This is a genomic window from Lactobacillus colini, from assembly GCF_017874575.1.
GTDB classification, from domain to species: Bacteria; Bacillota; Bacilli; order Lactobacillales; family Lactobacillaceae; genus Lactobacillus; species Lactobacillus colini.
This window is the reverse complement of record NZ_JAGGLU010000008.1, coordinates 1-57,671: the sequence shown is the minus strand read 5'-3', so window position 1 is coordinate 57,671 and position 57,671 is coordinate 1. Positions and strand designations below refer to the sequence as shown.

Below are 57,671 nucleotides of genomic sequence, written 5' to 3'. Positions count from 1 at the left end.
GTTCCAGAGATTAATAATCCAGGCACAAATATTGGTGATAAAGAAGATATCTGACAGCACAATACTAGCATTGAACCAAAAGAAGGTAGCTGCATAATAGAAGGTTTCTAACTTAACACGCCAATTAGTTTTATTAAATAACTGCTTGAAGTTATTGATAACTACTTCATAATTTCCCTTAGCCCAACGCAAGCGCTGGAAGTAGTAGTCTTTTAGTGTTTCTGGTTCTTGTTGAAAGGCTTCAGAGTTGTAAGCAAGGGCGATTAACTTACCAGATCCCATGATCTTGAATGAGATATCAGTATCTTCAGTTAGGGCACCGTTGCGCCAGCCGCCAATCGACTTTACATAGTCGGTCTTAATAATAAAGTTGGTGCCCGGGATGCGGCCAATCTTGAATAGTTGCCAGATTCCACAGTGTTGGATTCTCTGAGTAACAACAATTTCTTGATTAATACACTTAGTAAGGAAGCCCTGCTTAGCATTCCTAGTCTTATTACGACCAAAAGAAGCCATATAGCGGTCAGGATTTTCGAGAATCTTTTTGACTAAGAAGTATAGGGCATTTTCTTCGGGCATGGCATCGGCATCATAGACACCAATATACTCGCCATGAGCCATTTTAAGGGCATCATTTAATACCCCTGCCTTGCCACCGCCACCGGTGCGGTCAATGACTCGGATGTTGCGACCTTGATAACGATCTTGTTTAATAATGCTTCTAACATATTCAGCTGTATGATCTTGACAATTATCCGCAAAGATTAAGATTTCTAACTTTTCTGGCGGATAGTTTAAGTTCAAGATAGCAAGAGTAGTCTTTTGGATGACTACTTCTTCATTATGGGCTGGCACTACTAAGGTAATGCGAGGATAGCGGGCAAGGGGCTTAATTTTGACACTAACTTTACTGTGTCTTAGCCAGAAGTAAACTGCACCACCTAAGGTGATCATGCTCATCAATAAGGATGCCCAAATCGAAATTAAAGTTAGAATTTGTAATATCTCACTCATTCCCGTTCTTCCTTTCTTTATGAACCATACTAGAGATATTGAGATAAATTTTTAATGAACAAAGAAAAATGATTACAAATACAATTGCAAAAAAGATTGAAATTCCTAATGCAAGGAAATAGAACCAATTATTCACTAACCTTCCTCCCCCCCTTGAGATATTCAACAATGATCGTCGTTTCAAGCTCGCGCTCTAAGTGTTTGAGCATCTTTTCAGGTGTATCGTACTTATCAAGATTAGAGTTATCAACGTAGAGATTAACAACCTTTAAGCTAGTTGGAATTGGTTCGGGCAATTTGAATAATTTATTTTCGGTTTTTAGGTTAACCTGGTTGAAGATACGTGGTTCCAAGTTAGGCGAATTAATTAGAAAAGTCGCATTTCCCAGGTAATAAATGAATTCTTCAGTTAATCTATTTGCTTTTAAGATATGGGTTATCTTCTTTAAGAGCTTATCGTAGCTGGTAGGATTCATTTCCTTATATTGTTCGTAATTTTCCCAATGGATCATCATCAAGTTGATATTTAGGCCTAGTTTGGGATTTTCTTTAAGGATCTTGATATGGCGACGGTATAACTTCTTGGCGTTATATTCAGTTTGCAAGTTTAAAGTAAAATTATAGTGAGAAAGGAACTTCCTGATCTTCCTGTTTCGCCCTACAATGTATGACCAAGGGATGATAAAGTTTGAAAGCACACTAACTAAGCTAGCTTCGACCGGGAAAGCGATTACAAGAATGATTTTAGAAAAAGTCGGCATGACGATATATCCTAAAAAGAGAAATCCAATTGCAATCGAGGTGGTAATAATCATCAGCCAGCTTAAAATGAGGTTAGGTGTTATTAAACCAACAATAATCGCTAAAAGAAAAATTAATCCTAAGCCGTTAGCGATATTTAGTGTATAGATGCGGCTTAGATACATTATTGTCACAGGAAATATAATTGCTAAAAACAGTGTTAAAATAATTAAATTTACTTTCTTATAGTCCATTTTCGATAATTTTTCTACTTTCTGTTGTTTTATTGACAAACTAAAAAGAGCCCCTACGCAAAGGACTCTTAAACTATAGATATTATAGAATATGTATGTATTGATTACTAGACTAAAAATTCAAAACCCATAAGAAAATTAAGAAAACTACGAACAAGACCCACATCATTGGGGTAACTTCCTTACCGCGCTTAGCAGCAACCATACAGATTGGGTAAGTAATCATTCCCCAAGCAAGTCCATCAGAAATACTATAAGCAAGTGGCATTCCAATTAAGATAAGGAAGGAAGGAACGGCAATTTCAAGTTTGCTCCAGTGGATATGGGCAGTGTTTTGTGCCATTAAAACTCCTACTATAATTAAAGCTGGAGCAGTAACTTGGGTAGTAAAGACACCAAGTAAGGGGCTAAAGATCATTGAAATTAAGAAAAAGATTGCTACGAAGACTGCTGTTAAGCCAGACCGACCACCAACGGCAATACCAGAACTTGATTCAACGAAGGCACCAACAGGAGAAGTACCAAACAATGACCCAAATAACATGGCTGTTGAATCTGAAGCCAATGCCTTACCAACACGTGGCATCTTGTTATCTTTCATGAAACCAGCTTGTTGGGCTAAACCAATCAATGTACCGGCAGTATCAAAGAAGGTAACAAGTAAGAAAGTAAGTACAACGACTACCATTTGTAGTGAATTAATATCCTTTAGATGAAATACCGCTTGGCCAAAGGTTGGTGCTAGGCTAGGTGCCATTGAAACAATCTTATGAGGAAGATCAATTTGACCGGTACAGATACCAAAGATTGAAGCAGCAACCATCCCAATGAAGATCGCACCAGGAACATTCATAATCATTAAGACAATTGTGACAAACAAACCAAAGATTGTAATCCAGACAAGAGGGTTATGAAGTGAACCCAATCCAACTAAAGTAGACTTGTTAGCTACAATTAAGCCACCATTCTGTAAACCTAAGAAGGCAATAAATAAACCAATACCTGAAGAGATAGCGAACTTTAAGTCAGCTGGGATAGAGTCAATAATCTTCTCACGTAACTTCAAGGCTGTGATGATAATAAAGAGCACTGAAGCAACGAACACACTAGCTAATGCAGTCTGCCAAGACACCTTCATCCCTACACAAACGGTGTAAGCGAAGAAGGCGTTAATCCCTAGGGCTGGAGCTTCACCAATTGGATAATTGGCAACAATCCCCATAATGGCAGTACCCAATGCCGAAGCAAGTGCAGTTGCGGTGAAGACAGCACCAGTATCCATGCCGCTGGCGCCTAAGACACTAGGGTTAACGAATAGGATATAGGACATACTGATAAAGGTAGTTAACCCTGCTAAAAATTCGGTTCTGACATTAGTATTTAAGTTATCAAGCTTAAAGTACTTACTAATAAAATTCATATTTTCCTCCAAACGAGTAATGTTCGTATTTAATACTCAATGGCATTACTAAGTTAGTTTATCATTCTTATTTTTAATTGTAAATACGAATTATTATAAAAATAATTTGAATTATAGTTAATCAATATTTATAAAAATAAAAAATCAGCCCCCACCTAAAGTGGAAACTGATTAAAAATTAAGCTTCGATCTTTACCTTGCTTACTGACTCATTCCAATCTAATGGCAACTTGCCGCAAGCTTTAAGCTTATCAACGATCATCTTTAAGACAATTTCACGGTCTGCTTCATTAGTCATAAAGTCATACTTGTCGCCGTCGATAACCATCTTGTCTGAGTAGTCGTATTTTTCATACCATGGCTTGTAGTAGCGGAGCAAGCGCTTGTAGTAATCTTCAAGTGTGGCATCATAACTTAATTGTTCATAAGGGCGGCCACGCTTTTGAATACGTTTAATCATAGTATCGTAGGAAACATGAATGTGAACTAAGAGGTCAGGGCTCTTTTTTGGCATGCGGTTGATCTCAGACATCATGTTGTTAAGGAGTTCATAGTAAGTATCAACTTCTTCTTGGGTTGCACGGCCAATGTCAGCGTTCATTTGGAAAAATAGGGCATCTTCATAAATTGAACGGTCTAAGACATTGTTACCTTGAGCTAAAGCTCGCTTAATACTACGAAAGCGTGTGTTTAAAAAGTAAGCTTGCAATAAGAAAGTGTATTTCTCAGGATCTGCATAAAAGAGTGGCAATACAGGATTGTCGTCGACACTTTCGTAAAATGGCTTAGTATCTAAATACTTGGATAAAATACTGGTTAAACTGGATTTACCGGCTCCAATTGGCCCGCTTAAAACAATAACTGTCATCACGTTCCTTCTTTTTATTTTAATCTTATAAGTTACCAATCTCGTGTAACTTTTGATCAATTTTGTCTAAAACTTTGCGCTTGGCTTGTTCGTCGACTACGAAGTCTAGGCTGTTGCCGTCAATCTCCATCTTAGGGGATGCATTGTAATTCTCATACCAAGGTTCATAGTACTTAAGCAGCCTAGCATAGTAGTCTTTCAAGCTGGGATCGGTATTAAGTTGCTCAAATGAACGACCACGCTTTTTAATGCGTTCAAGCATTGTATCTAAAGATACATGAATATAGATTAATAGATCAGGCTTCTTGCTAGGGTTGCCTGGGGTATCTTCCATCATATTCTCTAGTAAGCTGTCGTAGATCTTAAATTCAGTCGGATCGGCAATTTGATTATCGACATTCATCTTAAAGAATAGCGCATCTTCATAGATCGAACGATCAGAAACACTATTTTTATCTTGGATAGCTTGATTAATTTGTGCTAAACGATGATTAAGCAGGTAAGTATTAAGCAAGAAGGTATACCGCTTCATGTCCTTGTAATATAAAGGTAGGATTGGATTGGTGTCAACGCCTTCGTAAAATGCTTGCGTACCTAAGTGTTCAGCTAAAATACTGGTTAAACTGGATTTACCGGCTCCAATTGGCCCACTTAAAACAATAACTGTCATCACGTTCTTTCTACAATATATAGTTTGCTTAATAAGTGTAATACGATATGTTGTGGTTAAGCAAGAACTTTTTAAAAAATGTTCCACACAAAAAAGTCAAGCTTTCGCCTGACTTTTTTTGGAAAAATATTGAATTTGAATTTTAGTTTTTAAATTTTGGATCTAACTTAGCACTAGCAGCTTCATCGCAGATAACCGTTACATCTGGGTGGTCTTGCAAGATTGAAGCAGGCACTTGTTCAGTTATTGGTCCTTCAACCAAGGCTTTAATTGCGTCTTGCTTTTCCTTGCCAAAGGCCATGAGTACGATCTTCTTGCTGTGCATAATAGACTTGATTCCCATGCAGATTGCTTGATGAGGAACTTCACTTTCATCTTTAAAGAAGCGGGAGTTAGCCTTAATTGTGCTTTCGGTTAAGTCCACCTTATGAGTTAAGCTGTTAAATGGTGTGCCAGGCTCATTGAAGGCAATATGGCCGTTTTGTCCAATACCTAGGATTTGCAGGTCGATAGGATTTTGGGCAATGATTTGATTATAGCGGTCAACTTCTTGGTCAATATCCTTAGCTAGTCCATTAGGGACATAGGAATGCTTGAAGGGCTTTTTGTCGAACAAGTGCTTTTGCATGAAGTAGTGGTAGCTCTGTGCATTAGTAGGGTCAATGCCATAGTATTCGTCTAAGTTAATACTAATCATCTCAGAGAAGTCTAAACTACTCTTGCACATTGCATCATACATTGCTAGTGGGGTTGAGCCAGTTGCTAGTCCGAGAGTCTTAGCGCCGTTCGCCATTGCGTCCTTAATAAGTTCAAAAGCCTTAGTTCCGCCTTCAATACTATCTTTAGTTATTATAAGTTTCATATCCAAAAAACCTCCTCGTACTCTTTATTGGTCTAGTCCATTATATAATATAAAATTGGTCTAGTCAACTTTGATTTGATAAAATTACGAGTTTTTTTCTTAATGAGTTAAAATCTAATTGAGGTGAAAAAAGATGAAAGATAGCTTGCAACTTACTGGACTTGGTATGGGTAGCTGGGGAATAGGTGAAGATCCCAAAAAGAAAAAAGCTGAAATTGCAACCTTACGTTATGGCTTAGATCATGGCATCAAGATTATAGACACTGCAGAAATGTATGGCGAAGGTGCTAGTGAAAGCTTAATTGGAGAAGCAATTAGGGGCTATGATCGCAGTCAGTTATTCTTAATTACCAAATTCTACCCTTATCATGCAACTCCAGAACTTGAACGGCGCAGCTTAGATGCTAGCTTAAAGCGATTGGGTACAGATTATGTTGACTTGTATTTATTGCATTGGCGTGGTCACAAGCGTCTATCTGAAACGATCAAAGGTCTAAAAGAACTACAAGAAGATGGCCTGATTAGACATTGGGGTGTATCTAATTTCGATGTAGCTGATATGGAAGAGCTATTTAGTGTCCCCGGCGGCAGTGAATGCTTTGCTAATGAAGATCTGTATAATATTGCCAAGCGAGGAGTAGAATATGACATACTGCCGTGGCAGCAAGAACACGGGGTTAACTTTATCGGCTATTCACCATTTAATTCTGGTAACGGGGATACGATTAGGATTACTAATAATCTCAAGATTGTGGCACGGCGCCACCATGCAACCCCGCACCAGATAATGCTTGCTTGGACGCTCAGAAGCAAGCAGGTCTTAATGATTCCTAAGGCAAGCAGTATTAAACACATGAAAGATAACCTGGCAGCGCTTGATATTAGCTTGAATGATGAGGATTTAGCCTTGTTAAATGCGGACTTTCCACAAGTAACTACTAAGCAGCCACTTGAAATGATTTAAAAAAAGACTAGAGCCAATTGATAATTATTGACTCTAGTCCTTTTAGATAGTTATTTTATTTTGAGCTTGCCATCTAAGATATCTTGGCGGGCTTTTTGTGCTGCTATCCAGGTATTGTAGGGAATATTGCTAGTCTGAACGATACCAACCCCATTATTTTTTAGGGTGTAAGTTAGGGTTTTATTTTGAGGAAACTTATTTTGGTAGCTCTTAGTAGCAATTTCTTTAATTGCTAAACCGATATTATTAGTAACTGATGTTAGGGTAAAGTTGGATTTTTGACCGCCTTTAGCATAGTAGTTACCTTGACTTGTTTGGTCTGCGTCAACACCGATGACCCAGACTTTTTTGTTGACAGGATTAGCTTGATTAATTGTCTTGGCAGCAGTAAATACACCATTGCCAGTGTCTCCGGCAGCAGCGAAGATAATATCGGCTTTTTTGCGATACATTTCCTGGGCAATAGTTTGTCCAATCTTGGGATTAGAGAATGTTTTAGCATTTTGAGCTAAGATTTTAATTTTAGTATTATCTTTTTTAGCTTGAAATTGAATACCTTGGCTAAAGCCACGTTCGAACTTAGCTGAGCCTTGACTAGTGCCACCAATAAAGCCAATCACCTTAGATTTTGTGGTTTTTGCGGCAATAATACCTGCTAAATAAGCGGCTTCTTGGCTAGCAAATTTGATATTAGCAATATTCTTTTGACCAGTGAGGTTGCTATCAACGATTGCAAAGTTAGTCTTGGGGTAGAGTTTAGCATTATCCTTAATAGCATTTTGGAGGGAATTACCCAAGCCAATGACTAAGTGGAAGTTTTTTTGTGCAGCTTGGTCTACTAGACTATAAATTTCGCTACTATAGTTAGGTGAAAAGATTGCATAGCCGTTCTTGCTTTTTTCAAGGTTATGATTGCGTGCATATGATGTCAGTCCACTAATAGCTGCTGCATTATAGGGGTTAGACTTTGGATCTGAGGCATCAGTAACTAGAGCTACACTGGGACTAGCGTGATGGCTGTGAGTGCTATGATGTCTTGTAGAACAACTGGAGATAAGTATTGTGCAAGTGACAATTAAAATACTAGCAATTAATTTAAAGAAGTTATGTTTCATGTTAAAGATCCTTATTACTTTTTATTATAGTATATAATTTTTGCACAAAAAATGGACAGGAAAACCTGTCCATTGGCAATTGACTGCAAGTTATTTAGAGTCGGTTGCTTTTTTAGCAATTTTTTCGTATTCACGAACAATATTAAAGTTAGAATCTTTAGAATCAGTGTAGCCATAGTGAGAATAGATATTCTCTAAGATCTGCTTTCCTTTCTTAGATTTAGCAATATTCTTAAAGGCTTGTGCGAGCTTTTTTCTGAATTTAGGGGACATATCGCTACGGACTGAGATTGTATCATTAGGAATATAGTTGGTGAAATAGATTGGCACAACCTGAGTCATGACCTTAGGTTCATCCTTAGCTGCTAGAGGGCGGGCATCTGAAAAGATGAATGCTGCATCGACATCTCCATTATAAACAGAAAGGACGGCTTGGTCATGACCCTTAACATTGACTAACTTACATTCTTTAGGTACATTTAGGCCCTTTTTATATAGCTCTGCAATCGGGTAAACGTAACCAGAAGTTGAAGTAGGATCTTGGATGGCGATCTTTTTACCTTTTAAATCTCTCCAAGATTTAATTTTAGAGCCTTTTTTAACTACTATTTCAGCCCGATATTTATTCATCAGGGTCTTATTAGGTAGACCGCTAGGTTCATTGTAGCCATAACGTTGAGCTTGAAGTAAAACGTCGGCAACCTTGCGCTTGTGGGCAACAACATAGGCATCAGGTGGCAAGAAGCCAACATCAATTTTTTTGGATGCCATTGCTTCAATTAAGGCTGAGTTATCAGTCGATACTGAAACGTGTACTGGGATACCTAGTTGCTTCTTCAATAATCCTTCCAATGGCTTAGCCTTAGCTTCCAGCTTAGAAGCTTGTACGCTAGGGACGAATTGAACAGTTAACTCTTTAGGGGTATAACTTTTCTCCTTATTAGAGCTAGCTTGATTATTAGAACAAGCAGTTACAGTAACGGCTGCTAATAATGCTACCGCGGCTAAAAATATTTTTTTGAGCTTCATTTTATCCTCCGAATATTTTTTTGTAGTGGATGATTAAAGTATAAAATGAAAAATCATAAAATTCAATGTAAAATATTAACAATAACAGATAAAATGTGATACAAAGTACGTAAAAATATCATGTGCTAGACTTTTTAACAGAAATAAATAATAATAAATAGATATTATACGAACAATAAAAAAGATGTGCGTATAAGCACATCTCGTTTTTATTCACTTCTCAGAGCAATTGCGGCATCTTTTTTAGCAGCGATTCGGGCTGGAATATGGCCACCGAGGAGGGTAAGAATTGTAGAAATAATGATTAAAGCTAGTGCGTGGGTCGGGTTCAACTGAGCAACATTTGTCATGTCAGTTATGTAATACAGAACCGAATTGATAGGGAAGGTGAGCAAGTAGGCGATCAAGATTCCTAAGGCTCCCGAAAAGACACCCAAGATAAAGGTTTCGGCATCAAATACACGCGTGATGTCACGTTTTCTAGCACCGAGGGCCTTGAGGATACCGATTTCCTTGGTTCTTTCAAGCACAGAGGTGTAGGTCAAGATACCAATCATAATCATAGAAGTAATTAATGAAATTGCTGCAAAGGCAACTAAAACATCGGTAATACCGCTAAGTAATCCACCGGTCAGCTTGGTTACAGTACCTGACATATCAGTGTAGACAATTTTATCTTTTTTAGCTTTGCCCTTATTCCACTTGTCTAAGTAGTTTAGAACCTTATCTTTAGAGTTAAATGAGTTGGGGTAGATTAGGATTGTGTTAGGGATGCTTGAGCCGCCGATGCTGGCAATGAATTGCGCTTTTTCAGTTTCATTCATTGCTTGATTGGTCATAACATTAGTAGAACTCTTCTTTTGCGCTTTGACAATGTTAGAGTTTTTATTTTCTTTGATGACTGCTTCACTTAAGGCATCGCTATAGGCAATACTATTATCTAGCAAGGCCATTTGTGAATTATTCTTGCTGCGGATAACTCCGGTTAAGGTAATTGTGCGGCCCTTGTTATATAGAGACTTAGTCAACTTATTTGGCACGAAGTTGCCAGTAGGGAGCTGTTGGTAGTAATCATTATTAGAAATTAACTTGAAGGTCTTGCCAACTAATTTCTTGAAGTTGATCTTTTCACCATCTTTGATATCTAAGCCAAGGTTTTTAAGTGAGTTTAGGTTGGCTTCATTCTTATTGTTTAAGACTAGGACTACATCGTTTTTAGAACTTGGCCAATTACCAGAGAGCAGTTGATAATTATTCTTTAAAAAGGATCCCTTACTTTGATCTAAGCTAGTAGGAAAGACGCTTGAATTGATCCCAACACTAGCCATTCCCTGGCTTTGGGCATTAACTAAGGAACTACCGCTATTATTTAAAGTAGAGAATTGAATCCTCTTAATCTTGCCAGCATTATTTGACAATAAGTTTAACTGGACACTACGAATATAGGAAATATTATTAGCGTAATTTGGGTTAATCTTTTTGATATAGTTAATGTAATTTTGAGTGATTTTGTTTTCGTGGATATTTTTTTCATTATCAGGCTTAGCAGCAATTAAAAAGCCTTTATTTTTAACATTTTTATCGGAATCCTTGCTTCTTTGAGCAGGATCTAAATCTGTTGCAATTGTTGAAATTGAGATTGGAAATTTAGACAAAGTCTTAGTCTGGGTCTGGTCAATTTGCTTTTGAAAGCCATTAGATAAGGCAAGAACAATGGCGATCCCAATAATCCCAATACTAGAAGCAAAAGCTGTTAAAAAAGTCCGCCCCTTCTTAGTCATAATATTAGTAAAGCTAAGCTTTAAGGCATTGAGGTAAGACATTTTAGTCTTGATTAAGTTGAAGCTATCCTTAATGTCTTTATCAGGAGTGAATTTATTGGAGTCGCTAAGAATTTTACCATCTTGGAAGTGGACTGTCCGACTAGCATATTCTTGAGCTAATTCAGGATTATGGGTAACCATGATAACTAGCTTATCCTTGCTCAATTCTTTGATTAGCTTCATAATTTCAACACTAGTCTTAGTATCTAAGGCACCTGTTGGCTCATCGCAGAGTAAGATATCTGGGTCATTGGCTATTGCCCGGGCAATAGCTACTCTTTGCATTTGACCGCCGGATAATTGGTTGGGATTTTTTTGTAGGTGATCACCTAAGCCAACGCGCTTTAGGGCATCAATTGCTTTTTGGTGACGGGTTTTGCTATCAACGCCGGATAAGGTCATACCTAATTCGACATTTTCAATAATTGAAAGATGAGATATTAAATTGTAATTTTGAAAGATAAAACCCACTGTATTGTTACGGTAAGCATCCCAATCGGTCTGTGAAAAGTTTTTGGTTGATTTGCCATTGATGATAATGTCACCACTATCATATTGATCAAGGCCACCAATTACATTTAACATGGTTGTCTTACCGGACCCACTTGGTCCTAAAATAGCGACAAACTCGTGATTGCGGAAGTTGATTGACACATCATCTAATGCATGTGTAACGGTGTCGCCTACTTGGTATGTTTTCATTAAGTGCTTAAGCTGTAGCATGGGAGTCTCCTTTAATAGTTCTGGATATGATTAATTGTACGTTATTTGATCTAGCCTAGTCCAATGGCAAGCGCACGTAAGATAAAGATTATAGCAATTATTGCTATGATGAAGAAGTGGCGCTTCTTGCGCATCATAAAGACGCCAGCGAATTCTCTGATTGTTGCATTAGGCAGGTAATATAGTCTAGTAGTCGAACCAACGCCGTTGGCATGTAAGTGGGCTTTTTTAGCATAAAGGGCGGCTCTGAAGAGGTGGTAATTATTAGTAAAGAACTTAGCCTTAAACTTTTTACTGCCGTAGTTTTTGAGGGCGACTTCTTTAGAAAGGAGCATGTTCTCGTAAGTATTGCGTGACTGATCTTCTAATAAGATATTCTCTTGGGGTATACCACGCTTAATCGCATAATCTTTCATTGCTTGGGCTTCTGAGATTTGCTCGTCGCTGCCCTTGCCACCTGACATGATGAACTTGGGGAACTTTCTCCCTTTATCATATTGCTTATAAGCAAAAGCAATTGCTCGGTCAATTCTAGCTCCTAGAAGGCGTGATACCTTCTTGCCATCAATTAAGCCAGCGCCTAGTACGATTAGGTAATCTTCACGGTAGCGTCGGGGAATAAATTGATAAAGTATTAGGTTGATTAGGAAGTTGTACATTATTAGGCACAGATAAAGAATAATAGCGAATGCCCCGTCAACTAAAGCATCAAACCAATCAGGGAAGTAGTAAAGTATTCCTAACCGTAACGCTATCCACAGGCAGACTAAGGCAATGCCGATAATTAAGCTAAGCAGGTTAGGCAGAGTATGGCTCTCATACTTCCAGACAAAATAAGCATTCCATAAAAAGAAAATCCAAGAAAAGATAATCGCAAAAAAGATAATGATGAAAATTCCGATTGCCATTAGTCCAAATAGCCAATTCATCAAGGTATTATGTTGGGTGAATATTAGATAGCCGAACCATAATACAAATGATAAAAAAAGCCCAGTAAATAACAGTCCATTGATCGAATTCCTAGGCTCAACAATCCAAAAGAATAAAAAGATTATTAAACAAGCAAATAACAGCGCAGTTAATGAACTTAGACGCCGGTTATTTAGGTAGTTAAATATTTTAATAGTATAAAAAATAATTGTATGCATGATTATTGTTCCTTATCCTAGTTATTAATTATAATGAAGTAATTAACAGTTTTTAATAAAATGTGGGTGATTTATTTGAAAAGATTTTTACAAGTGATTGGTAATGTTGCAATTATGATCTTGTCTTTTGCAGGATATATGTACTTACAGCAATTTTACGTTTTACCACAAAAAGAGAGAATCAACTTTGGAATCGGAGCAACAATTGTACTAGTAACTGTGATAATAATTGGTTTAATAAGTTGGGCATATAAGTATCAATTGCGCCAAGAAAATGACTGGTTTTTCAATTCTAAGCCACATTGGGATTGGAAGCGGGGCTTGATTGCTGTCGGGATGTTCTTTTTAATTTTAGTAATGCAGATTATCTTTATTAACTTATTTGGCGGTGCTTCATCAGAGAACCAGAAGGCCCTTGACCAGGTGCAAATGCATTCGAATGCAATTTTTAACTTGTTATTGGTTATTGTAGCGCCGATTTGTGAAGAGCTTATTTTTAGGGGGATGTTTTTTAATACATTCTTTCCTGAAGAGAATTCCTGGAGCCAACTACTTGGTGTAATAACTAGTGGGCTTGTCTTTGCTTGGTGTCATGACCCATTCTTTTCAAAATATATTTTTGTCTATTGGATGTTAGGCAGTATTCTTGCTTGGACTTATGTTTGGACCAAGGATCTGCGTTATTCTATCTTAGCCCATATGTTAAATAATTTAATGGGATTATTATAGAAATAAACAATCTACCTTGCATTAAGGCGGGGATTGAAGTATATTTAACATTGTCATATGAATAGGTGATGACGTTCACCTTTAATCGAGTAAAATCTAATGACGTCTACTATTATTGCAAGAGTACTGCACCTAAATAGTAGACGTTTTTATTTTGCTTTTTTGAGGAGGAAAAATGTCAGATAAATTAAAAAATTATCTTAGTGTTGGCTTCTTTGCCTTTTTTGGTGGGATGTTGCGTTGCTACTTTAATTTAATATGGTCAAGTAACGGAACCTTATTGGTTAATATTTTGGGTTGCTTTTTGTTAGCTGGTTTAACTAATTTTTTTATTGAATTTAGAGAAGGACGTGAATGGCTAGCAACGGGTCTGTCAACTGGATTTGTAGGTGCATTTACGACTTTTTCATCGTTTCAATTAGATACACTTAAGCAATTGCAAACTAACGCTTCCAATTCAGCATTAATTTATTTCTTTACTTCGATAATTTTAGGATTTTTATTTGCTTATGTTGGAATGATTGTCGGCAAGAGTTTAGGTAAGAAGTTGGCAGGTGAAGCATGATGATTAATACAGTAATTACAGCTGGTATTGGTGCAATTTTTGGTGCAGTGGGACGGTATTTTTTGACGAATTACGGTAAAAAACATTTTGGAACGAAATTTCCTTATGCGACATTATTTATCAATTTAACTGGAGCTTTATTATTAGGGTTAGTTTTTGGGTTAAGATTATCTAGCTTTGTTTATGCGTTAATAGGGACAGGCGTTTTAGGTGGATATACAACTTTTTCAACAATGAATGTTGAATTACTAACCCTTTGGAATAATAAAAAATATCTTAGCTTCTGCTGCTACTTTTTAAGTTCTTACTTGGGAGGCTTAATCTTAGTATTTATCGGCTTGGGTCTGGGGAAAGCTTTATAAGTTCTATAATTTATAGGCTTTGGATAGATCTTCAAAGATATTAACACAGGTTTTGGCAGCTTGAAGGCAGTTCATTTCTTTTAGATTATTAATGATTGTTAAGGCAGGGGTGGGGTTATTAGTTTCTAGATAGATGATTGTCTTTTCTAAAAAGTTAAAAATTAAAGGAAAGAATGTCATGTATTGTGGCAAGTCAATCTGATGGATTGATTTGAGCAACTTTTTTGCTCTGACGAAATCATGGCTAAATAAAAGTTTGATTACTGCATCTCCTAAACCACCCAGCGCTACTTGTAAGTCATATGTTGTATTTGCTTCTTTAATATGGTCAAGGTCGTGGATGATATTCATCCCTAAGCCATAGATCATCCTGGGTTCTAATAATAAGACACAACTACCAAATAAGCTAAGGTAGTATTCACTCCAAATTTTGACTTTAGAAAAATTACTTGCTAGTCTTTTTTGATCAAGAGCTGGCAGGTAATTTTTTCTTTCGATCGCATATAGGGCATTACATAAGCTAGCAGCAATAAATAAATCAAACTTGTTCTTAGTTTGATGATAGATCTTGAGCTGTTTTTTGGTAATTCTCTTAATAAAGGGAACGTCGTTAGAATTTAAGGCATGCCATACATCTTGATTAATCTCTGGTTTAGGGGCAAAGTTAGACCATCCCATAAATTCATGGCTAGTAACATGGATTCTTTCTAATAGTTTAATCGCTGTCGTAAAGTCAATCTCTGTTTGATCATTTTCCCAGCGTGATAATTTAGATTCAGAACAGATTCCCTGGCAAGCTTGCTTTTGGGTGATTTCTTGCATTTGGCGTAATTGTTTAAACTCGTGACCGTACATAATTATTACCTCAATTAATTCAACTTGCAAATTTGCAAGTATTTTTAATTTAGTATAAATCTCATGACATAATGATGACAACAATTAATTGAAGGAGTGGATAAAAAATGCTGTACAAGTATTCCAATAAGGCTAAGTTTGTCATGATGGTTGTTGTTGGCTTAGTAGTTAATTTACAGAATATTTTAATTGCTTACATGGTTCAGACTTTAACTAATATTGCTACTAAGAGAAGCTGGGGTAATTTAAATAATTTTTTCTTAATTATTGGCAGCGGGTTTTGCGTAATTTTATTAGCGGGCTTAATTTTTAATCGCTTAAAGACTAGTATTATTCAAGAAGTTAATACTTATTTAAGAATGAAGATTTTTAGTGGGATGATTAATCAAACTAAGGAAGAGAATGAGACGAGTTTAGGCTTTTTGACTAATGATTTTAAGCTGTTAGAAACAAATCGCTTTGATGCCCAAATTGAAATCATTATGCAGGTCTTTAGTCTAGTATTCGCCTTATCTTATGCCTTAAGTGTTAATTTGCTGATTACGATTTTATTCTTAGTTGGTTCATTTATACCAATGATAATTTCTGGTATTTTTCAAAAGAAGATTCAATTAACTTCTCAAAAATGGACTGCCGCTAATAGCAAATATGTTAACCAGAGTAAGAACTTTATTGCAGGAAGTGAAACCCTACAGCTCTACCATGGTCTAGCTAGCGCAACGATGAAGAATAAGCAGAAGGTAGACTTATTAGAATTAAGTTTAAGGAAGATGAATTTAGTTAGTCTAGATACTAATACATGGATTAATTTCATTGCTCCAGTAACTACCTTTTTGTTCCCATTTATCTTCGGTATATATTTAGTAGTTAAGGGGCAAACGCAATTAGGTGCTTTATTTGCTATAGTGCAATTAGCTAATTCATTCGTGAATCCAATTCTGATTATCCTAGAGGATAAAAACCAACTATCAACTACTAAGAAGATCGTTGAAAGGGTCAACCGATTCATTAAGTTAGACTCATCTCAATCAATAGCTAAACATGAGCAATTTAATAAATTAAGTTTAAGAGGTCTAACCTTGGAGAGACAAGGTACTAGCCTAGTTGAAAAGCTTGATTTTTCAATTTTTAAAGGTGATAAGCTGGCAGTTATTGGACCTTCTGGTTCTGGCAAATCGACACTTTTGCAATATTTACTAACTGGTAAATATGGTCAGGCACAGTCAATTAAGATGGATGAGCAGGAATTGCAAGCAGGGAAGTTTAAGGATCTATTTGCTTATGCAAGTCAAAGTCCAGTAATTTTTGCCGATAGCTTATGGTTTAATCTGACTTTAGGCAAGGATATTTCCCGGGAAAATGTAGTTAATGTCTGCCATAATCTGGGATTAGATTCAGTTATTAAGGAAAAAGGCTTTGACTACCAATTAGGTGATAATGCAGATCAATTATCTGGTGGTCAGTTAGCTAGAATTGAATTAGCGCGTGCTATTTTAGCAAATCGTCCAATATTATTACTTGATGAAATTAACGCTTCATTAGATCAAAAGACAGCTAACCAAATTCATAATTATTTATTGAAATCAGATTTAACATTTTTAGAAGTAATTCATCATTATGAAAAAGATGAGCTGCGAGCTTATGATCAAGTAATTAATTTAGAAAATTATTTACATTAGCACCATCAACTTAATAGCTATATTTTAAGAAAACAATACTGATAGGTTAGTTTTTTAACTATTTAAGAATCAGTATTGTTTTTATTTTTGAAAAAAAGTTTATTAATAAATAATAATAGTGTATTATATAAATAGAACAGTAAAACGATTTTATGGAGGCAGTAAAATGACTGAAATTTTAAAGGTATCTGCCGTTACTAAGACATATGGCAAAAAGAATGAAAAACAATACCAAGCTCTAAAAGGAATAGATTTTTCTATTGAAAGTGGAGAGTTTGTAGCAATTATGGGAGCATCTGGCTCTGGTAAGACTACTTTATTAAATATTATTTCAACTTTAGATAAGCCAACAACAGGTACGGTCATGATTAATGGTCGTGATATTAGTAATTTGAATGCAAATGAAATGGCTGATTTTCGTAGTAAAGAAATTGGCTTCATCTTTCAAGATTTCAATTTACTAGAAAACTTAACTAACCGAGAAAACATCTCCTTACCATTAAATTTATGTGGGGTTTCTGCTTCAAAGATTGATCCACTTGTAGATAAAATAGCTAAAAAATTAGGAATTGTAGATATTTTAGCTAAATATCCTGCTGAAATTTCTGGAGGACAAAAGCAACGTATAGCTGCGGCTAGGGCACTTGTCCATGATCCCGCTATTTTGCTTGCTGATGAACCGACTGGTGCATTAGATTCTAAAGCTGCAACGAGCTTACTAGAAACAATGAAGGATTTAAATGAGAATGATAAAGTTTCAATTTTAATGGTTACTCATGATCCTTATTCAGCCTCTTATGTTCAAAAGATTCTCTTTATTAAAGATGGAAAAATTGGCAAACAACTAGTTCGTGGTCAAAAGAGTCGAGAGGAATTCTATCAAGAAATTATTAATGAATTAGGTAGACGTTAATAAGAAAGGATACAAAAATGTTGTGGAAGCTTTCTTTTACAGGTCTAAAAAGTCGCTTTAAAGACTATGTTGTTCTGTTTTCAGGATTAACTTTAGCTAGTGCAATTTTCTACATGTTTATGACTATTGCACTTAATCCTGCTTTTTTAAAGGGATCACTTAGTATTGCATTTGTAATTACTAAATTAGTCTTTGCATTAGGGATTGTGCTGTTAGGAATTATTAGCCTAGTTTACATAACCTATGCTAATAGTTTTTTATTAAGTATGAGAAAAAAAGACTATGGCGTTTATATGATGCTGGGCGCACGTAATAGTAAAATCGGGAAGTTAATCTTTTCAGAAACTCTTATTATTGGCTTCTTGGCATCAGTTTTAGGAATTGTAATTGGTATCTTTGTAACTCAGATAGTTTCGCAAATATTGGTTAGTCAATTAGGATTGCAGATACATAAGTATTTAGGTTTTTATTTGCCAGCTATTTTTTGGACTTTAGTATTTTTTATAGTTTTGTTCTTATTGGCAGCAATTTGGAATCGCCATAAATTAATTAAGACTAGTGTATTAGACCTAATAAATGAAGACCAAAAGCCGGTTAAGTTACACCATAATAAAGTATGGAAGATTATTGAAGCTATCATGGGTATTGCCTTGCTAGCTGTTGGTTACTGGGCAATGGCTGATTATGGTGACTTGAAGACTAAGTCATTATGGATTGGCTTCTTCACAATTGTGATTGGATCTTACTTTACCTTTGACTCATTCTTTACTAGTTTGGTTATCTTGTTAAGAAGCAATAAGAAATTTAAGTCAAAGAAGCTGCGTTCATTTACTCTAGGACAGTTGCAGTTTAGGCTAACAGATTATACTAAATTATTATCAGTAATCTCATTGCTATTCGCTTTAGCTTTAGGTGCGATTACGGTGGGGTTGAATTTCAATAACTTAGTTGATTCATCTTTAAAGTCATCTTATTATGACGTGATGTTGTATAATCCTACTAAGTCTGATGCTAATCTCAAACATGTATCTGTTCGTAATAAGACGACTATTGACTATAAGATCAAGATTGCTCAGGATAAAAAGACACCTATTGTATATGTAAATAAGCAAAGTATCGCTAATAGTCAACTCAAGTACCAACATATGTCGCAAAAGAAGAATCGGACATCTTGGTCAACTAAGACAATTACAGTCAAGAGCTTGAAAAATCCTGATTCTGAAGCAAGTTATCAATTATTAGGCTTATTGGCTCCATTTCCAACTGCTAAATTAAAGCTAGTTTCAGAGCAAACATATCAAGCACTAAAATCTAAAAATATTAAGTTGGAATTGTTAGAAGTCAACAACTTTAGACAGAATTTCAATAATATTGAAAAATTACAAAACGCTTCTAACAAGCGAATGGTTGCAGACCTTGATAAATATGGCATGGACTTTTCGATTTCATTTAATAACTTCAAGGCTGACCAGTATAGATTAGTTTCATCAGTTGCTTCTGGATTTGAATTTATGGGATTCTTCTTAGGGATTGCCTTTTTAGCAATGCTTGCTTCAACTTTAATGTTTAAGGTATTGAGTGGGGCAGCAAGTGACAAGATTCGTTATAAGATGTTGTGGAAGATTGGTGCCAGAATGTCTATCCTTAAAGCCTCAATTAGACATGAAATTGCAGCCTTATTCGTCTTACCAGCAAGCTTAGGCGTAGTAGATGTATTATTTGGATTGCAATTCTTCAAGAGTTTATTAGAGGATCCATATGATAAGATTTGGATACCATTTACGATCTTCTTTGCTCTCTACTTACTCTATTACTTGATTACGGTGAAGTTATATCAAGATATTGTTTTGAAAAAAGATTAAAAAAGGTTCATACCCTAATGGTTAAGAGGGTATGAGCCTTTTTGCACGTTCAACTATGCGGCATCTTGCTTCTTAATATAGAAGTTCAAGATAAATGGCGATAAAACAGTTGTAACAATAATTACTAAAATTAAGCTTGAGTATATATCTTGTGGAAACAGGTGATGAGAAATGCCGATCTGGGCGACAATCAAGGCAACTTCACCACGTGATACCATGCCGGCACCGACAATACTACCTTCAATAGGAGTAAAGCCGAAGATTTCACTAGAATACTTACCAGCCCAGTATTTAGATAATAATGCCAGAATTGTCATCGCTATGATAAACCAGATGTCTTTAATAAAGCTAGCAAAGGTCATTGATAGTCCAATATCTGCAAAAAATACCGGAATAAAAATAGAATAGCCAATTGCTGATACTGAAGAGTTAACTTCCTTGTATTGTGGGGTTTGTCTAATAGCTAAACCGCCAAAGAAAGCACCAACAACAGCACTTAAGCCAACGAAGTCTGCTGCCCATGCCATTGTTAAAGCTAATACTAAAGAGCCAATAACTACAGCATAGTTAACTTCGATCTTTTCAGCAAGCTTCATGAAATATGGAGCAACAAACTTGTAGATTGCCCAGACAACTACAAAGTAGATAGCTTCAATTAGAATATTTAAGAAGAAGTTGTTAGTTAAGCCACTCTTGCCACCTTCATGGCTAAAGGTAGTGAACAAGCTTAAGACAATAACAGCTAGAATGTCATCAACTACCGCTGCCCCTAAGATAGCCGTACCGGCACGACTGTGAAGCTTGTTAGCATCCTTTAAGACTTCAACAGAGATTGAAACACTAGTTGCCGCAAAAACAATCCCAATAAATAAAGATTCAAGCGGCTTCATGCCAAAGCCCCAGCTTGCCAGTCCCATAAAGATTACCGGCAAGATGACACCAATACCTGCCACAGTAAAACTAAGCTTGAAGTACTTCTTGAGTAGGTCAAGATCACTTTCAAGACCAGCTAAGAACATTAACAAGATAACTCCAAACTCAGAAAACAAGGAAATTGTTTCACCAGGATGAACCCAACTTAGAATTGCCGGGCCTAAAATAATTCCTGAAAGCAATTGTCCGATTACAGGTGGAAGGTTGAAGCGTGCGAATAACTGTCCTAATAAGGTAGTGACAATTAAAATTAAAATTAGCTCTCCTAAAAAATGCATATAAAACCTGCCTTTCATTTTTAAATAAAGAAAAAAACTTCCAAGAACTTATTGACCCAAATAAGCAATTCTTGAAAGTTTTTATTAAAAACCCAACCACATAAGATTATTTAACTGAATTTTAGTTTAACTAAAATTTTAAGTTAGTGCAAATTAAAATTTATTTAGATAAACCAGTTTGGTCTGGCTTAGTTGGCTTAGTCTTAGCAAGTAGGGCAAGTAAGATAGTTGTTAAGTCAACAGCTTCTTGTAAAATAGCTCCCCAGAAAGCAGGAATAATACCTGTAAAGGCAACTAATTCAATTAAGATAACCACACAGATAGCTGTGATAATATCAATATGAGCTACTTTCATTGTGTGCTTAGAAATAGCTACAGCATCATTAACCTTAGAAAGGTCGTTGACCATAATAACCATATCAGCACTCTCACTAGCAGCAGTAGCACCTTGAGCACCCATTGCAATACCAACATCGGCTGCCATTAGGCTAGGTGCATCATTGACACCATCACCGACCATTGCAACAGGACGAAGATCAGGGGTAACGTTTTTGATTGCTTTGATTTTTTGATCAGGAAGTAAATCTGCATGTACTTCGGATTTATTAATGCCAGCGCTTTGGGCAATCTTTTCAGCAACATCTTCATGGTCACCAGTAAGCATCATGATCTGTTTTACTCCTTGGCGACGAAGGCGGGCAATAGTTGTCTTAGTTTCAGGCCGAATTTGATCTTTGAAGGTAATATAACCAGCAAACTTATTATTGATAGCAATGTAAATTGCAGTTGAATTTACATTTAGTTTAGGATGATTTGGATCAACGAAGCTTAACTTACCAACTTTGATTTCGTCATCATCTACTTGGCCGGTAACACCTTCACCGGTAGTTTCTTTAATATTAGAAACGTTTAGAAGTAGTGATTTAGGAGTATTGTTAACCAGTGAAGTTGCAATGATATGGCTAGATTGTTGTTCAACACTTGCAGCTAATCCTTGAAGTCTGTCTTTGCTTAAAGAATCATCAGCTGGAATAATTTCATCAATGACTAGTTGATTTTTGGTTAAAGTACCAGTCTTATCAAAAGCAAAAGTTAAAATATTAGCGAGCTTTTCTAGCGTTGTACCAGATTTAACAATGATATGGTTACGTGACATTGAACTCATACCAGACACCATTGCAACAGGAGCGGCAATTAATAGTGGACATGGTGAAGCTACAACCATAACTTGAGCAAAACGCATAAAGTGTTCTTGCCAGCCAAGACCTGGTTGCATAACTGCTGAAGTAATCCAAGCGGCAATACCTATTACCAGGGAAATAATGGTGAATGGTACAGCATAACGGTCGGCCATCTTAACGAACTTAGCAGGTTTAGCCTGAGATGACTTAACTAGGGCAACGATAGACTGATATTCAGAGTCTTTAGCTAAAGTAGTAACTTTCATCTCAACTGAACTATCACCGTTTAATGAACCAGACATTAATTTATCGCCAATAGTCTTATCGACAGGAACAGATTCACCAGTTAAAGATGATTGGTCAAAGCTAGATGATCCTTTAGTGATTTCACCATCGACAGGTACTTGGTTGCCGGGCTTAATTAAGACTGTATCACCGATTTTTAAATCGTCTACTTTAACATCTTCAACATTACCGTTGACTAACTTGTGAGCGATGCGGGGAGTGTTTTGCAATAATGCGCGTAGTTCCCGATCGGCTTGCCCAGTCGCATAATCTTCCAAGGATTCACCACCGGTGAACATAATTAAGATCATCCAAGCTGCCCAGTAGTCACCAACAAGCATTGTTGAGACAATGGCTATGATTGCTAGAATATCAACACCCCAATTACCTTCCTTAATTGTCTGTAACATTTCTATGAGCATTGAAATAGCCATAAAAATACCAAATAGATCAATTAAGATTTCTGAAACAGGTAAAGAAAGGATGGCAGGCTTACCACATAAGAAATCAAGAATTAAACCAATGATTCCAAGTGCAATAACGGTAAGAAATTTCCATTGACGTATCATTTTGTACTTTCCTCCGAAATTAACAATTTTAAACAATTTATAGTGCCATTACATTATATATCAACTTTGAAATTATTTATCTTTTTTAGGAGAAATGTCATAAAATTCTTCAATATTATGAGTAACATAATTAAAAGCCTTGATCCATTCGCGGCGTGTGAGTAATCCTTGAAAAATGCCACTATCATTAACTACGGGTATAAAAGCATTATCAACCAACAAGTGAAGCTGAGTTTCAAAGTCAGTTTGAGCAAAATTAATCGTAGGAAAGTCAGTTTGCATAACATCTTTGACAACTAATTCTGATAGGGGATCGATACTAATGTCATCAGGTTTGAGCATCTTATCTGTAATCATTGCCAAGCTTATTAAACCAGTAACGTGCTGCTTACTGTCTAAAACCGGAATTTTCGCATATTTCATCTTGGTTAGAATTAAGAACGCATGGTAAAGGGGATTAATTTCTTCTACGAATGCGATGTGGGATGCAGGAATAATGAAGCTTCCTGACTTTTTTTCAATAAGTCGTTGGATAGAATTTGAAAACATGATTAACCTCTTACTATTTATATTAAACGCTTTCCTTATCTTTAATCATAACAGAAAAAAGACCTACGCTGGGAAGAACGTAGGTCTCATAGTATGGGATAAATTGTGGTCAGTTATAGCAACTGACAAATTATGTTCAATCTACTTGGAGGAGTAAGAATGAAAATAAAAAAGTTGGATGTTAATGCTAAATAGCTTTTGGGTTATCCCCATCTGCTACGATTTATATAATAGATGGAAATTGTGAAGAAAATGTGACGTTTTTTCATAGAAAGTATAAATTTATTGTTTATCCAGAGAAAAAATTATTATCTTAAAAATTTTCAACTAAGCATCATGCCACCACAATTTAATTAAAGCCTGTGTACCATCATTGCCCAAGCCATTGTCATCGACCAATTCCTCATATAAGCGTTTAGCTAATCTGGTCCCTGGTAAGTCAAGATTCATCTCATCTGCTTCATCAAGTGCAATTCTGAGATCTTTTAAGAAGTGCTTAGCAAAAAAGCCAGGTGTAAAATCATGTTTTAATATTCTTGGACCGTAACTGCCAAGGCTAAAGTTTTCAGCTGAGCCACCTTGGACTGCTTTTAGAATTTGTTCTAGATTTAGATGAGCTGCTTTAGCATAGACTAGCATTTCAACCATTCCTGTCATGGTGCCAGCAATCATAATTTGGTTGGCCATCTTAGCATGTTGACCGCTGCCGTAATCACCAAAGTAGTTGACTACCTTGCTGAAGCTAGCGAAGATGTCAGCTATTTGCTCATAGTCTGACTTTTTGCCACCGACAAAGACGGTCAAGGTACCGTTCTTGGCCCCAATATCCCCACCTGATACAGGTGCGTCTAGGATATGGACGCCTTTTTCTTCACCAACGTGGCCAATCTTTTTAGCTAAAGACGGCTTACTAGTGGTCATATCAATTAAAAATTGCCCAGCATGTGCGGTTTTAAATAAGCCGTTTTTGCCGAAGTAAACTTCCTCTACATCTGCAGGAAAGCCTACCATCGTAAAGATTAAATTAGCTTCTTGTGCTAGTTGGGCAGGACTATCGATCCAAGAAGCACCAGCATCAATAGCTTCTTGAGCATGATTCTTAGTTCTGTTAAAGACCATGACTTCATGATTATGCTTGAGTAGATTCTTGATGACACCTGTCCCCATAACGCCTGTTCCGATAAAACCAATCTTCATTATGTGCACGTCCTTTCTGGTAGATAGCGCTTACTTATTATATTATCATAATAGGAAGAAACTTGTTTAGAAGAATTTGGCACTAAGAAAGATTTTGAAATGCTTACTATAGTAAGTGTAAGAGATAGGATAAAAATATGAAAAAGAAAAAATACAAGCAAATTGAAAGAAAAGATAGTCAATCTATTATTAGGGCATTTATTTTACTAAATTTATTATTATTGGGTTTCGTTCTTTTGTATGGATTATCTTTTTTTGAAGCAAAATTACCAGCTAACGGCGTGATAATGGTTATAATGATAGTAACAATTTTTTATTTATGTCTAGATTTCTATATTTCTGGGACTTTACTGCCAGAAGTCAAGACCATATCTGACATGAAGAAAAAGATTATCCAAATAGGAGAAGGCTTAATAGGAGTTAATATTACTGGAGTAGTTTTATTTGTGCTAAATAATCCTGTTACTATCCTATCTGTTAGCCAGCTTATAGCTGTACTTATTGTTGCAGATGTTGCATTAATATTGTTATCTACTGTACTTTTGTATGTTTGGGTAAAAGTAATAAATAGTATAAAAGCTGGTAATCATAGACGTTAAACATAGGAAAAAGTAGAAAAAATGTCAGAAAAACCAATTGAAAAAATCGTTACACCAGAAGAATTAAAACATATTCTAGAAAATAACCTTAGTTCAACAGATAGTTGTATTGTTCACACTGCCTTAAGTTCATTTGGCTATCTCATCGGTGGAGAGAAAACTATTGTAGATACCTTAAAAAGCGTTCTAAAAGATGGAACTATTATGATGATAGCGCAGACTGCCGACCTATCTGATCCAGTTGAATGGATGTATCCGCCAATGATTGAGTCACTTCAAGAGAAGGCCTTTAATTCTATGCCTCCATATGATAAGAGTACGCCTATTCATTATATTGGCGTTACACCTGAATATTTCCGTACCTCAAGGGATGTATATAGGAATAATCATCCTCTATACTCAGTCTGTGTTTGGGGTAAAGATGCCAGGGAGATTTGTCGGGATAGGTCATACGATATGCCATATGGATCTAAGGGGACGCTACAAGATATGTATGATAGAGATGCAAAGATTGTAATGCTAGGGACAGATTACGAAAGCTGTACTGCTCTACATTTAGCAGAGTCAACTATCGGTCGTGAAACCATTTATGAACGTGCACCAGTTAAGATGGATGATGGTACTACCCAAATAATTAAATTTGTTAATGTTGATCTAGATAAGTATGACGACATTAATGAATTTGGAAATTATTTTGAGAGTAAGTTTACTAATGAAGTTAAAAAGATAGAAATCCCTAACGGAACTATAACTATAGTTCCAATGAGAAAGTTAGTTGATGAAGCCAGAGAGTATTGGAAAGAAAAAGATAAAAAACAATAACTATAGGAAGCCTGTTTACTACTTAAGTGTGGTAGATGGCTTTTTATTTTGAATGTAGAGGTCCATCAAATGACTATTGGAGAAGCATTGATAAGTTATACTAATGATCAAACGGCAGCTAATATAACATCGCAGGCTACATATTCAAAAGTTATTAATAATAAACAACATCTTACTAGTGAATTATTAGCAAAATTATTGTTTTATCGCGACATTGATATTAATAGCTTCTATGAAAGATTAAAAAAGCACTTACATGCCTAGAAAAAGTAGAAATCTAGTTGTTATTACAGAAGGTAGTTAACATGAATGATAAACAAAAACGAATTCTATTTATACTAATTGCTATTCTCATTATAGTATCCAGCTTGTTAAATACATTAACTGGTGGAAACAGCAGTTATAATAAAAACTATGATAATGTCTTAATTCATAACTCACATACTGGCATCCAAACCTTAAAAAGAAGAAGTAGTTTTAGCATTGAGGTCAAGAGAAGATACAATGAAATGAGACGAAGCCACTCTAGGTAAATTTTAGTACTCTATTGTGTATTGATTTGCTTAGCAGTTTAGGTGAAATAATAAAAAAATAGCATTATCATTTTCAAAAAATAGAATAGTTTTCTCGAAGTGAGACAATAAATTTAGTTTGAAAATAAAAGTAAAACTGTAAAACGTTTTGTACTGGTATTTATTCGACATGAGATAATTTTCTGAATTTACTTTAGAAAATGGAAGATAATAAAACTTTGACAAATTACTAACTGGAGTTAACTAATGAAATTTGAATCAATAATTCCAAAAAACAGAAATGTTCCTTATAAATGTCAAATATTAACAGACAATTATGATCATTTAACGCCATCTTGGCATGATACATATGAAATATTTTATTTAATTAATGGAACTGCTATTTTACAAGTTGAAGGTGCTTCGTTTGAATTGAAAACTGGAAATCTAGTAACCATTAATCCATATGAATCACATTCTATAATTAGAATTATGGGTGAACTATTGGTAATCTCTTTTCCTTTGTTTTATTTAAAAAATGCTGGTATAGAGAAACTAGAATATAGGATTCAGAGATCTATAGATATTAGTAGAGAAGATGAGTTGTCTCTTAAGGAAGCTCTAAATTATATTTCTGCCAATATCAATAAACTTGAAAATGTATCGGTTAAGACAACCTATGTTGGATTAGGCTATGTATTGATAGGTCAGTTAATATCAAAATATTCTTATAAAATAGATTTAGTACAATTAAATTCATTATCTAGAAGATTCGATTACATAAAAGTGGCTTTAGACTATATTCAAACTCATTATGCAGAAGAAATAAATATTGCGACTTTGTCTAGTCTATTAAATCTTTCATCAAGTTATTTTAGTCATATTTTTAAAAGTACTACGGGTGAGACGCCAGTGGCTAATATTGAAAAAGTAAGATTAGCACATGCTAAGCAGTTAATTTTAGAGACTAATTTAGAAATGTGGCAAATTGCTAATAAAACAGGTTTTGCTAGCCTAAAAGCAATGAATAGGGCTTTCAAAAAATATTATGATACAACAGCTTATCAATGGAAAAAGCAAAAAATAAAAGCAGGATTTGACCTTTTTTAGACAAAATAATTATATTTTTAATTTGTGAAACCCCTTACAATTAGTTGCGAAAGTTAAGAAAAGTACTAATCGTGAGGAGGAATTTATCATGAGTAGCAATGCCAAAAGCGAGAAAATATCGTTTAAAGCAGCACTGATATCATCCACATTTTTGATACCAGGTGTGTCTGCAACAAATGCACTTTTACCCAATTTGCAACACTCATTTCCAACTGTAGCTAAGCCGTTGTTGCAGTCTTTTATATCATTGCCGGCATTACCACAGTTTATATTTCTACTGCTAGCACCGCTGTTTACTAGAGCAATTGGAAAAAGAAACACGATTTTGCTGGGAACTGGATTGTGGACTATATCTGGTATATTACCGATAGTTTTGAATGATTTCTATGCAATTTTAGCATCTAGATTAATTTTAGGAGCTAGTCTAGGTCTAATTCAACCAATCGGAACAGCCATGATTTCTGATTACTATTCAGGTAATGCTAAGAATACAATGTTGGGTATTCAAAGTTCAGTAATAGGGATTGCTGGGTCAATTTTTACCTACATAATTGGCGCATTGATTGCTGATAATTGGAAGCATGCTTTCTATATTTATTTAGTAGGTATCTTAGTCTTTTTTGTAACATGGTTAATTATTCCTAACAAAAGAGATACAAGTAATGTCCCAAGTGATAACAAAGATCATTCTAGTGGTAGAGGTCGATTAGGTAAAGATATTATCTGGTGGATCTGTTTAACTTTATTCTTTAATCTGGCTCAAGGCGGAGTGGGATTTGAGTTTAATTTAGCGGTAGTAGAGCAGAATGTTTCTGATGCAACAGGTGCTGCTAACATGATGGTAGTATATTCAATTCTTGGTTTAATTACTGGCTTACTATTTGGACTATACATGAAAGTATTTAGAAATTTAGGTGGCATAGTTGCCGGTAGTCTTTTCTTTTTAGGTAATTTATTAGTAGCAATTACAAGTTCAGTTTTGACCTACTATATTGCTGTTGTCTTATTAGGAGCAGGATTTGGACTTTTTATGCCGTATATGTTTGCATCAGTTAATAAACATACAACTGCCCAAAATTCAGCTCTTGCTACTTCTGCCACTACTGCAGCTGCATCTTTAGGTAATTTTGTTGCACCATATATCTATGCGTTTTTAGCCCAAATTTTTGGTAATAACTCTAGTCACTTTTCGTTCTGGTTTAGTTCAGCATTCGCTTTATTATTAGTGTTAGGCTTAATAGTTTTAAAAGTGACTGATAGGAAAGAAGCAAAGTTAAACATAGTAACTAACTGTTAGGAGTAAATATTATGAATGAAAAACATTTTATGAAAAAAGAAATTTTGGCTAAGATGCCAGCTGATTATGTAGAACCATTAGAAGTATCCTATAATGATTTTCCTGCATCTGATTTAGCTCCTGAAGGAATGAAGGTACTTAATTTAGATTTAAAGAATACTTATCCGCAAACTATTCTAAATGTCGTTTATGCTCATAAAAATAATAAAAACTTACACTTACAAATAATTATTCCGCCTATCAATGAGCAAAATAAAATGTTTCCATTAATTATGTTTGTTCAGGGGTCAGCATTTCATAAACAACCTATTGGTAATCATTTAGCGCATATGGAAGAAATTGCTAAAAGAGGATATGTTGTTGCAATAGTTGAATATCGTTATGCGCCACAGGAGGCGTTTCCAGTTCAAGTAAGAGACTTAAATACAGCTACACGTTATATGCTGGATCATGCACACCAATATCATGTTGATCCTAACAATTATATTGCTTGGGGTGATTCATCAGGTGGTCACACTGTCAGTTTAGCTAGTGCCACTGAAAATAACCAATTTTTTAGCGATGAAGATATAAGTACGCATCCACTGACATTTAGAGCATGTGTTGATTTTTATGGCCCCACAGATATTAGTAGAATGAATAAAGTTCCTTCAACTCAAGATCATGTTACAGCGCATAGTTTAGAAGGTGAGTTCTTTGGCACTCTGGACATATACGAAAATCCTGAGCTTGTACAAAAAGGTAATCCACTGACTTATATTAGTGAAGAATCTCAGATACCGCCGTTTATAATTATGCATGGGAATAAAGATAGGTGCGTGCCGTTTGAACAAAGTTGCATATTGTATGAAGCATTAAAGAAAAACAATAAGATTGTAGATTTTTACAAGATAGAAAATAGTGATCATGCAAGCGATGCGTTTTTCAGCAAAGAGGTATTAGATATTGTTCTTAAATTTGTGAATGGTCATTTAAGAAAATAAGTATAAATTAATTACTGAAAAACAGATGTAGTAAACAAATATGCTAACTTAGTGTTAGGCAGTTATTCGACGGAATATGATACGACCCTAGTCAAGTAGACAATCAAAATATATAAAAATTACTTTTAGTCAACTCATTAATTTGAGTTGACTTTTTGCTTGCGTTTCAATTCTTCCTTGTATTTGATGATTCTTGGATTTAGTGCTATTGGACAAATATTAACAACGCCTTTCATGGCTTCTGCTTTGACTTCTCCTGCTGTCTTACCATGAAATCTAGCTTGGGGATTCTGCTCAATGTAGTACTTAATCGCTGAATGCATTGAATCAACTAATTCATCGTAGTATTTAACGTTGGGGTGGGAAAAAGAGACATTCTAATTTCTTTAACATCACCTTGCTAGCCTTCCATGGAACCATTGTCAATACAGCAGCTCGACTTATAGCAGAATTTGGTGATTTATCATGTTTTAGGTCATCTAATCAGATGTGCACTTTTATTGGAATTGATCCGGTCAATATCAATCGGGGCAAGCAGATAGGCATTTAGGAATATCAAAACATGGCAATGCAGTATTACGAAAAATCTTATATGAGACTATTAATGCTATGATTTCTGTTAAATATACTGTGCCATGTCATATAATCGATTATTGTGAACGAAAAAAGCGACTTTCTCAATCCAATCATGGATATAAGAAAATCGCTATTGCGGCAGTTCATAAACTTATAAGACCGTTATTTGCACTAATTAAAACTAAACAAGTTTATGATTACAAACTTACAGTGAAAACTGAATGAAGTTTATTCCAGTATATTTAAAATATTACTTATTAGAACTTTGGCTTGCTCCATAAACTGCCTTGGCTTCTTCAGCTGTGTTACTTGGTGTTAACTTTGTGCTTTCTTCAATAAATTCCACATCACTAGCCTTTACATAGGAATTCTTTCCAACTTCGATAGTATATTCTTGGTTAGCTGATGTAGTTGTAGCTTCAAAATTGGTACTAACTAGATGATAGAATAACTCGGCTTTTTGTTCACTAGGAACCCAGATGTAAATTAAATTATCTACTCTTAACATTCCGCCCTGTTTACGTATTTTTTGCCCGTTATGGTTTTGGACGGTACCATCGGCATTATAGACATCTACATTCTTTGTGAATTTAATATACGAGTTGTTGTAGTGATAATAATTTTGGACTGGCAATTGCTTAGCCGCTGAAACAGCATTATTATAAATCCAATAATCAGTACCTTTAATATGGTAAATGGCTAATTCATTGTCATCGTCACCATCAGATCCAGTATCTGCGCGTGTACCCTGTTCTAGACAATCAACTACAAACTTTTCGCCTTTCTTTGCATACTTACTAGATGATTGAACGGCATCCTTGCCAGGAACCTCAACGCAAAGAGCTGCGCGTGGGTTAGTTACAGTAACAGTAGTTTCTTCTGAACTTGTAGGCTTAGTGCTTGTTGTCGCATTTGCTGAACTAAAATTTGCATTGCAGCTAGTATTAGTGCTAATTACTGGTCCTAAATTACCAACTTTAACATACTGCTTACGCGGTCCGCCTACTCTATAGTAACGTTTACCATTCTTAAATTTATAAGAACCACCATAAGTGGTAATAGTTTGTGCTTTATAAAGTTTCCATACTCCTTCGGCTTGGGTACCAAGGTAGCCAGTATATGATGTTCTACCATTCGAAGTGCGGTAAATATAAGCATTATGCTTTAATTTTCTTTTTACACCGTCAAGATTGGTAGCCTTAATATATGCACTAGATAACCCACTTGCTTTAAAAGCAGGATCTTCATCAGATACTTTATAATAAAGCGTACCATTCATCTTTACAGGAGTGGCGTCAACCTTCACACTACCATAAGTAATATATTTTAATTTTGTTTTATTGCCATCCTTATCATAAGCGATTGCATTACGCATAATAATTTTATAAACACTTGATTATAGGTGAAAACAGCTATTGCTTTCGCCATTAGAAAGCGCTATCATATAATTATTAAGTGAATATTGGAAGTTGTAACATAGTTTAGTCTATGCACAAGAGCCAAATAATCGATCAGTAATGATGGATTATTTGGCTTTTTCTTTTTTAGGAAGGAGGAGCAATGGTGAAAATAACAAAGATTTTGAATAATGGAGCAGTAGTTACCGAAAATAGTCAACGAAAAGAAATCATTGTTTTAGGTAAAGGTATTGCTTATAACAAAAAAGTTGGAGACTTGATTGACAGTAAGAAAATCTATAAGATTTTTACTCCATTTTCAGGTAAGCAAAAGAAACTATTATTAGATACAATCCATGAAACTGATCCAATATATTTTCAGATTTCACAAAAGATTGTTGATCGTTTGAAGCATGAAGAAAATATTGAGTTAGTAGATAGCGTTTATATTACGCTAACTGATCATCTAGCTACAAGTGTTGAACGTGGTAAAAAAGGGATGTTTTTAGTTAACCAATTTAAGTGGGAATTGAAAAATTACTATTCAAAAGAATATTCTTACGGTTTGTGGGCTTTAAAACTCTTAAAAAATCAGTTTAATATAGACTTTCCAGAAGATGAAGCTTGCTTTATTGCTGTCCATATAATAAGTGGAGAAATGGGGAATGATATTGGCGATTTTCAAAAATCAATAGATTTTATTAAAAGTGTAACCAAGATTGTTAGATACTATTTCAATATTGACATTGACTATCAATCGCTTAGCTATAATCGGTTTGCAGTTCATTTAAAGTTCTTCTGGAAGGGAATGATGTACGATCGAAAATCTAGAAACTTTGGAGATTTGAGCGAAGAAATTCTTAAAGTTATAAAAAATAGTGACATTGAATCGTATCAGTGTGCACTGAAAATAAAAGATTACATAGAAGATAAGTACAACTACAAACTTAACAATGAAGAAATTATGTATCTAGCAATCCATATTAATAAAATTGTTAGTGATAATAGACGTTAGGAGATAAAAATGAAATATGAATCAATGAATAAACAAATCATTGCAGCTGTCGGTACAGCAGATAATATTCAATCGGTAGTTCATTGTGCGACTCGATTAAGATTTGTTCTAAAAGATGAAGGCAAAGCAGATGATAAGAAGGCTGAAGCTATTCCAGGCGTTATGCAAGTTGTTAAACGTGGTGGGCAATATCAGCTTGTTATTGGGAGTGAAGTAGAAGATGTCTATAATGAATTAATTAAGATGATTCATGTAGATAACACCTCAAATAGTAATGTACCAAAGAAAAAAACTAATATCTTTGATGCCGTGATTAGTGCCATTACAGGCTCAATTGCACCAGCCATTCCGCTACTTGCTGGTGCTGGTATGGGGAAGGTTCTGCTGTTAATTTTAACTATGACAGGCATTTTGACGGATAAGAGTCAAACATACCAAATGTTAAATCTAATTTTTGATACTGGTTACTTCTTTATTCCGGCTTATGTTGGCTTTAGTGCCGCTAAAGTATTCAACACAGATCAATATTTAGGTGCATTTTTAGGATTAGTAACAGTAAATCCTAATTGGACTGCATTAGTTACAGCAAACAAGCCTGTTCAATTTTTAGGTATGAATGTTCCGTTAATTAAATATTCATCAACACTGATTACTGCAATCATGTCAGTATGGGTAATGTCTTATATCTATAAGTTTATTAAGCGTTGGACTCCAAAAATCGTAAAAATTTTTATGGTTCCAATGTTAACAATGCTTATTACTGCACCATTAACATTCTTACTTCTTGGTCCAATCAGTAACTGGATTTCTGAAGGTATTGCATGGCTTAGTATGTGGTTGTTCCATAATGCAGGAATTATCGCTATTCCTCTTTTGGCTGCTGCTTATCCTTGGCTTGTTTCAATTGGTGTTCACAAAGCATTGTCTCCAATTTCAATTCAATTAGTCGCAACGCAAGGATATGATCCTATTATTCGTGTTGTTGCATTATGTTCTAACATGAGCCAGGCTGCAGCTTCTTTAGCTGTAGGCTTGAAAACCAAAAATAAAAATCTTAAAGGGCTAGCTTTGTCATCAAGTGCTACTGCTTACTTAGGTGGTATCACTGAACCAGCTTTGTTTGGTGTTAACTTGCCATTGAAGAAGCCAATGTATGGTGCAATGATCGGTGGCGCTATTGCCGGTGTTGTTGCTAGCTTTTTAAAGATGAAAGCTTTTATCTACGTTACACCAGCTTTATTAAGTTTACCAATGTGGGTTGGTAAAGCTGAGAACTTTGTCATTCAAGCAGTTATCGTAATTGTAGTTGCAAGTATCGCAACATTTATTGCAACTTGGATTATTGGCTTTGATGATCCTGTTGACGAGGATACAAAGAAAGAAAACAAACTTCCTCAAGCTCAACCAGCAAGTCTAGAAAGAGGTAAAGAACATGAAATAAAATCACCAGTTAAAGGTAAGCTAGAATCATTAGAAGATGTTAACGATGAGACATTTGCAAGTGGTGTAATGGGTAAAGGAATTGCGGTAATTCCTTCAGAAGGTAAGATAACTGCTCCGGCTGATGGCATAGTTACTGCAACTTTTGATAGTAGTCATGCAATTGGATTACATTTAGATAATAATGCTGATGTCTTAATTCATATTGGAATTGATACTGTCGAGATGAAAGGTGAAGGCTTTAAACAATTAGTTAAAAAAGGTGACCACGTTAAAGCAGGTCAGGAATTAGTAGATTTTGATATTAGTAAAATTAAATCTGCAGGTTATGATCCAACTGTTATAATGATTGTTCTTAATACACAAGATTTCTTAAAAGTAGTTCCAGTAATTGAAGATAAAGATCAAAAGAAAGATGTCACTGATGATGACAACGTTTTGATTATAGCTTAAAGGATGATTGAGATGAGTGATTATAAAGTGCCAGAGAGCTTTCTATGGGGCGTAGCAACGTCTGCTAACCAAGTCGAAGGTGCTTGGAATGAAGACGGTAAAGGTATGTCAATAGCTGATTGTGAGCGTTTTGAACCAGAATTATCTGGTAAAGGTTACAAAGCAGTCAATGAAATGACTACTGAAAAAATTGAAAGAGCCTTGTCAGATAATAGCTCAAAAAGCTGGGGTAAAAGGCATGGCGTTGATTTTTATCACCATTATAAAGAAGATATTGCATTTTTAGCAGCTTTAGGTATCAAAACTTTTCGTACTTCAATTTCTTGGAGTCGTATTTATCCTAATGGCGATGATAAGGAGCCTAATAAGCAGGGGTTAGACTTTTATTATCGTGTTTTTAATGAACTAAAAAAGCATCACATCAAACCAGTCATTACTTTATCGCATTACGAAATGCCACTTAACTTATTGCTTAAATACAATGCTTGGTATGACCAAGCAGTAAAAGACTATTTTGTTAAATTTGCTAAAACAGTTATTGATGAATTTCATGATATTGTCAACTATTGGATTCCAATTAATGAAATAGATAGCATTATTCGTCATCCTTATTCATCGGCTGGTTTAGTCAAAGACCGTTTTAGTAATAAAAACTTTGAAGAAGTAATTTATCAGGCTATGTACAACCAATTTGTAGCAGCAGCTGAAATTACTAGATACGTTCATGAGGAATATCCAAATGCTAAAGTCGGTAGTATGATTACTAGCACTATGATTTATCCTTATAATAGTGATCCTAGAAATTCACTAAAAGCACGTCAGATAATGCGTGACAGCTACAATTTCAGTGATATTCAGTTAAGAGGATATTATCCGCCGAGTTTGTTAATACAACTTGAAAAAAAGAATATACATTTGAATCAGACTCCAGAAGAATTAAAATTAATCAGAGATAATACAGCTGACTTTGTAGCATTCTCATACTATTCTTCAGTTTGTACGGCATTTGACACAACTGGTCTTAAGATTACTAACGCAAATAGAACCGTAGGTGTCTTTAATAAGTTCTTACCAACAACTGAGTGGGGATGGCAAATTGATCCAGTAGGCTTGCGAATTACTTTAATAGACTTATACGATCGCTATCAGAAACCATTATTTATCCTTGAAAATGGTCTTGGGGCAAAAGATGAGTTAACAGAAGATGGTAAAGTTCATGATAATTATCGAATTGACTATCTAAAAAAACATATTGCGCAGCTTCTTATATCTATGAAAGAAGATGGAGTGGATATAATAGGCTATTGTGTTTGGGGTACAACTGATATGGTTTCAGCTTCTTCTACACAAATGAGTAAAAGATATGGTTTGATTTATGTAGATCTTGATGATCAAGGAAATGGTAGCTATAAGCGTTATAAAAAAGATTCCTACTATTGGTATCAAAATCTATTGAGACAAGGTACTCAAATACCAGAAAACTTACTAAAATAAAAACAAGGTAGTCAAAACAACATCCCTAAAAGATAGAAAGTATCTTCTTAAAAGGGATGTTGCTTTTGTTGCAACATAAACTGTCTTTATTAGCTAAAACTTGCTACATTTACTGTCTATTTAGGTACTATAAAGCCCATAGTCCCAAGCATTAAAAACACTAAAAAAGTCACATGATTGTGATGTAATGTGTTATAAGTGTCATGACTTTTAGTAATTATTTAGAACCATATTCTTGAATTATTTTAGTTAGATAGTTGGCCACTTCGGCTACTTTTTTAGAATTATTTTGTTTAATAGTTATACCACCATTTAAGTAAAGCATATCTTTAGGGAAATAGACTATCTTAGTGTTTTTTGAATTTATATCTAAGTATTTTAAGACATCAGTAAAAGTAATGGTACAGCCTAAACCATCTATTGCTAATTGACCAGCAGTGATGAAGTCATTAACTTTAATTGTTTTTCTAAGAGAAATACCGTTATCTTCAAACAAATGGTCAACTAGTTTTTGAAAGGCAGAATCGTTAGTTAGAGCTACGAAATCTACTTGTTTTAGTAGTTGTAGACTACTTATAGTAAGAAAACTTCTATCTTTTAGTATGTCAAATAACATATTCTCTTTAGGAATAAGAATACAGCCTTGATCAGTATAAAGTCGCTTACTTAATAGGTTAGTTTGATCTATGGAAGTTGTTCCCCAGAATATATCTATTTCATTTAGTGAGAACATTTTTCCAATGTCTAATGAGGTAAAGACCTGTCTTAGTTCGAAACGAGTATAAGGAAACTTATTCTTTAGCCTTTTTAGAATAATAGAACTAAAGTGTTCAAGCCAAATTGGTGTAAAAGCAATCCTGATAAAAGACTGGTTTTCTTTAGTATATGGAGCAATATCGCGTTTTAATTGTTCCTCAGCATTAATTATCTCATTTAGGGATGAAAGAAACTTATTTCCGGCAGTTGTTAAAGATATTGGATTACTTTTACGGTCAACGATTGTGATTTGATACTTTTCTTCAGCTCTTTTAATAATTTGACTGACATAAGGCTGGCTTAAGAATACCTTGTCTGCCAGTTCACTGATAGTTGATACAGTGGAAACGGTTGATAATATTTTGTATAGTTGATGATTTTCCATAGAATACCTATTGCAAATTTACAATAATTTTTAGCAAAAATAACTATTTCACAAACTGATTATACCAGTAAATAATGTAAGTGTAAGCACTAACATAAATATTAATTAGAGGTAAAAGTATTATGAAGAAACAATATCAGGCTACATATGATGTTTTAGTTATTGGCTTTGGTGGAGCAGGTGCTACTGCCGCTAGATTTGCGGCAGATAATGGTGCCAAGGTATTACTAGTCGATTCAGCTCCTGAAGGTCATGAGGGTGGAAATACCAGATACTGTGGACAACTAATCGGCACAAGTGATAATTATGAGGAAACGTTGAAGTATTACCATGAATTAACATCACCAATGAATTTGCCTGAAGACATGGCTGAAACTTATGTTCATGGCATGGCCAATATGAGAAGTTACATTGAAAAATATCTTGGAATTAAACCAATTAGCGTTAAAAAAGATAAGTTAGACGTAAATAAGATTTCATTTCCATTGAAAGAATCTTTGAGTGAATTTCCAGAATATACTGTCTCTGATTCAATGGACTTTTCGTTAGTTCATCAAGGTATTTTTGATGGTGCATTATGGAAAATATTACGTCAAAAAGTATTAGATCGCAAAGATAAAATTGATGTTTGGTTAGAGTCACCTGCTAAGCATTTGATTCAAGATCCTGAATCTAAGACAATTTTAGGTGCACAAATTGAGAGAAGTGGAAAATTAGTTAATGTTTTAGCTAAAAAGGGAGTCATTTTAACAACTGGTGGGTACGAAAATAATTCTGAAATGGTTCAAAATTATTTAGGTTCATATCGCTTAGTTCCACTTGGTAGTTTATACAATCAAGGTGCAGGTGTACGCATGGCCAGTGAAGTTGGTGCTAAATTATGGCATATGTGGAATTATGAAGCTGGTGGCTCAATTCAACATGGTCTGATTTTCAGTACGCCTGAAGGACAAAGAGCTAGGACAGTGTTTGCTGCTAAACAATTTATGAATGGTTCTATTTTAACGGTAACTGATGACGGAACACGTTATTTCAACGAAAATGAGCATAATAGACATGGACATACTAACAACCACGGTACTTGGCGAATTCCTTATGCACGAAAGAATACACATATGATTTTTGACCAAAAGCAATACGATTACATTAAATCGTTGCCAGAGCCTTATGAAGGTTGGAATAATAGTTTAATTGAGGCAAAGTCAGTTGAAGAACTTGCTGAAAAAATCAATGTTCCTGTTGAAAACTTGAAGAATACAATTAAAACGTTTAATAAATTTGCTGAGGAAGGCAATGATGCTGAATTTCATCGCGATGCTAAAAGTATGAGAGCATTTGAAGGCAATATTTTGTATGCAGTAAAAATGGATTACACAGTGTTAAATACTCAAGGTGGACCGCAGAGAAATGCTAAAGCACAAATAGTGAACTTTGAAAACAAGCCAATTCCACATTTATACGGTGCTGGTGAATTAGGTGGAGTTTGCGCTAATGATTATCAGACAGCCTGCAATATTGCCGAGTGCTTAATATTCGGTAAGATTGCTGGTGAAAATGTAGTTAATGAAACTGAAATTGAATATGAATCAACAAATGAATTAAATGGCATTAATGATATTCTTGATAATACTGACCAAGAAGTAGAATTATCACCAGATCAGTATCTCGGTACTTCAAGTGAAGGAATGGGAGATAAGATCACTGTTAAAGTTACTTATAAAGATAAGGCCATTAAAGCTGTTGAAATTGTTCAACAAAATGAAAGTGAAGATGTTGCAAAGCAAGCTTTAGAAATTATTCCACAAGAAATTGTTAAGGCAAATTCAACAGAAGTTGATGCAGTATCTGGTGCTTCAGCAACCAGTCGTGCAATTAAAGATGCTGTTAATAATGCAATTGCACAAGCAACTAATAGTGCTGATACAACTAGTGGTGCATCGCTGAAGTAATGCATCCCTAAAATGTGCAAGTTAAAAAGTGTTAGATTGTAAAATAAAATTGCTGATGGAAAAATGTTAAATTTCAGGGCGGAAAAATATTAAAATTCAGACTGGAAATTTGTTAAAATACGTAAAAACAATTGTTAAAATTTTACAGTTTCAATAGTAATCAAGACTATCATGAGTCCAATTAATCAATAAGTTCTAATACTGCTAGCAAATAATCCTAAGTCAATTTTATTCGCCGAAAGCACAGTATTAATTGGAGGGGATAAATTTAGATGATAAATAGTTAGCCAGAAAAATACGGCACACCGGCAACTTATTCTTTATAACAGCTAAGTAACTCCATAAAATAATATGCGAGGATGTCTTAAATCCTCTACAAACTAAACTCTACAATGCTGATAATAACCTATCTAGAAGCATTAAAAAGCGTTCTGAAACACTCACTTAGTGTTTACGGAACGCTTTTCTTATGTGAGTGGTTTCTTTGATTTTTAAGTTCTTATATTCGCTAATATAAACTTGATCCACTTAAGCATAAAACGCTAATTTATATTTGACCCACCTCAGTTTTACTCTGAGCTTAAATTTATTTTTTAAGTTTGGAAACCATAAAGTTGTGCTATATTTTTGTCTTCTTAAAAATTAATAAGTCAAATATAGGACAAGTAGTTAATAAATTATACGTACTCTGTTATTACATAATTATCTTTATTCAACATATTTAACAAAATAGTATATCTTTGTTAAATGTACTAAACAAAACGTGATAAAATTATAAAGTATACTAAGCAGAAAGAGTGTTAAAAATGGAATCCGCATTACTTAAGAGCATCATTTTCTCTCAGCATGAAATTATTAGAAATGAAGAAATTGTACCACGAGACTATCAATTTGCTCCTAATGATAATTATGTTTTGGTAGGAATGCGTCGTGCAGGTAAGACGATGATTTTACATGAAATTGTTCAAAAGTTAATTAAAAATGGAGTTGATTGGTCGCAGATTATCTACATTAATTTTGAAGATGAGCGTCTGCAACAAATGACTATTAATGAGTTCAATGACATCGTGGTAGTTGCCAATGAATTAAGTGATGAGAAGTCTTACTTCTTTTTCGATGAAATCCAAAATATTGATGGTTGGGAAAGTTTTGCTAGACGAATGGCTGATGATCATCAAAGGGTATATATTACTGGATCTAACTCAAAAATGATGAGTTCTGAAATTATTGGTAAACTTGGTGGCCGCTACATGATGAAACTAATTACGCCTTATAATTTAAAAGAATTTCTAACGGCTAAAAATATTCAACATGATGAAGCGGCTTTATACACTAATTCATTATTAGCGAAGATTAAAGCTGCAACTGATGATTATTTGCATAATGGTGGTTTACCAGAAAGGTTAACACAGCTAGATGTTAGAGATTATCTAACTAACATTTACCAAAATATCTACTTAGGCGATATTATTAGAAGAAACTCAGTTAGAAATAAGAAATCATTAAGTTTGTTGATCACTAAAATTGCTCAAACAGTAATGCATGAAATTTCTTACAACGGCTTGGTTAAAGCTGTAAAAAGTACAGGTAATACCATCAGTGTTCCAAGTGCAATGGATTATGTTGATTTCGCTAGGGAAGCTTTTCTGTTGTTTGATATCAAGAATTTTGCGGCTAAGTTTTCTGAAAGAGAAAGTTTGCCAAAGTTTTATTTCCAAGATAACGGAATTTTGAATCTGTTTTTGTTTCAAAAAGATAGCATTCTGTTGGAAAATATTGTTGCCATTGCTTTGTATAATCGATTTTCAGAAGATTTGTATTACTTGCATTCCAAAAAGACAGGAATCGATATTGATTTTTATCTACCAAATAAGCATACTGCAATTCAGGTAAGCTGGATGGTTGATGAATTTTCTTCGGAAAGAGAGCTTGGCAATTTGATAAAATTGGCTAAGAATGATAGTAATATTCAAAAACTTTACATTATTACTATGGAACAGGAACAAACTATTACTCAAAATGATGTAAGAATTGAGTTAGTATCACTTTATAAATTTTTGCTGAAGATGGCATGGTAATGGAAAAGAGAGTAAAATGCTCTTTTGTTTGCATGTTAAAAATCTATCCCAAAGCATTAAAAAATGTTCTGAAACACTCACTTAGTGTTTCAGAACACTTTTCTTATGTGCTTATTCACAATAAACAAACTTATGACTATAAATTAGCAGCCAAAAATGAGTAATTTCTGACTATTTTAAATATAAATCAATTGATATTACTTGACTTTAGGTGGGATCGTATCATAATTAATTCACTATTTAGCTTAGACTGTTTAGTGTAATTGCATCAATCTTTGAAAGCAGCACTATTTGCTATTTTTATGGGAAATGTATGACACATCTTGTGGCAATCATTATCTTGCTTGATTTTTACACCAAGTTTACAGCTACCGGATAAATTTTAGGAACATCATACATTCCAATCCATCTTAGAATATATTTCACTGAACCTGCATCCCCAATTAATAGAGATATTTTTTTAAACTCTCTTTGAAAATCTTCTGTTGTTAATTCCATTGGATCCTCTGCAGAAAAGACCATCTCAACTGCTTTTTTAATAAGTTTATCTTCAATGCTCACGTCATCTACACCCATTTCTAATAAAAATAAGCTTAAAGATACAGGGTGCTCAATTGTATCAGACCGCGATAGCGCCATTTCATGGACTGCCTCATATAACATTTTAGTTACAGCCAAATTATTTTCTTTAGTAACATTCCCATTAAACATAGATTATTCCCTTTACATTAATCCAATTGCAATTTTAGCACCAACTTTAGCCATATTTGCTAAATATTCATTGTGTGTTGCTGCCTTTACTCCACGATATACTGCCATCGCTACGGCATCCTCAAGTCCATCAGTATATTTGAGTAGTGGTTTTAATCTTGGGGCTATTTCTTTATTAAAACTTCTTAATACTGCTTTTTCTGCACCTTTACCCATAAATTTTCCAATGTAACTTGCAAATACACGCGGATGTTTTAAAACCTGTTTGATTGCATATTTTATTGCTCCACTACCTAATTTACTTTCTGAAATCGAATTAGGATTTTCAAGAATTACATTATTATGAGGAACTATAAAAGTTTGAGTTTCATTTCCTTGATTATTGCTATAAGATTCAACGGAATCAGCATTAACAATCTTACTAGAAAAAGTTCCAACTATTGGTGCACTTAAAATCAATGCTGATAAAACTGTCAGTAATGTTTTTCTAATTTTTTTGTGCATTTTAAACCTCCAAAGTATAATTTAAAATTATTTTTTAATAATTTTATCAAATACACTTGTTATAAAGCAATAAGAAATTATTTTTTAATCTTTATCTTAAACTTGAAAGCAACAAAATTAGATATATAAATTAATTTAATAAAAGCAGAAATTTCTTAATTAGTATCTATTTTTATTCAATTAGTAATATATTTTTCATAGTGTAAGAATCTCTTTATATTTTAGATTTATAAATTAAAGTATGATTCAAGATGTCGTTGATGCAACTGTCATAAATATACCAACTATTTCGTTAATAGAATTAGGAAAGTATACTTCATCTTTAAAATTATGTGTAGCTATTGCAAATTGTTTAAATAGCTTATTTTGGAGAGAAATATGAAAAAAATCAAAGATGAGGGAATTGAAAAGAAAGATAGCCAGTCGATTATTAGAGCATTTATTCTATTAAATATATTATTACTGGGTTTTATTGTTTTAGATGGATCACCTTTTTTGAAAACGAAATTACCAGTTAATATAGTTATAATGATTATTATGATTATAACGTTTTTTATTTATGTATAGACTTTTACATTTCTAGGACTTTGTTACCAGAAGTTCAGACTATATCTGATATGAAGAAAAAGATTATCCAAATAGGAGAAGGCTTAATATTACTGGGGTAGTTTTATTTGTGTTAAATAATCCCGTTACCATCTTGTCTGTTAGCCAGCTTATAGCTGTACTTATTGTTGCAGATGTTGCATTAATATTGTTATCTACTGTACTTTTGTATGTTTGGGTAAAAATAATATAAAAGTTGGTAAGCAGGATCCACTTAAATTTAACCTAAATTAAAAAAGTTTCGGAATACTCTTTTTTATAAGTAAAGTAGCTTAACTATCCCCACGAGTAAAACATATATAATTAAGGCTTGGTTTTGAAATCTAATTAAAACCAAGCTTTTTTAGCATAAAAAAGGCTCGCATTGGGAATGATGCGAGCCAAAAGTATGGGATAAATTGTGGTCAGTTATGATAACTGACAAATATGTTCAATCTACTTGGAGGAGTAAGAATGAAAATAAAAAAGTTGGATGTTAATGCTAAATAGCTTTTGGGATAATTCCCATCTGCTATGGTTTATATAATAGATAGAAATTGTGAACAAATTGTGATGTTTTTTCATAAAAAAGTTTAAATCTTGTGAGAATTAGTCAAAGTTTGTATTATGAACTAAAAGACAACTCTTGATAAGAAAGAAGGGAAACAATGAAGAAGTTGGTTACATTAATAGCAGCGTTTTTTAGTTTGATTATTTGCTTAACTAGTACTACACAAGTTAAGGCAGACGTTGACTATGATATAAATAATGTAGAAGTTAATGCTAAGGTGAATCCTAACGGCTCTTTATCTATTAGCCGCAAGATTGAATATAGCTTCGATAGTTCGGCGCATGGTATTTATTATCGTCAGAACCTAGATGCTAACCAGGCTTTAATTGATCCGGTAGTTACTATTCAGACTAATAATGCTAATCAAGAAATAGTTAAGCCTGGTAAGGGAGCTAATAATACCTATCAGCTAACTAAGGACGATCAGGGTTATCGCTTCAAGGTCTTTCATAATATTAAGGAAGATTCTAGGGTGACCGTTAGTTATCGTTATACCATTACTAATGCAATTATTAATTGGAAGGATACTGCTGAGCTTAATTTTAAGATTATTGGTAATGGCTGGGATACAGACTTAGATAAAGTGCTAGTAAGAGTTACTATCAATAATGGTAAGCAGGTTCCAGACTTAAGAGCTTGGGCTCATGGCGCAAGTAGCGGTTACATTGAAGTCAATAGGGATAAAGGGCAGTTAGTGCTAGAAGATAATGATGTAAGCGGGGATGAGGGAATTGAACTGCATACAATCTTTCCCAAGAGTATTACTAATTTAAACAAAAATACTAAAAATAAAGTTCATAAGCAGGCAATTATTTCCCAGGAAAAGAAGCTAGCAGCCCTAGCTAATCGTAAGCGAGCAAGGCAAAGAATAGTTCATATCATAATCAGTCTGGCGGCAGTTATTGCTGGTGGGATGATTTCAATTTTTCTTATTTTTAAAATTTTAAAGACTAAAAATATTGCTCCTAAACCACAAAAGATGAGCGCCTTGTCTAGAAGCTATGAGATACCTGGAGTTAGTCCTGTTGCTGCTCAGATCTTAGATACCGGACAGGAGCCTAATTCCGAGGCATTTACTGCTTATATAACCGCTTTAGCTGGTAAAAAGCACCTTAAAATTGAAAAGCTTTCTGGTAAGGATGAAAATTACCAGATTAGTTTAATTGATGAAACTCTAAAAAATGAAAAGTCTCTCTTAGCATACTTGTTTGACTATGTAGGTGATGGACATTCATTTACTACAAAGCGGATGAGAGATATTAAGTCGGATAATCTTGCTAACAAGTATCAAGAATGGCGCAGTGAGCAATTTAATAAAGTTATTGCTGCAGGTTATATTAATGAAGCTTTATGGCAGAGGATTTCTAATCTTAAGTCAGCCTTAATGCTTAGCTCGATTGGAATGTTCGTCATCAGTTGGTGTTTATTGACACTACTTAAAGCAAAAATTCCGACATATATATTGTGGGGCTTGGTTGCTTTAGATGCTATTGCTTATCTCTACTTTAATTATCGGGCTTCGTTTTATACTAATTCAGGAAGTGAATTAACTAATCAAGTTCGTAGCTTCAAGAAGATGATTAAAGATATTGGTAACTTCAAGATGAGAGATGTGGGTGAGTTGATCTTCTGGGAAGATATCATGCCTTATGCCGTTGCATTTGGCTTGTCAGATAAGGTAATTGATGAATTGCATACCGAATTCTCTGAGCAAGAATTATCTAATGGATTTGTAAGTGGGATCTGGGTAAGTCATCACTTAGATCTTGGCTTTGCGGATAGCTTTTCTTCAAGCTTAGAACATGGAGCTAGTGTTAAAAGCTCAGGTTCTGGCAGCTCTGGCGGGTTTTCAGGCGGAAGTTCAGGTGGCTTTGGTGGAGGATCTGGCGGTGGTGCCTTTTAAATTGAAGGTTAGGATTAATTTCTTCATTCTTAATTAAAAATAAAAAGTTTTTCGTTATAATTAAACCAATTAGCTAAAAGGAGCCGAAAATTTGGGTAAGCGAATTATTACAATAGGAAAAAATTTTTTTATTTTTTTAGTGCTTGCTGGTCTAGCAACTGGTGGTGTCTATATTTTTAAAACTTTTCAAGCCCATACTGCCATAACTAAGAAGTTCAATAGTCGCCCCAGTCTAAAGTTAGCTAAAGATGGAACCAGCATTAGCGCTGGTCATCACAGCCTAGCTTATTTAAAGAAGAATTTAAATAAAAAATATCCTGACTTTTATAGGGCAATTTATAATACTCCTAAGAGGAGTTATATCGGCTCAGATGTGATAGTTCCAGGCCAAGTTCAAACAAAAGCCTATTCTTTTACTAAGAATAAACTAACTAAGATAAGAACAATGACGCCGCAAGGTATAACAATAGCTGGCAATTATATTTTAATCACTGCCTACGATTCAACCCACCAGCATTCGTCGGTAATCTATGTCTTGAGTAAGAAGAATGGTCATTATATTAAGACAATTCAAGTAAAGGGCTCTCCCCATCTTGGCGGGATAGCCTATGATCCGGTTGCTAAGAATATCTGGATTACAGGCAGCCAAGGAGGCCAATCGGCCTTGATGTCGTTTACTTATCAGGATTTAAAAGATTATCATTATTCTAAAAAATTGCAATTCATTACTTATAACCACGTAGTTAGCTTACCAACGATTGAACGCGCATCGACTGTAACTTATGATGATAATCAATTGCTTGTTGGCTTCTTCAATACTTATGATAAGGGAAGAATTGTTACTTATCCGATTCCAAGAGTTGGCCAGTTCAAAGACACAATTACTAGTGATCAGATTAAGGCCACTACAGGTACGGCTTCTTGGGCTTCAGGCTCTGGTGCAGCTGCTATGGATCGTCAGATTCAAGGAGTGGCAGTTTATGGTGATTGGATTATTCTGAGTCAGTCATATGGCAGCCAAGATTCTAAGTTATACTTCTTCCCAGCCTCAGCTATTAATAACTTAGATGAATCGAAGGCTGATAAGGTAATAACAGTGCCACCGTACCTAGAGCAGATCTATGCTTATCAGGGGCAGTTATTACTATTATTTGAATCAGGGGCAAGTAAGTATGCCAAGGATTCTATAGTGGTAGTTGATCGTGTCTTATCGGCAAACATTAATGCCTTATTAGGAAGTTAGGTGAATAAATGATAAGGAATAAATCGACCTTTTGGGTAAGAGTATCTGGTTGGAGTGGATTAGTTGCCGGTACTGGGATGCTAGAATTATATAAGATTACGGGTAACATTACCTTTATAGCAACTCTAGTAATAGTAATTATTTTTTCGGCGTATTTATTAGCTACAGCTAAGACAGATCGGTGGCAAAATTCTAAGTGGATTATGACAGTCATGATCTTTGGTCTTATCTTTGCTTCAGCTTTGCAGGCAATATTTTTGTGGTTTGCTTATCGTAGTGTTAAAACACATCATAAGTTGTAACAAAAATAAGTAATAATATCTGTTATAATCGTAGCATGCGGCGATTTTTTAAGATTGTCTAAAATGATTAGCTATTTTTGTAATATTGTTGTAACATTAGGGAAAGATAACGAGGTGTAAGAATGACAGACAAACCAAAAACTGACCATCAAAACACCAGAGGTAAGCAGATCGGCTTATTTATTGCTAAGACGATATTCTATTTTGCCATCTTGGTTGTACTTGTCTACCTTTATTCGTATAGTGGGATTGGTGGAGCAAGTTTTATTTATAAAGATTTCTAATTGAAAGGATCGCGTTCTAATGATTAAAGACGTAATCAAGAAGATTGATCAAATTGCTATTGAAGATCCTAATCGTGTTGCATATGACTATTTAGGTGAAACTAACACATATGGTGATTTGAAGAAAAGATCAGACGCATACGCAGCAAAATTAAAAGAATTGGATATCCCAAAGAAAGCTCCAATCATGATCTGGGGCGGACAGACCTTTGAAATGATTGCCAGCTTCTTGGGAGCAGTTAAGGCAGGACATGCTTATATTCCGATTGCTAGTTATTCTAATAGTGAACGACTAACAATGATTCAAGAGGTATCTAAATCACCTCTAGTAATTGCAGTAGACGAATTACCAATTGAGATGGAAGATATTAAGGTTCTATCAGCTAATGAAATTCCTGATGGCGACTTTGAAGTTAGTCAAGATGACTTTGTTGAAGGTGATGATAATTTCTACATTATCTTTACTTCAGGAACAACTGGTAAGCCTAAGGGTGTTCAGATTAGTCATACTAACTTGTTGAGCTTTGTTAATTGGGAGTTAGATGACTTTGATCTTCCAGATAAGCCAAGTTTCTTAGCTCAAGCACCTTATTCATTTGACTTATCAGTAATGAGTCTGTATCCAGCTTTAACTGCAGGTGGTAAGCTAGTTGTCTTGCCACATGACGTAACTCAGAACTTAGGACAATTGTTCCAAGTATTGCCTAAGTTGCAATTTAATGTTTGGGTATCAACACCTTCATTTGTAGAGATGAGCTTCTTAGACCCTACATTTAAGGCTGAAAATCACAAGGAATTAAGTCATTTCTTATTCTGTGGTGAAGAATTAAGTCATAGAACTGCTAAGATGCTTAAGACTAAGTTCCCTGAAAGCCATATTTATAATACTTATGGTCCTACAGAAACAACAGTTGCTGTAACTGCTGTTGATATTAATGATGAAGTTCTGGCTAAGTATGATCGTTTACCAATTGGTGTAGCTAAAGAAGATACTAAGATAACGATTGATACTAGCAAGGGTGAAGATAAGGAAAGTAAACAAGGCGAAATCTTAATTCAAGGACCAAGTGTTTCAAAGGGATACTTGCATAACCCTGAAAAGACAACGGCTGCATTCTATAAGAATGATGGTGATACTTATCCAACTTACCGAACTGGTGATTTGGGCTTTTTGGATGGTGATATGCTATTTTATCGTGGTAGGATCGACTTCCAAGTTAAGTTTAATGGCTATAGAATCGAACTAGAAGAGATTAACTTCTATTTAGCTAAGCACGAATTAGTTAGATACGGTGTGGTAGCGCCTAAGTATAACAAGGATCACAAGGTTCAACAATTAGTTGCCGTGGTTGAGTTAGCTGATGGTGTTAGAGATAAGTACGAAGATGATGAACTGACTAAGATTTTGCGTGAATCTTTAAGTAAGGACTTAATGCCATACATGTTGCCACAGAGATTTATTTACCGCGAGGATATGCCAATTTCCCAAAATGGTAAAGTAGATATTAAGCAAGTCATCAAGGAGGTAAATAACGCGTGATTAATCTGCAACCCTATAGTAATCCGCGTTACTTCATTATTCTCTTTATTGCGCTGTTGCCACTAATAATTGGTTTATATTTTGGTCGACGCTTTAAGATTTATGAAGCAATTATCTCATTATTATTCTTGTTCTTAATGTTTGATGGTAAAGATGCCATTCAAGGTTATCAATTAATTGGTTATATTGTTTTCCAATTTATTTTGACCTTTGCTTATGAGAGATACATTAGGTCAGGCAAGAATAAGACTTGGGTATTTTATCTGGTTGTCATCTTATCTATTATTCCAGTGACGATAGTTAAGATTGCGCCACATATACCTGATCCAACCGCGGATCTAATTGGATTTTTTGGGGTGTCATATTTAACATTTAAGAATGTGCAAGTATTAATGGAATTGCGCGATCATACCATTAAGAAGGTTGATCCAATTACATATGCACGTTTCCTCTTGTTCTTCCCAACCATTTCTTCAGGTCCTATTGACCGTTACCGGAGATTTGCACAGGATTATAACAAGGCTCCCGAAAGAGACAAATATATTGAAGATATGAGATTAGGGACTAGGTACATCTTCCAAGGATTTTTATATAAGTTCATTATTGGATATGTATTCGGGACCTTATGGCTACCTCAATTAGCTAAATATTCGATAATATACGGAAATATCAATGGTGGTCTGCGTCTATCATGGGCGCTACTAGGTTATATGTACTGCTACAGTATGTATTTGTTCTTTGACTTCGCGGGCTATTCACTCTTTGCGGTAGGTACTTCATACTTTATGGGAATACATACCCCAATGAACTTCAATAAGCCGTTCATATCAAAGAATATCAAGGACTTCTGGAATCGTTGGCACATGACACTTTCATTCTGGTTCCGTGATTTCATCTTTATGCGTTTTACATTCTTTGCAATGAAGAAGAAGTTAATTAAGGACCGAAACCGCCTTTCCCAAGCATCATATTTTATTGATTTCTTGATTATGGGATTCTGGCATGGCTTGACGTGGTATTATATCGTATATGGTATCTACCATGCCTTAGCTATCATTATCAATGATATTTGGTTAAGGTTTAAGCGGAAGAATCGTAAGAAGATCCCGCATAATAAGTTTACCGAAGCCTTTGCAATTTTCTTAACCTTTAACGTAGTCTGCTTCAGTTTCTTGATTTTCTCAGGATTTTTGAGCACTTTATGGTTTGGCTGGAAGTAAGCAAAAAGATTTAAATTTTGAAAGGAAATATAAAGATGGATACAAAGCAAACTGTTTTAGATATTATTAATGAATTAACTGGTGAAGATTTAAGTGACCGTATGGATGAAAACATCTACGAAAACGGCTTACTTGATTCAATGGCAACTGTACAAATGTTACTTGAATTACAAGATCAAACTGGTATTACAGCTCCTGTTTCAGAATTTCACCGCGAAGACTGGGACACTCCAAATAAGATTGTGGCAATGGTAGAAAGTTTGAGAAATGAGTAATAAAAGAAAACTGTGGCAGATTTTCGGCCCAGTTATCTGTGCTTTTATTTTATTATTTGTGGTCTTTATGCTGCCATGGAATAGTAAAGTATCAGATAATCTTTTGTTTAAGGCATCAGTTTCACAATCGCAGAATGTATTTAAAGGCCAAAGAATAAAGCAAGCAGCTTTTGAAAAGGAATATGTTCCTTTTTATGGATCTAGTGAATTATCACGAATGGATCCCTTGCACCCTAGTGTTTTAGCTTATAAGTATCATCGCGACTATCGTCCATTTTTATTGGGAGGACCAGGTAGTCAATCATTGACCCACTTCTTTAGTTTGCAAGAAACTAAAAAGCAACTAGCTGGTAAGAAAGCTGTCTTTATCATTTCACCGCAGTGGTTTACAAGGGAAGGTCAGAATCCTGCTGCCTTTGGGATGTACTTCTCGCAATTGCAGGCGATTGAATGGATCTTAAGTGCCAAAGATAGCGTGGCAACTCGCTATGCAGCACGTAGACTATTGCAGATGCCATCAGGTACTTCAAGCGAGACTACTAAGTATGCCTTGATGACACTAGCATCTGGTCAAAAGCTTTCTGATAATCAAATTTCATGGTTAAAAATAAAGAGAAGAATGCTTATTAATCAAGATAACTTCTTCTCAACATTCCACATGAATAATAATATTCCTAAGATTCAAAATCGGGCCAAGATGCTCCCAGGAACTTATGCATATGATAGCTTGCGCGAATTAGCTAACCAACAAGGAGCCAAAGAAACATCAAATAATAAATTTGGTATTTCCAACAGCTTCTTTACTAGAAGATTAAAGCCTAATAATATAAAGGGCTTAAAGAATTCACAAAGAAAATTCGATTATACTAATTCACCAGAATTTGCGGATTTTGAATTAGTGCTGAATGAGTTTGCTCGTGAACATGTGAATGTCTTATTTATTATTCCACCAGTTAACTCTAAGTGGGCTAAATATACTGGCTTACCAGAAAGTATGTATCAAAAGTCAGTTAACAAGATTAAGGATCAATTGCTTGCTCAAGGATTCGATAATATTGCTGACTTATCACATGATGGTAATAAGAAGTACTTCATGGAAGATACTATTCACTTAGGTTGGAATGGTTGGTTAGCTGTCGATCAATATGTCAGACAGTTTATGAAGCAACCTGATATTCCAATGTCTTACAATATTAAGAATTATTATTTTAGTAAAGCTTGGAATCATAAAAAGAACGTTGAGCCTAGTCGAGTAGTAGCTGCCAGTGAGCAGAATTCTAACCAGCTTAAAGGGATGCTTAATATGCAAAACCTCCAAGGAAGCTTCTTGATAGTTAAAAATGGCAAGGTTAAGTATTCTTATTCTAGCGGCTGGTCTAACGAAAAGACTCGCAAGGCCAACAGCGCCAACACAAGTTACTTAATTGATTCTGTCCAAAAGTCAATGACAGCAGTAATGCTTATGCGCCAAGTAGAGGCAGGTAAGATTAAGCTTAGTGATAAGTTATCTAAGTATTATCCACAAGTGCCTAACGCTAAAGAGATTACTATCAAGGAATTGCTTGATATGACGAGTGGATTGACAACTCGTCCAGGAACTGTCTTAGGCAGCCCAGTATTCAAGAGTAACCAAGATGGAATTAATTATGACATTAAGAACAATATCATTTACTTAGATAAGCTTCATGGTAAGAGATATTATTCTTCAATTAATTATGTTTTGATCTCTGGTATCTTAGAGAAGATTACTAATAAGAGCTATGAGGATCTGTTCAACCAAACCTTCGTTAAAAGGTTAGGCTTGAAGCATACGGCTTTTATCTGGAGCACACCGCAAAAGCTTAATGCCATTAACTTTGCTAACTCTTATAAGTATGTGGGAGATAAGCATGGTGACTTAGCTAAGGTAGCATTGGATCTTAATGAGCTTCATGGTGAGCTAGGTGCTGGGTCAGTAGCAATGTCTAATAGTGACCTATATAAGGTTATGAAGGCAATGGTTGATGGCAGTTTATTAAGCAAGTCATCAATGAAGAAATTATATGAAGGACCTGCACCAGAATATTATGGTGGTGGCTTCTATAATTCTCCTAAGGGCTTCCGTGGTGCCAATGGCGCTGGCTCTGGATACTATGCGTTTGTAAGAATTTCTAATAATGGTAAAGATGCAATTATTGCTCAAGCTAACCACCCGGTTAAGAGCTTCAATAAGGTTAAGAAGCTCATGGACCAATTGATGGTAGATATGCTTAAGAGCAAATCTAAAGATTAGTGAAGAAGACCTGCGTAAGCGGGTCTTTTTGTATAAGGAAGCATATTGTTGCGATTTTGTTTATGTGCTATGATTTTTACGTACCGTCATGTTGGGCATCTTTCTCCGGTAGCGAAAAGGATACCAAAGTGTATATTTTGGTCCAAAGGACGGTAACACTGTGTGATGTAAGCTCAATTCCCCAGTTGGCGGAATTGGGCTTTTTTGTTAGATTTAAATTCAAAAAATATATTACAAAATATAATAATATAAAAAAATTAAATAATGCCTATCAAAAATAAGTATTCAAATTAGAGCGTTTTAGATTGAATTTAATAAGATTTGAGATTATATTAATCACATAAAATAATTGGAATATATAGAGAAAGAAGGAAGCTCTATGGCTGATAATGTAGAATTAACCGGCGCAGCACTTTTAATTGATGCTTTGCAAGAGAATGGCTTAAATAATATGTATGGTGTTGTTGGAATTCCTGTGACTGATTTAGCTCGCTTAGCCCAGTTAAAAGGAATGAAATATTACGGATTTAGGCGTGAAGATGCAGCGGTTAATGCGGCAGCTGCAGCAGGCTTTTTAACAGGGAAGCCTGGTGTTGCATTAACTGTATCAGCTCCTGGATTCTTAAATGGGTTAACTGCTTTAGCCCAGGCCACAAAGAATTGTTTCCCATTAATCATGATTTCTGGATCTTCTGATCGCCATGTCATTGATCTTGATCGTGGAGATTATGAGGGACTGGATCAGTATAATGTTGCTAAGCCTTTCTGTAAGGCTGCCTATCGTGTTGATCGTGCTCAAGATATTGGGCTCGCAGTTGCTCTTGCAGTTAGAACAGCTCTTAGCGGTAGGCCAGGTGGTGTTTACTTAGATCTTCCAGCTGCAACTGTATCTGATACAGTTAATAAAAAATCTGATACCAAGATTTATCAAGTAGTAGATCCAGCACCGAAGCAATTACCAACTGATACTGCAATTGATAGGGCAGTAAAATTACTTAAAGCTGCCAAGCAACCGATTATTTTACTTGGCAAAGGTGCAGCTTATGCTAGAAGTGAGTCAGAAGTTAGGGAACTAGTTGCTAAGACTAAGATACCATTTTTACCAATGTCGATGGCTAAGGGCGTTGTTCCAGATGATTCACAATTTTCAGCAGCATCTGCCCGTTCATTCTCTCTAGGTCAGGCTGATGTTGTTATCCTAATTGGGGCAAGACTTAATTGGATGCTTGCTAATGGTGAGTCACCATTGTTTAGAGATGATGCTCAATTCATTCAAATTGATATTGATGCAACTGAATTTGATTCTAACAGAATGATTCAGGCTCCGCTTCAAGGAGATATTAAGTCTGTTTTACAAAAATTAATTCCAGCTTTAGAGAAAGATAATGTAACTGCACCGCAAGATTGGCTCGATCAGATTAAGCAACACTGTGAGGTAAATAATACTAAATTCGCCCAAAGAATTGAAGAAGCTAAGGAACGCGCTAGTCTAGGTTTCTACAGTGCAATTGAGCCAATTGATGAGTTAATGAAAGAGCATCCTGATACTTATTTAGTAAGCGAAGGTGCTAATACCCTAGATATTGGTCGTAATTTAATTGGAATGCAGCAGCCACGTCACCGCCTTGATACTGGTACCTGGGGCGTTATGGGAATTGGACTTGGCTATGCAATTGCTGCCAGCGTTGAAACAGGAAAGCCAGTTATTGCTCTTGAAGGCGATTCTGCTTTTGGCTTTGATGGTATGGAGATGGAAACAATTTGCCGTTATAAGTTACCAATTATTGTTGTCATAATCAATAATGGTGGCATTTATCGGGGTGATATTAATGTAGTTAATTCTCAACCTGGGCCAACTGTTCTAGACCATGAAGCTCACTATGGTGACATAGCTAAGGCATTTGGTGGCGATAGTTATCGCGTAAGTAATTACTCAGAAATGAAAGCAGCTCTCCAAAAGGCTTATAAGAATGGCAGACCAGCAATTATTGATGCACAGATCCCAGCATCAATGGGTGCCGAATCAGGACATATCGGCAATTTAAATCCAGAATTAGATTTATCACAATTAGAAGACAAGGAGGATAAATAATGGTTACTGAAAGTAATGAATATGCACCATTAAAGGGTATTAAGGTTGTTGACTGGACTCAAGTTCAGTCCGGACCTTCTTGTACGCAACTACTAGCTTGGCTAGGTGCAGAAGTGATAAAGATTGAACGTACTAATAGTGGTGATCCAACTAGAACTGAGTTACTTGATATTCAAGATTCTTGGAGCATGTATTATTTGCAACTTAATGCTAATAAGAAGTCACTCACTCTAAATATTAAATCACCAGAAGGCGTCAAGATTATGAATGACCTCTTAAAGAAGGCTGATGTCTTTGTTGAAAATGTTAAGCCTGGTGCCGCAGAGCGGGCAGGCTTTGGCTGGGAACAAATACATAAGTTGAATCCAAGGTTAATTTATGCTTCATTGAAGGGATTTAATAAGGGCTCGCGTTTTGAAAATGTTAAGGCTTTTGAACCAGTTGCTCAAGCAGCCGGTGGTGCGGCAAGTGCAACCGGCTGGAATAAGGGTGATAATAATATACCAACTCAGTCAGCAGCAGCCTTAGGTGATTCCAATTCGGGGATGCATTTAACTATTGCGATCTTGGCCGCATTGCTTCAAAGAGAGCATACTGGCGAAGGAACATTTGTCTATCAATCAATGCAAGATGCTGTTTTAAATCTTTGCCGAATTAAGCTCCGTGATCAAGTGATGCTTGATAACTTAGGAGCTTTGCCTTACTATGCTGTCTATCCACATTACAAGTGGGGCAAGGCGATCCCTCGCTCAGAAAACACCGAAGGTGGTCAAGTTATCGGCTGGACCTACAAGGCTAAAGGCTGGGAAAGTGATCCTAATGCTTATGTTTATATTGTTATTCAAAATGAAGATGCTGGTTGGGCAGCTTTGGCTAAGACTATGGGGCATCCTGAATGGATTGATGACCCGAGATTTAAGCATTGGCAAGACCGTCAACTTCATAAAGAAGAGATTTATCCTTTAATTGAATCTTATACTAAGAATTATGATAAGTATGAATTAACCAAGACTCTCGGTGATGCGGGTATTCCTATTGGTCCAGTATTAGATTGGAAAGAAATTGAAAATGATCCTGACTTAAATGAAGATGGTACGATTGTAACTATTGACCAAGGTGGCAGTCGTGGTAAATTTAAGACAATTGGTCTGCCATTTACTATGTCTAACTATAAGCCAGATTATAAGCGGGCTCCTGATCTTGGCGAAAATAATAAAGAAATTCTGGAGTCACTAGGTTACAATGCCGATCAAATTCAAGATTTAGTAGAAAAAGGTGTAATTTCTAAGGCTAAGGGACCTAAGAATCCTAGGACTCAAGTCATTAAAGGTGAATAAGAATGTTAGGGAGCTGCTTCAATCTTGAACAGCTCTCTATTTTTAGAAAGTTTGGTATCTATATGAGTAAATTAAGTTACAAAGAAGCTATGCAAGTCAATCCACACTTGGATAAGTCTAAGCCTTATCCTTTAGCTGGACTGTTAGTAGTAGATTTTACCCATGTTTTATCTGGACCAACTTGCACAAGAATGCTGGCAGATGCAGGAGCTAGAGTAATTCATATTGAAAGAAAAACCGGTGATGATACACGCCATATTGGTCCATACCTTGAAGATGGTTCAAGCGAGTACTTCAGAATTTGTAATATTGGTAAAGAGTCAATTGCTTTAGATTTGAAAGATCCCAAGGATCACGACTTAGTAGAAAATATGATTGCTAAGGCTGATATTGTAGTTGAAAACTTTCGTCCGGGTGTAATGACAAGATTAGGATTTGATCCAGATGAGATGGTTAAGAAATACCCTAGACTGATTTTTGCTTCAATTTCAGGTTTTGGTCAGTATGGTCCTTGGGCTAAGCAGTCTGCTTACGATACGATTGTACAAGCATTTTCTGGGATTATGGATGCTACAGGGGATGCTAATGGTAAGGCAACAAGAGTTGGAACATCTGTTGCAGATGTAGTTGCTGGTATAATGGGCTACAGTGCAATTACAACAGCACTAGTAGCACGAGAACGTACGGGTAAGGGGACTACAGTTGATGTTTCAATGCTTGATTCAACCTTTGCTTTAATGGTTCAAGACTTAATGACAGTTTTAGGAATTCATCAAATTCCTCATCGTATTGGTAATCGCCATCCTTACATGTATCCATTCGATACTTTTGAATGTAAGGATCAGGCGCTTGCAATATGTTGTGGTAACGATGAATTGTGGAAGATTTTGTCTCATACCTTAGGTCACGATGAATGGACTAATCAAAGCGAATTTAAGACTAATGATCTTCGCGAAAAAAACTGGCAGAAGGTTAAGTCAGTAATGCAAGATGTTTTAATGACTAAGACAGCATCTGAGTGGGATAAGATCTTAAATGATGCAGGTATACCTGCGGGGTTAATTTTAAACGTTAATGATACCAGTAAGCTTGACCAGATTGTGATGCGTGGGATGGTCAAGCAATTACCAGATGGTAATGAAGTAATTGGAACCCCAATGAAGTTTGGAACTTGGAACTCATATGGTGTACAAAAAGACGCACCGCAACTTGATGAAGATGGCGAAAAGATTCGTAAGGAATTCGAGTAAATAGTAAATTTAAACTTCTAAAATAAAAAAAAACTAAATTGCAAATTTAAATTGAACACTTTTTACGATTGAATTCGATAGATTGAATCTAGTTCTTTCTCATAAAGTTCATTTGGGGTGTGGTAGTT

General features: G+C 35.2%; 50 protein-coding genes, 1 pseudogene, 1 riboswitch and 1 other annotated feature (1 of these 53 running past the window's edge). Of the genes and pseudogenes, 31 read left to right on the top strand and 20 right to left on the bottom strand.

The window, feature by feature from the left end; all coding sequences use genetic code 11:
* The 6 genes from J2Z60_RS07475 to J2Z60_RS07450 all read right to left on the bottom strand — a co-directional run.
* On the bottom strand, nucleotides 1-1,014 hold the 5' portion of the coding sequence (locus J2Z60_RS07475) for a glycosyltransferase family 2 protein (RefSeq protein ID WP_209687074.1). The gene continues 294 nt to the left of window position 1, outside the view; only the first 1,014 of its 1,308 coding nucleotides appear in the window; it begins with the start codon at nucleotides 1,012-1,014; the stop codon falls past the left edge of the window.
* A 128-nt stretch (nucleotides 1,015-1,142) separates the two neighbouring features.
* A complete protein-coding gene (locus tag J2Z60_RS07470; protein WP_209687073.1) occupies nucleotides 1,143-2,009 on the bottom strand; it encodes a hypothetical protein in 867 nt (288 codons plus the stop codon).
* A gap of 112 nt (nucleotides 2,010-2,121) precedes the next feature.
* A complete protein-coding gene (locus J2Z60_RS07465) occupies nucleotides 2,122-3,429 on the bottom strand; it encodes an NCS2 family permease (protein ID WP_209687072.1) in 1,308 nt (435 codons plus the stop codon).
* A gap of 178 nt (nucleotides 3,430-3,607) precedes the next feature.
* On the bottom strand, nucleotides 3,608-4,297 hold the full coding sequence (locus tag J2Z60_RS07460) for a deoxynucleoside kinase (RefSeq protein WP_209687071.1): 690 nt from the start codon (nucleotides 4,295-4,297) through the stop codon (nucleotides 3,608-3,610).
* A 25-nt stretch (nucleotides 4,298-4,322) separates the two neighbouring features.
* Nucleotides 4,323-4,967: a deoxynucleoside kinase gene (locus J2Z60_RS07455; protein WP_245328754.1), complete on the bottom strand. Its 645-nt coding sequence runs from the start codon at nucleotides 4,965-4,967 to the stop codon at nucleotides 4,323-4,325.
* A 142-nt stretch (nucleotides 4,968-5,109) separates the two neighbouring features.
* Entirely contained in the window at nucleotides 5,110-5,829 is a 720-nt protein-coding gene (locus J2Z60_RS07450; protein ID WP_209687069.1) for a glucosamine-6-phosphate deaminase, read from the bottom strand.
* A 133-nt stretch (nucleotides 5,830-5,962) separates the two neighbouring features.
* Between J2Z60_RS07450 and J2Z60_RS07445 the strand changes: the two genes are divergently transcribed.
* Entirely contained in the window at nucleotides 5,963-6,793 is an 831-nt protein-coding gene (locus J2Z60_RS07445; protein ID WP_209687068.1) for an aldo/keto reductase, read from the top strand.
* A 50-nt stretch (nucleotides 6,794-6,843) separates the two neighbouring features.
* Here the strand turns inward: J2Z60_RS07445 and J2Z60_RS07440 are convergent, their stop codons facing one another.
* The 4 genes from J2Z60_RS07440 to J2Z60_RS07425 form a co-directional block, all read right to left on the bottom strand.
* Nucleotides 6,844-7,908, bottom strand: a complete 1,065-nt coding sequence (locus tag J2Z60_RS07440; protein WP_209687067.1) for a BMP family lipoprotein — start codon at nucleotides 7,906-7,908, stop codon at nucleotides 6,844-6,846.
* Nucleotides 7,909-7,998: 90 nt separating this feature from the next.
* Nucleotides 7,999-8,937, bottom strand: a complete 939-nt coding sequence (locus tag J2Z60_RS07435; protein WP_209687066.1) for a phosphate/phosphite/phosphonate ABC transporter substrate-binding protein — start codon at nucleotides 8,935-8,937, stop codon at nucleotides 7,999-8,001.
* 209 nt (nucleotides 8,938-9,146) lie between these two features.
* Entirely contained in the window at nucleotides 9,147-11,483 is a 2,337-nt protein-coding gene (locus J2Z60_RS07430) for an ABC transporter ATP-binding protein/permease (RefSeq protein WP_209687065.1), read from the bottom strand.
* A gap of 50 nt (nucleotides 11,484-11,533) precedes the next feature.
* The gene (locus J2Z60_RS07425; RefSeq protein ID WP_209687064.1) at nucleotides 11,534-12,631 is read right to left on the bottom strand and encodes a YdcF family protein; all 1,098 of its coding nucleotides are present in this window, start codon (nucleotides 12,629-12,631) and stop codon (nucleotides 11,534-11,536) included.
* A 75-nt stretch (nucleotides 12,632-12,706) separates the two neighbouring features.
* Between J2Z60_RS07425 and J2Z60_RS07420 the strand changes: the two genes are divergently transcribed.
* The 3 genes from J2Z60_RS07420 to crcB all read left to right on the top strand — a co-directional run bounded on the left by J2Z60_RS07420 (nucleotide 12,707) and on the right by crcB (nucleotide 14,287).
* Entirely contained in the window at nucleotides 12,707-13,360 is a 654-nt protein-coding gene (locus J2Z60_RS07420) for a type II CAAX endopeptidase family protein (protein WP_209687063.1), read from the top strand.
* Between the two features lie 55 nt (nucleotides 13,361-13,415).
* Nucleotides 13,416-13,476: riboswitch (Fluoride riboswitch) on the top strand.
* Nucleotides 13,477-13,535: 59 nt separating this feature from the next.
* On the top strand, nucleotides 13,536-13,925 hold the full coding sequence (locus tag J2Z60_RS07415; protein ID WP_209687062.1) for a fluoride efflux transporter FluC: 390 nt from the start codon (nucleotides 13,536-13,538) through the stop codon (nucleotides 13,923-13,925).
* Nucleotides 13,925-14,287 carry a fluoride efflux transporter CrcB gene (crcB, locus tag J2Z60_RS07410; protein ID WP_209687112.1) on the top strand — a complete coding sequence of 121 codons (363 nt, stop codon included), beginning with the start codon at nucleotides 13,925-13,927 and terminating at the stop codon, nucleotides 14,285-14,287. Before J2Z60_RS07415 ends, crcB begins: the two co-directional genes overlap by 1 nt.
* Nucleotides 14,288-14,290: 3 nt before the next feature.
* Here the strand turns inward: crcB and J2Z60_RS07405 are convergent, their stop codons facing one another.
* Complete coding sequence (locus J2Z60_RS07405) at nucleotides 14,291-15,142, bottom strand: Rgg/GadR/MutR family transcriptional regulator (RefSeq protein WP_209687061.1); 852 nt, start codon at nucleotides 15,140-15,142, stop codon at nucleotides 14,291-14,293.
* A gap of 107 nt (nucleotides 15,143-15,249) precedes the next feature.
* On the opposite strand from J2Z60_RS07405, the gene J2Z60_RS07400 reads away from it, so the two are divergent.
* From J2Z60_RS07400 to J2Z60_RS07390, 3 genes are all read left to right on the top strand, one after another.
* The gene (locus tag J2Z60_RS07400) at nucleotides 15,250-16,821 is read left to right on the top strand and encodes an ATP-binding cassette domain-containing protein (RefSeq protein WP_209687060.1); all 1,572 of its coding nucleotides are present in this window, start codon (nucleotides 15,250-15,252) and stop codon (nucleotides 16,819-16,821) included.
* A gap of 166 nt (nucleotides 16,822-16,987) precedes the next feature.
* Nucleotides 16,988-17,734, top strand: coding sequence for an ABC transporter ATP-binding protein (locus tag J2Z60_RS07395; protein ID WP_209687059.1), 747 nt, complete (start codon nucleotides 16,988-16,990; stop codon nucleotides 17,732-17,734).
* A 17-nt stretch (nucleotides 17,735-17,751) separates the two neighbouring features.
* The gene (locus tag J2Z60_RS07390; RefSeq protein ID WP_209687058.1) at nucleotides 17,752-19,596 is read left to right on the top strand and encodes an FtsX-like permease family protein; all 1,845 of its coding nucleotides are present in this window, start codon (nucleotides 17,752-17,754) and stop codon (nucleotides 19,594-19,596) included.
* Nucleotides 19,597-19,649: 53 nt separating this feature from the next.
* On the opposite strand, the gene J2Z60_RS07385 is transcribed toward J2Z60_RS07390, so the two are convergent.
* From J2Z60_RS07385 to J2Z60_RS07370, 4 genes are all read right to left on the bottom strand, one after another.
* The gene (locus J2Z60_RS07385) at nucleotides 19,650-20,807 is read right to left on the bottom strand and encodes a cation:proton antiporter (RefSeq protein ID WP_209687057.1); all 1,158 of its coding nucleotides are present in this window, start codon (nucleotides 20,805-20,807) and stop codon (nucleotides 19,650-19,652) included.
* Between the two features lie 46 nt (nucleotides 20,808-20,853).
* Nucleotides 20,854-20,905, bottom strand: a sequence feature (sodium ion sensor (DUF1646 type); this cis-regulatory element may regulate processes involved in with the transportation of sodium ions).
* A 62-nt stretch (nucleotides 20,906-20,967) separates the two neighbouring features.
* On the bottom strand, nucleotides 20,968-22,842 hold the full coding sequence (locus J2Z60_RS07380; RefSeq protein ID WP_209687056.1) for a heavy metal translocating P-type ATPase: 1,875 nt from the start codon (nucleotides 22,840-22,842) through the stop codon (nucleotides 20,968-20,970).
* A gap of 72 nt (nucleotides 22,843-22,914) precedes the next feature.
* The gene (gene cbpB / locus J2Z60_RS07375) at nucleotides 22,915-23,391 is read right to left on the bottom strand and encodes a cyclic-di-AMP-binding protein CbpB (protein WP_209687055.1); all 477 of its coding nucleotides are present in this window, start codon (nucleotides 23,389-23,391) and stop codon (nucleotides 22,915-22,917) included.
* A gap of 327 nt (nucleotides 23,392-23,718) precedes the next feature.
* The gene (locus J2Z60_RS07370; RefSeq protein ID WP_209687054.1) at nucleotides 23,719-24,588 is read right to left on the bottom strand and encodes an NAD(P)-dependent oxidoreductase; all 870 of its coding nucleotides are present in this window, start codon (nucleotides 24,586-24,588) and stop codon (nucleotides 23,719-23,721) included.
* A gap of 137 nt (nucleotides 24,589-24,725) precedes the next feature.
* On the opposite strand from J2Z60_RS07370, the gene J2Z60_RS07365 reads away from it, so the two are divergent.
* From J2Z60_RS07365 to J2Z60_RS07340, 6 genes are all read left to right on the top strand, one after another.
* Nucleotides 24,726-25,187, top strand: coding sequence for a hypothetical protein (locus J2Z60_RS07365; protein WP_209687053.1), 462 nt, complete (start codon nucleotides 24,726-24,728; stop codon nucleotides 25,185-25,187).
* 21 nt (nucleotides 25,188-25,208) lie between these two features.
* Entirely contained in the window at nucleotides 25,209-26,009 is an 801-nt protein-coding gene (locus tag J2Z60_RS07360) for an AAC(3) family N-acetyltransferase (protein ID WP_209687052.1), read from the top strand.
* A gap of 69 nt (nucleotides 26,010-26,078) precedes the next feature.
* On the top strand, nucleotides 26,079-26,273 hold the full coding sequence (locus J2Z60_RS07355) for a hypothetical protein (RefSeq protein ID WP_209687051.1): 195 nt from the start codon (nucleotides 26,079-26,081) through the stop codon (nucleotides 26,271-26,273).
* Between the two features lie 515 nt (nucleotides 26,274-26,788).
* A complete protein-coding gene (locus tag J2Z60_RS07350; RefSeq protein WP_209687050.1) occupies nucleotides 26,789-27,631 on the top strand; it encodes an AraC family transcriptional regulator in 843 nt (280 codons plus the stop codon).
* Between the two features lie 88 nt (nucleotides 27,632-27,719).
* Complete coding sequence (locus J2Z60_RS07345) at nucleotides 27,720-28,928, top strand: MFS transporter (protein ID WP_209687049.1); 1,209 nt, start codon at nucleotides 27,720-27,722, stop codon at nucleotides 28,926-28,928.
* Between the two features lie 11 nt (nucleotides 28,929-28,939).
* Nucleotides 28,940-29,911 (top strand): alpha/beta hydrolase, encoded by a 972-nt coding sequence (locus tag J2Z60_RS07340; protein WP_245328753.1) that lies wholly within the window; start codon nucleotides 28,940-28,942, stop codon nucleotides 29,909-29,911.
* 137 nt (nucleotides 29,912-30,048) lie between these two features.
* Here the strand turns inward: J2Z60_RS07340 and J2Z60_RS07335 are convergent, their stop codons facing one another.
* Nucleotides 30,049-30,234: a hypothetical protein gene (locus J2Z60_RS07335; protein WP_209687048.1), complete on the bottom strand. Its 186-nt coding sequence runs from the start codon at nucleotides 30,232-30,234 to the stop codon at nucleotides 30,049-30,051.
* A gap of 74 nt (nucleotides 30,235-30,308) precedes the next feature.
* On the opposite strand from J2Z60_RS07335, the pseudogene J2Z60_RS07325 reads away from it, so the two are divergent.
* Nucleotides 30,309-30,712, top strand: a pseudogene (locus tag J2Z60_RS07325) (transposase).
* A gap of 25 nt (nucleotides 30,713-30,737) precedes the next feature.
* On the opposite strand, the gene J2Z60_RS07320 reads toward J2Z60_RS07325, so the two are convergent.
* Nucleotides 30,738-31,865 carry an SLAP domain-containing protein gene (locus J2Z60_RS07320; protein ID WP_425352233.1) on the bottom strand — a complete coding sequence of 376 codons (1,128 nt, stop codon included), beginning with the start codon at nucleotides 31,863-31,865 and terminating at the stop codon, nucleotides 30,738-30,740.
* Nucleotides 31,866-32,050: 185 nt separating this feature from the next.
* On the opposite strand from J2Z60_RS07320, the gene J2Z60_RS07315 reads away from it, so the two are divergent.
* The 3 genes from J2Z60_RS07315 to J2Z60_RS07305 are packed head-to-tail and all read left to right on the top strand — an operon-like array spanning nucleotide 32,051 to nucleotide 36,286.
* A complete protein-coding gene (locus J2Z60_RS07315) occupies nucleotides 32,051-32,899 on the top strand; it encodes a PRD domain-containing protein (protein ID WP_209687110.1) in 849 nt (282 codons plus the stop codon).
* 9 nt (nucleotides 32,900-32,908) lie between these two features.
* Nucleotides 32,909-34,792: a PTS beta-glucoside transporter subunit IIBCA gene (locus tag J2Z60_RS07310; protein WP_209687045.1), complete on the top strand. Its 1,884-nt coding sequence runs from the start codon at nucleotides 32,909-32,911 to the stop codon at nucleotides 34,790-34,792.
* Between the two features lie 12 nt (nucleotides 34,793-34,804).
* Nucleotides 34,805-36,286 (top strand): glycoside hydrolase family 1 protein, encoded by a 1,482-nt coding sequence (locus tag J2Z60_RS07305; RefSeq protein WP_209687044.1) that lies wholly within the window; start codon nucleotides 34,805-34,807, stop codon nucleotides 36,284-36,286.
* A 217-nt stretch (nucleotides 36,287-36,503) separates the two neighbouring features.
* Here the strand turns inward: J2Z60_RS07305 and J2Z60_RS07300 are convergent, their stop codons facing one another.
* On the bottom strand, nucleotides 36,504-37,427 hold the full coding sequence (locus J2Z60_RS07300) for a LysR family transcriptional regulator (protein WP_209687043.1): 924 nt from the start codon (nucleotides 37,425-37,427) through the stop codon (nucleotides 36,504-36,506).
* 122 nt (nucleotides 37,428-37,549) lie between these two features.
* On the opposite strand from J2Z60_RS07300, the gene J2Z60_RS07295 reads away from it, so the two are divergent.
* Entirely contained in the window at nucleotides 37,550-39,376 is a 1,827-nt protein-coding gene (locus tag J2Z60_RS07295; RefSeq protein ID WP_209687042.1) for an FAD-binding protein, read from the top strand.
* A gap of 806 nt (nucleotides 39,377-40,182) precedes the next feature.
* Complete coding sequence (locus tag J2Z60_RS07290; protein WP_209687041.1) at nucleotides 40,183-41,454, top strand: ATP-binding protein; 1,272 nt, start codon at nucleotides 40,183-40,185, stop codon at nucleotides 41,452-41,454.
* Nucleotides 41,455-41,805: 351 nt separating this feature from the next.
* On the opposite strand, the gene J2Z60_RS07285 is transcribed toward J2Z60_RS07290, so the two are convergent.
* A complete protein-coding gene (locus tag J2Z60_RS07285; protein WP_209687040.1) occupies nucleotides 41,806-42,165 on the bottom strand; it encodes a hypothetical protein in 360 nt (119 codons plus the stop codon).
* Between the two features lie 12 nt (nucleotides 42,166-42,177).
* Entirely contained in the window at nucleotides 42,178-42,669 is a 492-nt protein-coding gene (locus J2Z60_RS07280; RefSeq protein WP_209687039.1) for a hypothetical protein, read from the bottom strand.
* Nucleotides 42,670-43,047: 378 nt separating this feature from the next.
* Between J2Z60_RS07280 and J2Z60_RS07275 the strand changes: the two genes are divergently transcribed.
* The 12 genes from J2Z60_RS07275 (at nucleotide 43,048) to J2Z60_RS07220 (ending at nucleotide 57,543) form a co-directional block, all read left to right on the top strand.
* A complete protein-coding gene (locus tag J2Z60_RS07275; protein WP_209687038.1) occupies nucleotides 43,048-43,236 on the top strand; it encodes a hypothetical protein in 189 nt (62 codons plus the stop codon).
* Nucleotides 43,237-43,922: 686 nt separating this feature from the next.
* Nucleotides 43,923-45,728 (top strand): DUF2207 domain-containing protein, encoded by a 1,806-nt coding sequence (locus J2Z60_RS07270; RefSeq protein ID WP_209687037.1) that lies wholly within the window; start codon nucleotides 43,923-43,925, stop codon nucleotides 45,726-45,728.
* A 91-nt stretch (nucleotides 45,729-45,819) separates the two neighbouring features.
* Complete coding sequence (locus tag J2Z60_RS07265) at nucleotides 45,820-46,971, top strand: YncE family protein (protein WP_209687036.1); 1,152 nt, start codon at nucleotides 45,820-45,822, stop codon at nucleotides 46,969-46,971.
* Nucleotides 46,972-46,979: 8 nt separating this feature from the next.
* Nucleotides 46,980-47,273, top strand: a complete 294-nt coding sequence (locus J2Z60_RS07260; protein WP_209687035.1) for a hypothetical protein — start codon at nucleotides 46,980-46,982, stop codon at nucleotides 47,271-47,273.
* A gap of 122 nt (nucleotides 47,274-47,395) precedes the next feature.
* Nucleotides 47,396-47,557 (top strand): teichoic acid D-Ala incorporation-associated protein DltX, encoded by a 162-nt coding sequence (locus J2Z60_RS07255; RefSeq protein ID WP_209687034.1) that lies wholly within the window; start codon nucleotides 47,396-47,398, stop codon nucleotides 47,555-47,557.
* Between the two features lie 19 nt (nucleotides 47,558-47,576).
* Nucleotides 47,577-49,097, top strand: a complete 1,521-nt coding sequence (dltA, locus tag J2Z60_RS07250; protein WP_209687033.1) for a D-alanine--poly(phosphoribitol) ligase subunit DltA — start codon at nucleotides 47,577-47,579, stop codon at nucleotides 49,095-49,097.
* A complete protein-coding gene (gene dltB, locus J2Z60_RS07245) occupies nucleotides 49,094-50,317 on the top strand; it encodes a D-alanyl-lipoteichoic acid biosynthesis protein DltB (RefSeq protein WP_209687032.1) in 1,224 nt (407 codons plus the stop codon). Before dltA ends, dltB begins: the two co-directional genes overlap by 4 nt.
* A gap of 35 nt (nucleotides 50,318-50,352) precedes the next feature.
* Nucleotides 50,353-50,592, top strand: coding sequence for a D-alanine--poly(phosphoribitol) ligase subunit DltC (gene dltC / locus J2Z60_RS07240; protein ID WP_209687031.1), 240 nt, complete (start codon nucleotides 50,353-50,355; stop codon nucleotides 50,590-50,592).
* Complete coding sequence (dltD, locus tag J2Z60_RS07235) at nucleotides 50,585-52,864, top strand: D-alanyl-lipoteichoic acid biosynthesis protein DltD (RefSeq protein WP_209687030.1); 2,280 nt, start codon at nucleotides 50,585-50,587, stop codon at nucleotides 52,862-52,864. The genes dltC and dltD overlap by 8 nt, the downstream gene beginning before the upstream one ends.
* 379 nt (nucleotides 52,865-53,243) lie before the next feature.
* Nucleotides 53,244-54,956 (top strand): oxalyl-CoA decarboxylase, encoded by a 1,713-nt coding sequence (gene oxc / locus J2Z60_RS07230; protein ID WP_209687029.1) that lies wholly within the window; start codon nucleotides 53,244-53,246, stop codon nucleotides 54,954-54,956.
* Nucleotides 54,956-56,293 carry a formyl-CoA transferase gene (gene frc, locus J2Z60_RS07225; RefSeq protein ID WP_209687028.1) on the top strand — a complete coding sequence of 446 codons (1,338 nt, stop codon included), beginning with the start codon at nucleotides 54,956-54,958 and terminating at the stop codon, nucleotides 56,291-56,293. Before oxc ends, frc begins: the two co-directional genes overlap by 1 nt.
* Before the next feature lie 62 nt (nucleotides 56,294-56,355).
* Nucleotides 56,356-57,543 carry a CaiB/BaiF CoA transferase family protein gene (locus tag J2Z60_RS07220; protein ID WP_209687027.1) on the top strand — a complete coding sequence of 396 codons (1,188 nt, stop codon included), beginning with the start codon at nucleotides 56,356-56,358 and terminating at the stop codon, nucleotides 57,541-57,543.
* Nucleotides 57,544-57,671: the final 128 nt, after the last annotated feature.

What these genes read in the sequence shown, in the direction of transcription:
- J2Z60_RS07300 (WP_209687043.1), bottom strand. Translation starts at nt 37,427, where the DNA reads ATGGAAAATCATCAACTATACAAAATATTATCAACCGTTTCCACTGTA.
- J2Z60_RS07295 (WP_209687042.1), top strand. Translation starts at nt 37,550, where the DNA reads ATGAAGAAACAATATCAGGCTACATATGATGTTTTAGTTATTGGCTTT.
- J2Z60_RS07400 (WP_209687060.1), top strand. Translation starts at nt 15,250, where the DNA reads ATGCTGTACAAGTATTCCAATAAGGCTAAGTTTGTCATGATGGTTGTT.
- J2Z60_RS07445 (WP_209687068.1), top strand. Translation starts at nt 5,963, where the DNA reads ATGAAAGATAGCTTGCAACTTACTGGACTTGGTATGGGTAGCTGGGGA.
- dltD (WP_209687030.1), top strand. Translation starts at nt 50,585, where the DNA reads ATGAGTAATAAAAGAAAACTGTGGCAGATTTTCGGCCCAGTTATCTGT.
- J2Z60_RS07395 (WP_209687059.1), top strand. Translation starts at nt 16,988, where the DNA reads ATGACTGAAATTTTAAAGGTATCTGCCGTTACTAAGACATATGGCAAA.
- J2Z60_RS07360 (WP_209687052.1), top strand. Translation starts at nt 25,209, where the DNA reads ATGTCAGAAAAACCAATTGAAAAAATCGTTACACCAGAAGAATTAAAA.
- J2Z60_RS07455 (WP_245328754.1), bottom strand. Translation starts at nt 4,967, where the DNA reads ATGACAGTTATTGTTTTAAGTGGGCCAATTGGAGCCGGTAAATCCAGT.
- J2Z60_RS07285 (WP_209687040.1), bottom strand. Translation starts at nt 42,165, where the DNA reads ATGTTTAATGGGAATGTTACTAAAGAAAATAATTTGGCTGTAACTAAA.
- J2Z60_RS07470 (WP_209687073.1), bottom strand. Translation starts at nt 2,009, where the DNA reads ATGGACTATAAGAAAGTAAATTTAATTATTTTAACACTGTTTTTAGCA.
- oxc (WP_209687029.1), top strand. Translation starts at nt 53,244, where the DNA reads ATGGCTGATAATGTAGAATTAACCGGCGCAGCACTTTTAATTGATGCT.
- dltA (WP_209687033.1), top strand. Translation starts at nt 47,577, where the DNA reads ATGATTAAAGACGTAATCAAGAAGATTGATCAAATTGCTATTGAAGAT.
- J2Z60_RS07270 (WP_209687037.1), top strand. Translation starts at nt 43,923, where the DNA reads ATGAAGAAGTTGGTTACATTAATAGCAGCGTTTTTTAGTTTGATTATT.
- J2Z60_RS07440 (WP_209687067.1), bottom strand. Translation starts at nt 7,908, where the DNA reads ATGAAACATAACTTCTTTAAATTAATTGCTAGTATTTTAATTGTCACT.
- J2Z60_RS07405 (WP_209687061.1), bottom strand. Translation starts at nt 15,142, where the DNA reads ATGTACGGTCACGAGTTTAAACAATTACGCCAAATGCAAGAAATCACC.
- J2Z60_RS07450 (WP_209687069.1), bottom strand. Translation starts at nt 5,829, where the DNA reads ATGAAACTTATAATAACTAAAGATAGTATTGAAGGCGGAACTAAGGCT.
- J2Z60_RS07310 (WP_209687045.1), top strand. Translation starts at nt 32,909, where the DNA reads ATGAAATATGAATCAATGAATAAACAAATCATTGCAGCTGTCGGTACA.
- J2Z60_RS07365 (WP_209687053.1), top strand. Translation starts at nt 24,726, where the DNA reads ATGAAAAAGAAAAAATACAAGCAAATTGAAAGAAAAGATAGTCAATCT.
- J2Z60_RS07430 (WP_209687065.1), bottom strand. Translation starts at nt 11,483, where the DNA reads ATGCTACAGCTTAAGCACTTAATGAAAACATACCAAGTAGGCGACACC.
- dltC (WP_209687031.1), top strand. Translation starts at nt 50,353, where the DNA reads ATGGATACAAAGCAAACTGTTTTAGATATTATTAATGAATTAACTGGT.
- J2Z60_RS07370 (WP_209687054.1), bottom strand. Translation starts at nt 24,588, where the DNA reads ATGAAGATTGGTTTTATCGGAACAGGCGTTATGGGGACAGGTGTCATC.
- J2Z60_RS07280 (WP_209687039.1), bottom strand. Translation starts at nt 42,669, where the DNA reads ATGCACAAAAAAATTAGAAAAACATTACTGACAGTTTTATCAGCATTG.
- J2Z60_RS07355 (WP_209687051.1), top strand. Translation starts at nt 26,079, where the DNA reads ATGACTATTGGAGAAGCATTGATAAGTTATACTAATGATCAAACGGCA.
- J2Z60_RS07380 (WP_209687056.1), bottom strand. Translation starts at nt 22,842, where the DNA reads ATGATACGTCAATGGAAATTTCTTACCGTTATTGCACTTGGAATCATT.
- J2Z60_RS07385 (WP_209687057.1), bottom strand. Translation starts at nt 20,807, where the DNA reads ATGCATTTTTTAGGAGAGCTAATTTTAATTTTAATTGTCACTACCTTA.
- J2Z60_RS07305 (WP_209687044.1), top strand. Translation starts at nt 34,805, where the DNA reads ATGAGTGATTATAAAGTGCCAGAGAGCTTTCTATGGGGCGTAGCAACG.
- J2Z60_RS07465 (WP_209687072.1), bottom strand. Translation starts at nt 3,429, where the DNA reads ATGAATTTTATTAGTAAGTACTTTAAGCTTGATAACTTAAATACTAAT.
- frc (WP_209687028.1), top strand. Translation starts at nt 54,956, where the DNA reads ATGGTTACTGAAAGTAATGAATATGCACCATTAAAGGGTATTAAGGTT.
- J2Z60_RS07220 (WP_209687027.1), top strand. Translation starts at nt 56,356, where the DNA reads ATGAGTAAATTAAGTTACAAAGAAGCTATGCAAGTCAATCCACACTTG.
- J2Z60_RS07350 (WP_209687050.1), top strand. Translation starts at nt 26,789, where the DNA reads ATGAAATTTGAATCAATAATTCCAAAAAACAGAAATGTTCCTTATAAA.
- J2Z60_RS07415 (WP_209687062.1), top strand. Translation starts at nt 13,536, where the DNA reads ATGTCAGATAAATTAAAAAATTATCTTAGTGTTGGCTTCTTTGCCTTT.
- J2Z60_RS07335 (WP_209687048.1), bottom strand. Translation starts at nt 30,234, where the DNA reads ATGCATTCAGCGATTAAGTACTACATTGAGCAGAATCCCCAAGCTAGA.
- J2Z60_RS07260 (WP_209687035.1), top strand. Translation starts at nt 46,980, where the DNA reads ATGATAAGGAATAAATCGACCTTTTGGGTAAGAGTATCTGGTTGGAGT.
- crcB (WP_209687112.1), top strand. Translation starts at nt 13,925, where the DNA reads ATGATTAATACAGTAATTACAGCTGGTATTGGTGCAATTTTTGGTGCA.
- J2Z60_RS07340 (WP_245328753.1), top strand. Translation starts at nt 28,940, where the DNA reads ATGAATGAAAAACATTTTATGAAAAAAGAAATTTTGGCTAAGATGCCA.
- cbpB (WP_209687055.1), bottom strand. Translation starts at nt 23,391, where the DNA reads ATGTTTTCAAATTCTATCCAACGACTTATTGAAAAAAAGTCAGGAAGC.
- J2Z60_RS07345 (WP_209687049.1), top strand. Translation starts at nt 27,720, where the DNA reads ATGAGTAGCAATGCCAAAAGCGAGAAAATATCGTTTAAAGCAGCACTG.
- J2Z60_RS07275 (WP_209687038.1), top strand. Translation starts at nt 43,048, where the DNA reads ATGAAAAAAATCAAAGATGAGGGAATTGAAAAGAAAGATAGCCAGTCG.
- J2Z60_RS07255 (WP_209687034.1), top strand. Translation starts at nt 47,396, where the DNA reads ATGACAGACAAACCAAAAACTGACCATCAAAACACCAGAGGTAAGCAG.
- J2Z60_RS07460 (WP_209687071.1), bottom strand. Translation starts at nt 4,297, where the DNA reads ATGACAGTTATTGTTTTAAGCGGGCCAATTGGAGCCGGTAAATCCAGT.
- J2Z60_RS07290 (WP_209687041.1), top strand. Translation starts at nt 40,183, where the DNA reads ATGGAATCCGCATTACTTAAGAGCATCATTTTCTCTCAGCATGAAATT.
- J2Z60_RS07390 (WP_209687058.1), top strand. Translation starts at nt 17,752, where the DNA reads ATGTTGTGGAAGCTTTCTTTTACAGGTCTAAAAAGTCGCTTTAAAGAC.
- J2Z60_RS07435 (WP_209687066.1), bottom strand. Translation starts at nt 8,937, where the DNA reads ATGAAGCTCAAAAAAATATTTTTAGCCGCGGTAGCATTATTAGCAGCC.
- J2Z60_RS07425 (WP_209687064.1), bottom strand. Translation starts at nt 12,631, where the DNA reads ATGCATACAATTATTTTTTATACTATTAAAATATTTAACTACCTAAAT.